Annotated in this window: 44 protein-coding genes, 1 rRNA gene and 1 pseudogene (1 of these 46 cut by a window edge); 18 read left to right on the top strand and 28 right to left on the bottom strand. The window is 61.8% G+C overall.

Annotated features, from left to right (window positions below; genetic code table 11):
- Positions 1 to 158 precede the first annotated feature (158 nt).
- The 4 genes from rrf (at position 159) to AC07OP_RS06135 (ending at position 3,992) form a co-directional block, all read left to right on the top strand.
- Positions 159 to 274 (top strand): 5S ribosomal RNA (gene rrf, locus AC07OP_RS06150).
- A gap of 152 nt (positions 275 to 426) precedes the next feature.
- Complete coding sequence (locus tag AC07OP_RS06145) at positions 427 to 1,086, top strand: paraquat-inducible protein A (RefSeq protein ID WP_065923981.1); 660 nt, start codon at positions 427 to 429, stop codon at positions 1,084 to 1,086.
- The gene (locus AC07OP_RS06140) at positions 1,073 to 1,696 is read left to right on the top strand and encodes a paraquat-inducible protein A (RefSeq protein ID WP_495101048.1); all 624 of its coding nucleotides are present in this window, start codon (positions 1,073 to 1,075) and stop codon (positions 1,694 to 1,696) included. The genes AC07OP_RS06145 and AC07OP_RS06140 overlap by 14 nt, the downstream gene beginning before the upstream one ends.
- Positions 1,689 to 3,992 carry a PqiB family protein gene (locus tag AC07OP_RS06135; RefSeq protein ID WP_495101049.1) on the top strand — a complete coding sequence of 768 codons (2,304 nt, stop codon included), beginning with the start codon at positions 1,689 to 1,691 and terminating at the stop codon, positions 3,990 to 3,992. Before AC07OP_RS06140 ends, AC07OP_RS06135 begins: the two co-directional genes overlap by 8 nt.
- Before the next feature lie 60 nt (positions 3,993 to 4,052).
- On the opposite strand, the gene mksF is transcribed toward AC07OP_RS06135, so the two are convergent.
- The 3 genes from mksF to mksB are packed head-to-tail and all read right to left on the bottom strand — an operon-like array spanning position 4,053 to position 8,864.
- Entirely contained in the window at positions 4,053 to 6,893 is a 2,841-nt protein-coding gene (gene mksF, locus AC07OP_RS06130; protein ID WP_027606957.1) for an Mks condensin complex protein MksF, read from the bottom strand.
- Positions 6,890 to 7,597, bottom strand: a complete 708-nt coding sequence (gene mksE, locus AC07OP_RS06125) for an Mks condensin complex protein MksE (protein WP_027606956.1) — start codon at positions 7,595 to 7,597, stop codon at positions 6,890 to 6,892. The genes mksF and mksE overlap by 4 nt, the downstream gene beginning before the upstream one ends.
- A complete protein-coding gene (gene mksB / locus AC07OP_RS06120; RefSeq protein ID WP_027606955.1) occupies positions 7,587 to 8,864 on the bottom strand; it encodes an Mks condensin complex protein MksB in 1,278 nt (425 codons plus the stop codon). Before mksB ends, mksE begins: the two co-directional genes overlap by 11 nt.
- A 187-nt stretch (positions 8,865 to 9,051) precedes the next feature.
- On the opposite strand from mksB, the gene AC07OP_RS06115 reads away from it, so the two are divergent.
- Positions 9,052 to 9,795 carry an energy transducer TonB gene (locus tag AC07OP_RS06115; RefSeq protein WP_141157853.1) on the top strand — a complete coding sequence of 248 codons (744 nt, stop codon included), beginning with the start codon at positions 9,052 to 9,054 and terminating at the stop codon, positions 9,793 to 9,795.
- Positions 9,788 to 10,240, top strand: coding sequence for a ribosomal protein S18-alanine N-acetyltransferase (gene rimI / locus AC07OP_RS06110; protein ID WP_003188286.1), 453 nt, complete (start codon positions 9,788 to 9,790; stop codon positions 10,238 to 10,240). Before AC07OP_RS06115 ends, rimI begins: the two co-directional genes overlap by 8 nt.
- Positions 10,241 to 10,300: 60 nt before the next feature.
- Here rimI and AC07OP_RS06105 read toward each other — a convergent pair whose 3' ends face one another.
- Positions 10,301 to 10,705 (bottom strand): serine kinase/phosphatase, encoded by a 405-nt coding sequence (locus AC07OP_RS06105; RefSeq protein ID WP_115486535.1) that lies wholly within the window; start codon positions 10,703 to 10,705, stop codon positions 10,301 to 10,303.
- Positions 10,706 to 10,856: 151 nt separating this feature from the next.
- On the opposite strand from AC07OP_RS06105, the gene can reads away from it, so the two are divergent.
- Complete coding sequence (gene can / locus AC07OP_RS06100) at positions 10,857 to 11,501, top strand: carbonate dehydratase (RefSeq protein WP_003188288.1); 645 nt, start codon at positions 10,857 to 10,859, stop codon at positions 11,499 to 11,501.
- Here can and AC07OP_RS06095 read toward each other — a convergent pair.
- The 4 genes from AC07OP_RS06095 to AC07OP_RS06080 form a co-directional block, all read right to left on the bottom strand.
- Positions 11,498 to 12,010 carry an SET domain-containing protein-lysine N-methyltransferase gene (locus tag AC07OP_RS06095; RefSeq protein ID WP_027606952.1) on the bottom strand — a complete coding sequence of 171 codons (513 nt, stop codon included), beginning with the start codon at positions 12,008 to 12,010 and terminating at the stop codon, positions 11,498 to 11,500. The genes can and AC07OP_RS06095 overlap by 4 nt on opposite strands.
- A 144-nt stretch (positions 12,011 to 12,154) precedes the next feature.
- Entirely contained in the window at positions 12,155 to 13,324 is a 1,170-nt protein-coding gene (locus tag AC07OP_RS06090) for a hypothetical protein (protein ID WP_027606951.1), read from the bottom strand.
- A 121-nt stretch (positions 13,325 to 13,445) separates the two neighbouring features.
- Positions 13,446 to 15,146 carry an acid phosphatase gene (locus tag AC07OP_RS06085; RefSeq protein WP_495101050.1) on the bottom strand — a complete coding sequence of 567 codons (1,701 nt, stop codon included), beginning with the start codon at positions 15,144 to 15,146 and terminating at the stop codon, positions 13,446 to 13,448.
- Between the two features lie 169 nt (positions 15,147 to 15,315).
- Positions 15,316 to 16,734: a short-chain fatty acid transporter gene (locus AC07OP_RS06080; RefSeq protein WP_027606949.1), complete on the bottom strand. Its 1,419-nt coding sequence runs from the start codon at positions 16,732 to 16,734 to the stop codon at positions 15,316 to 15,318.
- A gap of 185 nt (positions 16,735 to 16,919) precedes the next feature.
- On the opposite strand from AC07OP_RS06080, the gene AC07OP_RS06075 reads away from it, so the two are divergent.
- A complete protein-coding gene (locus AC07OP_RS06075; protein ID WP_495101051.1) occupies positions 16,920 to 18,209 on the top strand; it encodes an MFS transporter in 1,290 nt (429 codons plus the stop codon).
- Positions 18,210 to 18,212: 3 nt separating this feature from the next.
- On the opposite strand, the gene AC07OP_RS06070 is transcribed toward AC07OP_RS06075, so the two are convergent.
- Positions 18,213 to 19,583: a GntT/GntP/DsdX family permease gene (locus AC07OP_RS06070; RefSeq protein ID WP_065938407.1), complete on the bottom strand. Its 1,371-nt coding sequence runs from the start codon at positions 19,581 to 19,583 to the stop codon at positions 18,213 to 18,215.
- 185 nt (positions 19,584 to 19,768) lie between these two features.
- Between AC07OP_RS06070 and AC07OP_RS06065 the strand changes: the two genes are divergently transcribed.
- The 3 genes from AC07OP_RS06065 to AC07OP_RS06055 are packed head-to-tail and all read left to right on the top strand — an operon-like array spanning position 19,769 to position 25,279.
- Positions 19,769 to 20,989 carry a TolC family protein gene (locus AC07OP_RS06065; RefSeq protein WP_495101052.1) on the top strand — a complete coding sequence of 407 codons (1,221 nt, stop codon included), beginning with the start codon at positions 19,769 to 19,771 and terminating at the stop codon, positions 20,987 to 20,989.
- A gap of 18 nt (positions 20,990 to 21,007) precedes the next feature.
- Complete coding sequence (locus AC07OP_RS06060; RefSeq protein ID WP_495101053.1) at positions 21,008 to 22,114, top strand: efflux RND transporter periplasmic adaptor subunit; 1,107 nt, start codon at positions 21,008 to 21,010, stop codon at positions 22,112 to 22,114.
- Positions 22,115 to 22,132: 18 nt separating this feature from the next.
- Complete coding sequence (locus AC07OP_RS06055; RefSeq protein ID WP_495101054.1) at positions 22,133 to 25,279, top strand: CusA/CzcA family heavy metal efflux RND transporter; 3,147 nt, start codon at positions 22,133 to 22,135, stop codon at positions 25,277 to 25,279.
- Here the strand turns inward: AC07OP_RS06055 and AC07OP_RS06050 are convergent.
- The 3 genes from AC07OP_RS06050 to AC07OP_RS06040 all read right to left on the bottom strand — a co-directional run bounded on the left by AC07OP_RS06050 (position 25,203) and on the right by AC07OP_RS06040 (position 28,969).
- Entirely contained in the window at positions 25,203 to 26,639 is a 1,437-nt protein-coding gene (locus AC07OP_RS06050) for a heavy metal sensor histidine kinase (RefSeq protein WP_115486542.1), read from the bottom strand. The genes AC07OP_RS06055 and AC07OP_RS06050 overlap by 77 nt on opposite strands.
- Positions 26,636 to 27,310, bottom strand: coding sequence for a heavy metal response regulator transcription factor (locus tag AC07OP_RS06045; RefSeq protein WP_027606942.1), 675 nt, complete (start codon positions 27,308 to 27,310; stop codon positions 26,636 to 26,638). The genes AC07OP_RS06050 and AC07OP_RS06045 overlap by 4 nt, the downstream gene beginning before the upstream one ends.
- 339 nt (positions 27,311 to 27,649) lie before the next feature.
- Positions 27,650 to 28,969 (bottom strand): OprD family porin, encoded by a 1,320-nt coding sequence (locus AC07OP_RS06040; protein WP_495101055.1) that lies wholly within the window; start codon positions 28,967 to 28,969, stop codon positions 27,650 to 27,652.
- A gap of 225 nt (positions 28,970 to 29,194) precedes the next feature.
- On the opposite strand from AC07OP_RS06040, the gene AC07OP_RS06035 reads away from it, so the two are divergent.
- From AC07OP_RS06035 to AC07OP_RS06020, 4 genes and pseudogenes are all read left to right on the top strand, one after another.
- A complete protein-coding gene (locus tag AC07OP_RS06035; RefSeq protein ID WP_065938413.1) occupies positions 29,195 to 29,527 on the top strand; it encodes a DUF2790 domain-containing protein in 333 nt (110 codons plus the stop codon).
- A 105-nt stretch (positions 29,528 to 29,632) separates the two neighbouring features.
- Positions 29,633 to 30,409, top strand: a pseudogene (locus AC07OP_RS06030) (PAS domain-containing protein); the annotation flags it as partial.
- A 108-nt stretch (positions 30,410 to 30,517) separates the two neighbouring features.
- Entirely contained in the window at positions 30,518 to 30,949 is a 432-nt protein-coding gene (locus AC07OP_RS06025; protein ID WP_371263385.1) for a methyl-accepting chemotaxis protein, read from the top strand.
- A gap of 58 nt (positions 30,950 to 31,007) precedes the next feature.
- The gene (locus tag AC07OP_RS06020) at positions 31,008 to 31,583 is read left to right on the top strand and encodes a flavin reductase family protein (protein ID WP_495101056.1); all 576 of its coding nucleotides are present in this window, start codon (positions 31,008 to 31,010) and stop codon (positions 31,581 to 31,583) included.
- Between the two features lie 6 nt (positions 31,584 to 31,589).
- Here AC07OP_RS06020 and AC07OP_RS06015 read toward each other — a convergent pair whose 3' ends face one another.
- Positions 31,590 to 32,399 (bottom strand): AraC family transcriptional regulator, encoded by an 810-nt coding sequence (locus AC07OP_RS06015; RefSeq protein WP_065938415.1) that lies wholly within the window; start codon positions 32,397 to 32,399, stop codon positions 31,590 to 31,592.
- Positions 32,400 to 32,536: 137 nt separating this feature from the next.
- On the opposite strand from AC07OP_RS06015, the gene AC07OP_RS06010 reads away from it, so the two are divergent.
- Positions 32,537 to 33,175, top strand: a complete 639-nt coding sequence (locus AC07OP_RS06010) for a LysE family transporter (protein ID WP_495101057.1) — start codon at positions 32,537 to 32,539, stop codon at positions 33,173 to 33,175.
- A 44-nt stretch (positions 33,176 to 33,219) separates the two neighbouring features.
- Entirely contained in the window at positions 33,220 to 34,314 is a 1,095-nt protein-coding gene (gene ddlA / locus AC07OP_RS06005) for a D-alanine--D-alanine ligase (RefSeq protein WP_495101058.1), read from the top strand.
- A gap of 26 nt (positions 34,315 to 34,340) precedes the next feature.
- Here the strand turns inward: ddlA and AC07OP_RS06000 are convergent, their stop codons facing one another.
- The 10 genes from AC07OP_RS06000 to AC07OP_RS05955 all read right to left on the bottom strand — a co-directional run bounded on the left by AC07OP_RS06000 (position 34,341) and on the right by AC07OP_RS05955 (position 45,875).
- The gene (locus AC07OP_RS06000; RefSeq protein ID WP_495101059.1) at positions 34,341 to 34,655 is read right to left on the bottom strand and encodes a helix-turn-helix domain-containing protein; all 315 of its coding nucleotides are present in this window, start codon (positions 34,653 to 34,655) and stop codon (positions 34,341 to 34,343) included.
- Between the two features lie 121 nt (positions 34,656 to 34,776).
- The gene (pgeF, locus tag AC07OP_RS05995) at positions 34,777 to 35,499 is read right to left on the bottom strand and encodes a peptidoglycan editing factor PgeF (RefSeq protein WP_495101060.1); all 723 of its coding nucleotides are present in this window, start codon (positions 35,497 to 35,499) and stop codon (positions 34,777 to 34,779) included.
- A 23-nt stretch (positions 35,500 to 35,522) separates the two neighbouring features.
- Complete coding sequence (gene ggt, locus AC07OP_RS05990; protein ID WP_495101061.1) at positions 35,523 to 37,352, bottom strand: gamma-glutamyltransferase; 1,830 nt, start codon at positions 37,350 to 37,352, stop codon at positions 35,523 to 35,525.
- A 36-nt stretch (positions 37,353 to 37,388) separates the two neighbouring features.
- Positions 37,389 to 38,168 carry a PhzF family phenazine biosynthesis isomerase gene (locus AC07OP_RS05985; RefSeq protein ID WP_169899185.1) on the bottom strand — a complete coding sequence of 260 codons (780 nt, stop codon included), beginning with the start codon at positions 38,166 to 38,168 and terminating at the stop codon, positions 37,389 to 37,391.
- A gap of 101 nt (positions 38,169 to 38,269) precedes the next feature.
- Positions 38,270 to 40,711 (bottom strand): TonB-dependent siderophore receptor, encoded by a 2,442-nt coding sequence (locus tag AC07OP_RS05980; protein WP_495101062.1) that lies wholly within the window; start codon positions 40,709 to 40,711, stop codon positions 38,270 to 38,272.
- A 104-nt stretch (positions 40,712 to 40,815) separates the two neighbouring features.
- Positions 40,816 to 41,772: a FecR family protein gene (locus AC07OP_RS05975; protein WP_495101063.1), complete on the bottom strand. Its 957-nt coding sequence runs from the start codon at positions 41,770 to 41,772 to the stop codon at positions 40,816 to 40,818.
- Complete coding sequence (locus AC07OP_RS05970) at positions 41,765 to 42,292, bottom strand: RNA polymerase sigma factor (protein WP_495101064.1); 528 nt, start codon at positions 42,290 to 42,292, stop codon at positions 41,765 to 41,767. The genes AC07OP_RS05975 and AC07OP_RS05970 overlap by 8 nt, the downstream gene beginning before the upstream one ends.
- Positions 42,293 to 42,424: 132 nt before the next feature.
- Positions 42,425 to 43,258 (bottom strand): EamA family transporter, encoded by an 834-nt coding sequence (locus tag AC07OP_RS05965; RefSeq protein WP_495101065.1) that lies wholly within the window; start codon positions 43,256 to 43,258, stop codon positions 42,425 to 42,427.
- 228 nt (positions 43,259 to 43,486) lie between these two features.
- Positions 43,487 to 44,437: a transporter gene (locus tag AC07OP_RS05960; protein ID WP_495101066.1), complete on the bottom strand. Its 951-nt coding sequence runs from the start codon at positions 44,435 to 44,437 to the stop codon at positions 43,487 to 43,489.
- Positions 44,438 to 44,627: 190 nt separating this feature from the next.
- Positions 44,628 to 45,875 (bottom strand): acyl-CoA dehydrogenase family protein, encoded by a 1,248-nt coding sequence (locus tag AC07OP_RS05955; RefSeq protein WP_495101067.1) that lies wholly within the window; start codon positions 45,873 to 45,875, stop codon positions 44,628 to 44,630.
- 507 nt (positions 45,876 to 46,382) lie between these two features.
- Here AC07OP_RS05955 and AC07OP_RS05950 point away from each other — a divergent pair.
- Positions 46,383 to 47,390, top strand: coding sequence for a helix-turn-helix domain-containing protein (locus AC07OP_RS05950; protein WP_495101068.1), 1,008 nt, complete (start codon positions 46,383 to 46,385; stop codon positions 47,388 to 47,390).
- A gap of 303 nt (positions 47,391 to 47,693) precedes the next feature.
- Here the strand turns inward: AC07OP_RS05950 and AC07OP_RS05945 are convergent, their stop codons facing one another.
- The 5 genes from AC07OP_RS05945 to AC07OP_RS05925 form a co-directional block, all read right to left on the bottom strand.
- Positions 47,694 to 48,371 (bottom strand): energy-coupling factor ABC transporter permease, encoded by a 678-nt coding sequence (locus AC07OP_RS05945; protein ID WP_495101069.1) that lies wholly within the window; start codon positions 48,369 to 48,371, stop codon positions 47,694 to 47,696.
- 68 nt (positions 48,372 to 48,439) lie between these two features.
- Positions 48,440 to 48,880 (bottom strand): nitrile hydratase accessory protein, encoded by a 441-nt coding sequence (locus AC07OP_RS05940; protein ID WP_146478128.1) that lies wholly within the window; start codon positions 48,878 to 48,880, stop codon positions 48,440 to 48,442.
- Positions 48,877 to 49,530, bottom strand: coding sequence for a nitrile hydratase subunit beta (gene nthB / locus AC07OP_RS05935; RefSeq protein ID WP_065924014.1), 654 nt, complete (start codon positions 49,528 to 49,530; stop codon positions 48,877 to 48,879). Before nthB ends, AC07OP_RS05940 begins: the two co-directional genes overlap by 4 nt.
- A gap of 20 nt (positions 49,531 to 49,550) precedes the next feature.
- Positions 49,551 to 50,183: a nitrile hydratase subunit alpha gene (gene nthA / locus AC07OP_RS05930; RefSeq protein ID WP_115486706.1), complete on the bottom strand. Its 633-nt coding sequence runs from the start codon at positions 50,181 to 50,183 to the stop codon at positions 49,551 to 49,553.
- 91 nt (positions 50,184 to 50,274) lie between these two features.
- Positions 50,275 to 50,627, bottom strand: partial view of a group I truncated hemoglobin gene (locus AC07OP_RS05925; protein WP_495101070.1) — the 3' portion only. It continues 136 nt past the right edge of the window; the window shows 353 of its 489 coding nt (coding positions 137-489); the start codon falls outside the window, past its right edge — the gene reads right to left on this strand; the stop codon is at positions 50,275 to 50,277.

Here is a 50,627-nt window from a genome sequence, read left to right as displayed (position 1 = left end):
ATAACACCCAAGCAATTTGACTACTCGAAAGAGCATCAGATTGCGGTGTGTGAAGACGCAATGAACCGAAAGTTCGAAATTTCACAAAACACCGACAGCTGTCACATACCCAATTTGCTGAAGCGAGGCCATCTGGCCACGACTCAGTACCCGAATTTCTTGACGACCATAGAGCATTGGAACCACCTGATCCCATCCCGAACTCAGCAGTGAAACGATGCATCGCCGATGGTAGTGTGGGGTTTCCCCATGTGAGAGTAGGTCATCGTCAAGATTAAATTCCGAAACCCCATTTGCGAAAGCAGATGGGGTTTTGTTTTGGGCGCTCGGAAAGTGCGCAAAGATGCACGACAAATTTGCACAGTTATTTCTGAACCAGACCACTAGAATAGGCACCTAACCTTTTTTAGAGTCAGAGCCCTATCTATGCCGGATCCGGTTGATGCCCTTGAGGTGTCGGATTTACCACTGGACAACTTGGTGGCATGCCATGAGTGCGACTTGCTGATGCGCAAACCCATGCTCGCCCTCGGTGAAAAAGCCCAATGCCCGCGTTGCGGTTATGAACTCTACGCTCACCGCCATAATGTCGTTGAGCGCAGCCTCGCCCTGGTACTCGCCGCACTGTTGCTGTACGTCCCGGCGAACTTTCTGCCCATCATGCAGCTCAATCTGCTCGGGCAGTCCTCAGAAGACACCGTGTGGAGTGGCGTAGTCGGTCTATTCGATACCGGGATGCAAGGCGTCGCCGCCGTGGTGTTCCTATGCAGCATGGGTATTCCACTGCTCAAGCTGCTTTGCCAGCTGGCGGTGCTGCTCAGTATTCGTTGGAAGATCGGCCGTAGTTACGGCCTGCTTCTGTACCGCATCTACCACCATATGAAAGATTGGGGAATGTTGGAGGTCTACTTGATGGGCGTACTGGTGGCGATCGTGAAACTCGCCGACATGGCCTCAATCACCATCGGCCTGGGTCTGGTCTGCTTTGTCAGCCTATTAATGGTTCAGGTTCTGCTTGAGGTGGTGATGTCGCCGCACCAGATCTGGCAAGCACTGTCAGGAGAGGATGATCATGCGGGCGATTGATGCGGGCATTCTGATTTGTACTGAATGCCACGAGCTGAACAAACAAGATCCTGACACCGATGAGCAAACCTGCACGCGATGCGGTGCGCTGATCCATGCCCGTCGCCCCAACAGCCTCACCCGTACCTGGGCCTTGCTGATCACGGCGGCCATTCTGTATATCCCCGCCAATCTGTTGCCGATCATGACCGTCAATTCCCTCGGCCAGGGCGAGCCCAGCACCATCATGGCCGGTGTGATCCAGTTGGTGCAGCACGGCATGTTCCCGATTGCGGCTGTGGTGTTCATCGCCAGCATCCTGGTGCCGACGTTCAAGCTGGTGGGCATTGGCCTGTTACTGTTCTCGGTTCAACGTCACCAACCGCTTTCCGCGCAGCAACGCATTATCATGTACCGCTTTATCGAATTCATTGGCCGCTGGTCCATGCTGGATATCTTCGTGATCGCCATCCTGGTGGCGGTCGTAAACTTTGGGCGGCTTGCCAGCGTCGAGGCCAACCTCGGCGCTGCAGCGTTCGCCAGTGTGGTGATCCTTACGATGCTTGCCGCAGTAACTTTTGATCCCCGACTGATTTGGGATAACACGGAGTCGGACGACGACCATGAGTGATTTGCCTAAAGCTAAAACCCGCCCGGCCTCCAATTGGTCAGCCATTTGGGTTCTTCCCCTGATTGCCTTGATCATCGGCGGTTGGCTGGGGTGGCGTGCCTATTCCCAGCAGGGTATTGAGATCCAGGTGCGCTTTGAAAGCGGCGAAGGCATCCAGGCCAACAAAACCGAAGTGGTCTACAAAGGCATGTCCGTGGGTAAGGTCAAGACCCTTGCCCTTGACGACGAGGGCAATAATCGCGGGGTGATTGCCACCATCGAGATGAACAAGGATGTCGAGCAATACCTCAAGACCAACACGCGTTTCTGGCTGGTCAAGCCCAGTGTCAGCCTTGCCGGTATCACCGGCCTGGAAACCCTGGTCTCGGGTAACTACATCGCCGCCAGCCCCGGTGACGGTGAGCCTACACGCAAATTCAAGGCGCTCTCCGAAGAGCCGCCTTTGTCCGACGCCAAACCTGGCCTGCACCTGACCATCAAGGCCGACCGCCTCGGCTCGCTCAACCGTGGCAGCCCGGTGTTCTATAAGCAGATACAGGTCGGCCAGGTCAAAAGCTACTTGCTCTCCGAGGACCAGAGCACCGTCGAGATCAAGGTCTACATTGAGCCGACCTACGCCAACCTTGTGCGCAAACACACCCGTTTCTGGAACGCCAGCGGCATCAGCATCGATGCCAATCTCTCCGGCGTGAAGGTGCGCAGCGAATCCCTCTCCAGTATCGTCGCCGGCGGCATTGCCTTCGCCACGCCGGAGAATCGCAAGGACAGCCCGCCGACCGATCCGAGCCTGCCGTTCCGCCTGTACGAAGATTTCGACGCGGCCGCTGCCGGTATCAAGGCCAAGGTCAAGCTCACGGACTTCGAAGGCCTGCAGGCCGGGCGTACACCGGTGATGTACAAAGGCATTCAGGTGGGCAGCCTGAAAACCTTGAAGATCGACCCGGACCTGTCCAGCGCCAACGCCGAGCTGACCCTCGACCCCTTGGCCGAAGACTACCTGGTTCAGGACACCCAGTTCTGGGTGGTCAAACCTTCCATCTCGCTGGCCGGCATTACCGGCCTGGAAGCCCTGGTCAAAGGTAATTACATCGCCATTCGTCCTGGTGACAAAGGCAGCGCCCCGCAGCGCGAATTCGTCGCCCGCGCAAAGGCGCCGCCGCTGGACCTGCGTTCCCCTGGCCTGCACATGGTGCTGTTCACCGACAACCTCGGCTCCCTGGATGTCGGCAGCCCGATCCTCTACAAACAGGTCAAGGTCGGCTCGGTGCAGAGCTACCAGTTCTCGCGCAAGAACAAGCAGTTGGTGATCGGCGTTCATATCGAGAAGGAATACGAAAACCTGGTTAACGGTTCGACACGTTTCTGGAATGCCAGCGGCGTGACCCTGACCGGCGGCCTTACCGGTGGTATCCAGGTGAAGAGTGAGTCCCTGGCCAGCCTGATGGCCGGCGGAATTGCCTTCGAAACGCCGCAGCCGAACGTACCGCTGAAAAAGCGCATTCCACGTTTCCGTTTGTTTGCCGACCGTGAGGCGGCCACTCAGCATGGCACCCTAGTGACCATCAAGGTCGACCGTGCTGACGGTATGCGTCCAGGCACACCGGTACGTTTCAAAGGCCTGGATGTGGGCAAGATCGAGAGCGTAGACCTCAGTGCCGATATGCAATCGGTGCTGCTCAGCGCACGTATTACCCAAGTAGCGGATCGCATCGCGCGCGTCGGCAGCCAGTTCTGGGTGGTCAAGCCAGAACTGGGCCTGATGAAAACCTCTAACCTGGAAACCCTGGTCACCGGGCAATACATCGAGGTGCAGCCGGCTGCGAAAAACGCCGGTCCGCAGAAGAGCTTCGTCGCACTGACCCAACCCCCTGAAGCTGTCCGCCAGGAGGCCGGCCTGAGCCTGACACTCAGCGCCGCACGCCGTGGCTCGTTGAAGGAAGGTGTGCCGGTGACCTACCGTGAAGTCACCGTGGGCAAAGTGACCGGCTACGAGTTGGGCCAGACCGCCGATCGGGTGCTGATCCACATCCTCATCGAGCCCAAGTACGCGCCGCTGGTACGCAGTGGCAGCCGCTTCTGGAACACCAGCGGCTTTGGCCTCGACTTTGGCCTGTTCAAGGGGGCGACGGTGCGCACCGAATCCCTGGAGACGCTGGTGGCCGGCGGTATCGCCTTTGCCACGCCAGACGGCGACCGCATGGGCAACGCCGCGCGGCCGCAGCAAACCTTCCCACTGTTCGACAAATTCGAAGAGGAATGGCTGACCTGGGCACCGAAAATCCCACTCGGCAAATAAAGCTACAAAAAAGGCCGCGATCCATCGGATCGCGGCCTTTTTACATTTCAGCGCAAAACGTCAGACCTCATCCAGCTCCGGTTCATCCGCCTGCACATTCACTGTCGCCTTCACCACATCATGGCGACGGATGTACTTCCAGTCCGCCTCATCGATGTAGATCCCGTTCGGCCCGCTGCCGCCTTCCAGGTCGATTGCCACCTGGGCAGACACCTGCGGCTTCACACTGGCGAGGATCGGCACAAAGCCCAGCTGCAAACTGGTTTCCAGCAACGCCGCCTGGTTCTTCTCATCGATATCCGCTGCTTCGTCGAGGTAGTACGGCAAGCGCACACGCCCGGCCTGGTCACGGTCCATCAAGTGCAGCAACAGGTACATGTTGGTCAGCGCCTTGATGGTCATGGTGGTACCGTTGGATGCCGCGCCATCGATGTCGGTGTGGATCACCGGCTGGCCGTGCACCTTGGTGATCTCGAAGGCCAGTTCGAACAGGTCCTTGAGGCCCAACTGGTTATGGTTGGCCGCCACCAGGCGGGCCAGGTATTCCTTGGCCTCTTCGTTCTTGTTGTCCTGCTCGGCACTTTGGCTGAGGTCGAACACCGACAGGGTTTCGCCTTCTTCATACTGGCCAGCACTGTGGATGATCTGGTCGATATGCTTGAGGGCTTCCTTGTTCGGCGCGAGCACGATGCGGAAGCTCTGCAGGTTGGACACCTGACGCTTGTTGATCTCGCGGTTGAACAGCGCCAGCTGGTGTTCCAGGCTGTCGTAGTCGCTGCGGATATTGCGGAGGGTCCGGGCGATATCGGTGACCGCCGCGCGGCGCGCCTTGCCCAGTGTCAGCGCCTCATCTGTACGGTGCGCATAAGCGTTGATCAACAATTGCAGGCGACGCTCTACATCATCCTCGCTGTCGAACTTGGCCACGCCCTTGAGGCGCACCTGCGCGTACAGCGCCTCGATCTGGCCATCGGCACGCAGCAAGCCCTGCCAGCTGTCCTGATAGTCATTGAGCAGCGGCAGCAGGTTGTCCATGGAGTCATCGACCGGGTCCATGAACGGTGTGCCGAACGGCAAGTCGGCCGGCAACAGCTGCCGGCGGCGCAAGGCGTCATCCAGCGTACGTTGCTTGGCTTCCATATCGCCGATCTGGCGGCCTACCAGTTGCAGCTTGGCGGACAGTTGCTGGACGCGTTCGGTAAACGCATCGCTGGAGCGTTTCAACTCATCCTGGGCTGCTTCCATCTGCGCCAGGTTTTCCAGTTTTTCGCCTTCTTCGGCACTCAGGGTTTGCGCGCGCCGGAAGTCTTCCAACGCCTTTTGCGCGTCCAGCACCTGCTGGTACAGCGCTTCGGTCTGGGTCTTGCTCGCCGCGCGGTCGGAGGCCACGGCTTGCTGGGTTTTCAGCTGCTTGAGTTCTTTCTCCAGGCGTTCCTTTTGGTCGCGCAACGCCGCGCGATCCGCCAGGGCCTGCAGCGCCGGTGGTTCGATGTGGGAGATGTCGATGGACAGCCCCGGCACTTCAAAGCGCTCGCCCTTGAAGCCATCGAGGATCTGCTCCAGGGATTTGACCCACTGGCCGTCCTCGTCCAGGGTGATGCCGTGTTCACCCAATGGCAGGCTGAACAACGAGCTGTTGAACAAGCGCATCAGGCGCTCGACGTCCTGCTGCGAAAACTCTTCGCGCAGCTTGGCATAGCTGTTGTTGTCGGCGTGATCAAGCTGCTGCTTGACCGACTTCAAGCGTTTTTCCAGGTCGCGCAGACGCTCGTCCAGATCCTCGGCGCTGAACTGCCGCGACTGCGCCAGGGCGCCTGCCAGCTCATCGTGAGCATCCTTGGCCGCCAGCAGTTGTTGCTCCAGGACCTTGACGTCATCCACCAGGGCAAAGCGATGCTTGAGCACCGACAGCTCGCCCAGCCAACGCTGGATACCGCTGATTTCCCGCTCCAGGCGCATCAGCTCCTGGGTGCCGCCGCGCTGGTCGTTCTGCAGTGCGTCCTGCTCGTTGCGGTAGTGCTCGGCCTGGATGGTCAGCTCTTCCTTACGCGCACTGGCATAGTCCGACCAGGTGCCGAGCAGCGAATCCAGCAGCGGCGACAGGCGATGCAGCTTGCCGCGCAGGACGTCGCGCTGGCGAACGCCGTTGGCCAGGGCTTCCACCAGCGGGCCGGCGGCGACCAGGGAATTGTAGTCCTGCTCCATACGTCGTACGTCGCGGAAGGCTTCTTCGCACGCTGCGATGTAATCCACACTACCCGAACGCAGGCTGTGCTCGAACGCATCGAGGAACAGCTGCTTGAGCTTGGCCGCGGTGATTTCGCGCATGTGCAGCAGGTTGATGAACAGCGCACGGAAGGTTTTCAGGCTTTGCTCACTGGTGGAGCGCAGCGGGATCAGGGTCAGGTCCAGCGGGATCGACGTATGACCACCCACCAGCAAACGGCGCAGTTCGTCAGGCTTGAGTTCATAGGCTTTCAGGCCTTCGCGCTCAAGGTTGGTGAACAGCTCTTTCTGACGCAGGCAGGTGTCGTTTTTCTGATAGTGGGCCAGGTCCAGCTTGCCGGCGTAGGCAAAGAACTGGTGCCCGAAACCGCCGCCCGGGCCACGCCCGACCACGCCGATTACGTGGGGGCCATGGGGCAGGGAGACTTCCACCAGGATGTAGCTGGTGTCGGTGGCGAAGTAGAAGCGTCGCGATTGCTCCAGGGTGTACTTGCCGAAACTCATGTCCGACATGCGCGCCAGGATCGGGAACTGCAAGGCGTTGATCGACGCGGATTTACCCAGGTTGTTGGCGCCATACACCGACAGCGGCTCTTCCAGCGGGAACAAGCCCAAACTGTAGCCGGCGGTGTTCAATAGGGCGAAGCGGCGGATGCCGTAGCGTTCCTTACTCATGCGTCGGTCTCCTGTTCTTCGGCAATGGCGCGGGCCAGGGCGTCTTCTTCGCTTTCTTCCGCGAAGTCACTCAAGTCCAGCGGGTCATCGGTCTTCAGCAGCTTCTCATCGCTGTCTTCGTCGATGATCACCGGTGCCGGCAACGGCAACACGCTGTGCACGCTGGCCGCGAGGTCACGGTCTTGCTGCACCGACAGGCACACGTCGAGGAAGCGGTGCATCGGTGGCAGGAAGCGGTAGATGCCGTTGTCTTCGCTGGCAAAACCCAGCTGGGTCATGCGGCGCATGATTTTTTCTTCGAGTTCTTCCTGGGTCTGCACTTCGGCCTGGATAAACAGGTCGCGGTATTTTTCCAGCAGGGACGGCAGTTCATCGCGGCCGAGGCTGCCACCGTCGAGCACGGCGATCGGATCGCGGCCCTGGTCGGCCAGGTGCTCAACAATGATGAAGGTGAACAGCGCCAGGCGCTGGGCGGTCTTGTTGACCTGCGCACTGGCAATCGCGGAGTCCGGCACGAAGTAGTAGAAGCCACGGGTATCGCACACCAGCTCAAAGCCCAGGGCCTTGAACAGCGTGCGGTACTGGTCTTGGAAGTTCGACAGTTGCGCGTACAGCTCGGGGTCGCGGCGGCTGACGTGGTAACCCTTGAACAGCTCGCGAAAGATCGGCGCCAGCTGGGACAGTTCGGATAGATCAAGATGCATGAGGTGTACTCGCAGAATGCTCGGCGGCGTCGGTGCCGGCCGGGAGCAGGGCGAATGAGCGCAGGCTGACCTGGTGCTCGTGTGTGTGGTAGTCGCGGCGTTCCAGGCGCTCGCGCTTGAAGCGTTTCTCCCGCGAGAGCCGCGAGAACCAGTACAGCAATTCGTCGGTGGCACCGTCCGGTTCCTGCTCCAGCAGCCAGGTCATCAGGTCCGGCATCGGCAGCGCGTCTTCGCAGCGCTCGAGCATTTCCTTGACCGTCCGCGGCGCGCGCTGGGCTTCGCCCTTGTGGGACTTGTGCGCCTTGGGGAACCGGGCCGGTTTCGGCTCGAAGTTCGCCAGGGCATACACATAGGCTTCGACCTGGCTGGCACTGCCGAGGAAGGTGCTTTGCGGTCGGGTAAACATCGGCATCGCCGCCTGCGGCACCGCGTCCAGGCCCTTACGTCGGATGGCCGACAGCGCCAGCGCCGCACCGCGGGTCACGGCGTTGTGCCGACGCGCTTCTTCGCGCAGCGGCAACAGCAGTTCGCGGGCATGCCGCAAGGTCAACTGGGCGCTGGTCTGCATTTCGAGGATGCGCGCGTGGGTGCGCAGCAGCATGTCGTCGTCCACCAGGTGGCCGAGGCGCTGTTGCTCGGTGAGCATGCGCAGCAGCACGTTTTCCACTTTGCGCACGCCTTGCTCGAAGGCACCGTCGGCGTTCACCAGCTGGATCATCGGTTCGACGTACTCGTCCCAGGTCGCCAGGACTTCAGCATAACGCTGGCGCAGCGGGATCTGCCGGTCGCTGGTCTTGGCACGGTCGGCCACGGCCGCGAGGGCCTGTTCGTCGTTGGCGAGTTTTTTCAGTACGTCGCGTACGCGCATGTCCAGCAGGCGCAGTTGTCGGGCCAGGTCGTGGCCATCACGAATGTCGAAGGCATCCTGGATATAACCGGCCAGGCGCTCCAGATGGCGCAGGTAGGCTTCGATCTCCAGGCACAGGCCAAGCCGGTGCTCCTTGCGAAGATAAGCCAGGAAGTCGTGGATCTGCGCGTTGAGCTCGAAACGGTTCGGGCTCTTGGCGACAGGCACCAGGATATCCAGGCGAATCCACACGTCCAGCAGGCTGGTGATGTCCTGGGGCGTGCTGTCCAGTTGTTGGGCGGCCAGTTGTGCGCGCAGCTCGCCGAGGCTCAGGGTGCCTTGGTCGAAGTGTTCGCACAGTGGCTCAAGTAAGGCCCAGTGTTCGGCGAGGGCGCGCAGGACGCGCTTGGGTTCGATCATGGGAATGGCCGGCTGGTTGGCGATTAAAAGTCGCGATTGTACTGCATCAGGCGCGGGATTTATCCACAGCCGGTCAGTGCACAGTGGGCGATTGTTACCGAACAGCGGTAGAATCCCCGCTCTTTACTTATCCACAAGTGGCCGAGCTGTGCTTATCGAGTCCCGACGTCGCGCTTACTTGACCGCCATGCAGGTGGTCAACTGGCTGCCCCGCACCGAACTGCCGTTCGCCGCCCCGTCGCGGCCCGAGCTGTTAGAGGCGCTTGAGCCCTATGAGGCGTTCGAGGTTTCGGGGGAGGAGGCGGCTGCACCGGTGGCCGTGGTCAAACCCGTACTGGAAGCTCGTCCTGCGGTTGAACGCGTCAAGGTCGAGGTGCCGCGCCCGGGGCCAATGGCCAAGCCCGTGGTGGCCGAAGCGGCTGCGCCGGTTGCCAAGGCCCCCGTGGTGCCGCCGCCACGTTTTGCCCTGCAGTTATTGCGGGCCGGGCGTTGCCTGCTATTGGTGGAGTTACCCACCGGCGAGCGCTTCCAGACCCGCGACCCCGCCTACATGCTGCTCAAGGACATGCTGCGCGCCGCCGGCCTGCCCGACAGCCCGCAAATCGTCGGCGACCCGGTCCGTTGGCCGCTGCTGGTACGCGGCACCATGGACCAGGGCCCGGAAGCGGCGCGGGATTTCGTGCAAGGCTTCGTCTCGGCACGCCTGGAGGACGAACCCTGCGTGTGCCTGTGGCTGATCGGCCTGCCCGCCGTACGATTTGCCGGTGAAGCGAACGCCGAAGCCTGGTACCGCGAACTGCAGGTCGAGGGCCTGGGTTCTGTATGGGCCCTGCCGGGCCTGGAATTATTAATGGAAGAGCCACAGCGTAAGGCTGATGTCTGGCAAGCCATGCGCCGGCTGATGGCGCGCTGGAAAACAACTGATGAGTGAGGCTTTATCCTTCCGCCCGATGACCGAGGCCGACCTCGACGCCGTGCTGAAAATCGAATACGCGGCGTTCAGCCACCCCTGGACTCGCGGGATCTTTCTCGACGGGCTGGGCAAGTACCAGATCTGGCTGATGTTCGAAGGCGAGCAGCAGGTAGGTCACGGCGTGGTGCAGATCATCCTCGATGAAGCGCATTTGCTGAACATCACCGTCAAGCCGGAAAACCAGGGCCGTGGCCTGGGCCTGGCACTGCTGGAACACCTGATGTCCCGCGCCTATGCCGCCAACGCGCGGGAATGCTTCCTGGAAGTGCGCGACAGCAATACCGGCGCGTTCCGCCTGTATGAGCGCTATGGCTTCAACGAGATCGGGCGTCGTCGGGACTATTACCCAGCCGTGGGTGGGCGTGAGGATGCAGTCGTGATGGCCTGTACCCTGGTCGATTAAACACACAAGCCAACGTGGCAGGGGGCAGGTCGCCCCTCCCACATTTGGATTTGCGCAGTGTCAGCGGTTTCCGTCCACCGGGTCCAGATCAGCCAGTTCCGCTTCATCCAGGCCATTGCCGCCGCCAATGTCATCTTCATCGACAATGCTCAGGTCAAAATCCGCCGGGTTGTCTTCGCCCGCCTCCCGAGCATCCCGCGCACCGTCTTCATGGATCAGGGTTTCCGGGCTCATATCATCATCGGTCGACTCATGATCAGCCGTTGAAGCCCCGGTCAGTCCGGCCTCGCGCACCCGTTCGTCGGGGATCAGGTGCTCGCGCTCGCGACGAGGTATTTCATCACCGATCTCCGCCGTCGGCTCGTCTTCGTCAAAATCCAGCTCGCGCATCGAGCCCATGCGGTCTTCGTTGTCGTCAATCGGTTCGGGCTGTGTAGCGCCGTAGGGACGTCGTGATTCAGTCATGGCCAATCCTCATACTGTGGGGCTTATAGTGTGTGGACAGGCATGGCCCCCCAAGATTCAAGTAATTGGCCGCCGGCTATCTTTATGATCGGCGTGACCTGGACGGGCGGTCGTCTGTCAAAGCTGCGCATCATTCCTGAGGCTTTCCCTGATGAACGAACTACAAGACCTGCTTGATAACAACGAACGCTGGGCGGATGCGATCAAACAGGAAGATCCCGAATTCTTCGCCAAGCTCGCCCGCCAGCAGACCCCTGAATACCTGTGGATCGGTTGTTCCGATGCGCGGGTACCGGCCAACGAGATCGTCGGCATGCTGCCCGGTGATCTGTTCGTACACCGCAACGTGGCCAACGTGGTGCTGCACACCGACCTCAATTGCCTGTCGGTGATCCAGTACGCGGTTGATGTGCTCAAGGTCAAACATATCCTTGTCACCGGCCACTATGGCTGCGGCGGCGTGCGCGCCTCGATGCAGGACCGCCAGTTCGGCCTGATCGACGGCTGGCTGCGCACCATCCGCGACCTCTACTACGAAAACCGTGACGTGCTGGCCCAACTGCCGACCGAAGAGGAGCGTGTGGACCGCATGTGCGAGCTGAACGTGATCCAGCAGGTGGCCAACGTCGGCCACACCAGCATTGTGCAAAATGCCTGGCACCGTGGGCAGAGCCTGTCGATCCACGGCTGCATCTACGGCATCAAGGACGGCCGTTGGAAGAGCTTGAACACCACCATCAGTGGCTTCGAGCAACTGCCGCCGCAGTATCGCCTGCGTCCGCTGGGCGAAGCCTAAGGCCGTTTGCGTTCGCGCCAATGGGTCATGAACGCCTGGCCCTCGGCGTTCAAACACTCTGTGCTGCCGGTGATCCAGCCCCGGCAGTTCAGCTCGCCGCATTGGCAGGCGAACTGTCGGAACAAGGTGTCCTCGGTACTGGCGTAGTCCAGGGTCAGCGGGGCGCCGGCGGGGATGGGCTGTACGGTCCAGAGTTCCAGGTAAGTGGTGTCGAAAAACACATTCGGGTTGCAGGAGTGTCGCAGCAGGCCGCAGAACCAGCTGTCATACAGGTGGATGCGGGCCGACAGCTGCAGCGTACGTGGGCGTCGCTCGTTCACGGCGTAACCGGACACCCGGGCAATGCGCACGCGGCCGTCAAAATCCACGCGAGCCCTGACGCCGCCGCCGTCGCGCTCAACCTTAAAGTGCTTGGCCGAAGGGTAGCCCTGTTCAACGAGCAGTGTCTTGAACGGGTACAAACCATCACCCACAACGGTTTTAGCCTGGTCCATGGCTTGAGTTTTCATAACTCTCCTTGGTTAGGCTGCATCGACCTGCGGGTGGTGGCTGACTACCAGTCTTGCAGCGGATGGGCCCGGCTCAAGACTCGCTGAACGTGGAGCCGATTTCTACTGTCAACTTTGACAGTAGAAATCGGATTTTTTTGCTGTCTACAGCGCAGGCGCCGTGATGCTGGGGGCGGGTGCTGCGTTTTTCAGCTGCTTGAGCTGCGTCTTGATCGAAGGCGTGGCGCATTTGGCGTTCGCCTGTTCCGGCGTCAGGTTGCGCACCGAGGTGTAGAACAATTCGCAGGTCTGCTCTTTGCGCGTGACCTGCCAGGTGTTCATGCAGGCCTTGAGCAGTACATTCGGATCGCTCGCGGGCTTCTGGCCCATTCCGGCCTGCCAGCAGGCGGCGCTCAAGTCCTGGCCCATCACTTTCAAGCCGGCTTCGTCGGCTTTCTGCTCGTTACCGTCATAGGTGTCCGGGCTGGCCGCGTACCAGATGTAGCTGGGGTGGTTGGCGCCCAGCACCGAGACGGTCCTGCCCGCGGCAGGGCTGATCTGCGCCAGGCCCAGCACACCCACGGTTTGCCCGTATTGCTGCTTGATCCAACTGCGCACCGGCGCGCCGAACGCGACCATTGGCAGCGAGCCGTTGGGGTGCAGGCTCAGTTCGCTGACCATGCGGGTCTGGTAGTCGGTGAAGTAGCCGTAGACGTTCTCCAGGTCCTTGCCCGCATTGGAAGGTGCGGCGATGGGGGCGATATCGATGATGGTCTGGTAGGCCGGGGTTTCGGTGGCCGGCACACCGTTATCGGTGAGCAGGCTGGCCCAGCGGTCGGTGGTGGCCGACTCCAGGTAATCCTGGGCCTGGGTCAGCGAATAATCCGGCGGGAAATGCAGCAACTCGATGCTCTTGCGGTTTTCCAGGGCCATGCCCAGTGGCAGGAACAGGTACCAGTTGTACGCCCACTTGCCGTCGCTGTTGAGTCTGCTCGCGCCCTGGTAGGCCAGGTCAGCGGTATTGAGCAGCGCGGTCAGGGGCTGGCCGTAACTGTCGGGTACACCGCTGAAGGTCGCGGCGAGCTGCCCTTCATGGTTCTTGACGCTGACCTTGGCTCGGCTGTAGCCATCGCGCTGCAGGCTTTGGTTCAGGTAGTGCTCGGCGGTCTGCTCCAGCGTCCATGGCCGAAAGCAGATCACATTGCAGTTATTGGGGTAGGCGAACAACTGGGTCACCCGTTGAGTGCTGCCCAGCGGTACTTCGATGTCGGCGTGTACGACCGCACTGGCCATCAGTGCGGCCAGGGTGAAGGACAACCTGGTCGGTTTGAACATACTTGATTCCTTGTCAGCGAAAGCCCGTCTGCGCGGGGTGAAAGCCCACCTCCTCACAGTAGCGGTTGGCCAGGAAAACCGCGTGCTAAATCGCCAGGCATGTCGCTATTGGATAAGCGTCCTACACGCTGAACTGCAACGCGTTGCTCAAATCCCCCATGGGTTTCTGGCCCCGGGCAATCATGGCGTCATCGCGTTGCTTGAGCCCGTCCAGGGTCTCCAGCTGGAAGACCCGCGTAATCAAGCGCAGGATCGACGCGGTGTCGTACACCGTATGGTCCACGGTGCCTTTGCGCGCGAAGGGCGAGACCACCAGCGCCGGAACCCGTGTGCCTGGGCCCCAGCGGTCGCCTTTGGGCGGGGCGACGTGGTCCCACCAGCCGCCGTTTTCATCGACGGTCACCACCACCACCATGTTTTTCCACTGCGGGCTTTCCTGCAGCACCTTCAAGGCGCGGACGATGTGGCGGTCGCCCGACGCCACGTCGGCGTAACCGGCGTGCATATTCAGGTTGCCCTGGGGCTTGTAGAAACTCACCGCCGGTAGCTTGCCGGCCTGGGCATCGGCGAAGAACTTATTGGTGCTCGCCTCATCGCCCAAACCGCCGTCGCGCAGGCGCTTGTCACGCTCGGCACGGTTCTCGGGGCCCTGCTGCTTGAAATAGTTGAACGGCTGGTGGTGGTACTGGAAGTTGGGGATCTTCGGGATACCGCCCGAATCCTTGAACTGATCCAGCGTCGCTTGCCACGCCCCGGCGTACCAGGCCCAGTCGACGTTCTTTTTCGACAGCTTGTCGCCGATGTGCTCATGGGTCTGCGGCACCAGCACGTTGGGCAGGTCGGCTTTTGCGTAGTCCGGGTTTTCCGGGTCACGAATCCAGGTCGGCCAATACGGCGGCGCCAGGGTGTTCACGCCGTAACCGTCCGGGGTCAGCGCGCTGGGGCCGAATTGCGGCGGGCCGGTCATGGCGCTCGCCGGGGATTTATCCAGCGGTTTGAGACGCGGGTCGGTGGGGTCATCGCTTTGCAGCGTGGCGATCTGCGCCTTGGCCACCGACTGCGCGGCATTCGGGTAGAACGGCGCGGTGGCGCTGATCAGGTATTGATGGTTGAGGAACGAGCCACCAAACGCGCCCTGGAAGAAGTTATCGCAGAGCACAAACGCCTGGGCGACATCCCACAGGCGCAGGGAATAACGGCTCTGGGCGTAATGGCCCATGACCAGGCCGCCAGCGTCGGCCCAGGCGACGAAACCGTCGTTCTTGCCGCCGTTGATCTGCATCTGGTTCTGGTAGAACACGTGCCACAAGTCGCGGGTGACCAGGTTCAACGGCAGGTCTTCGGCGTTCGGGCCCTTGAGGGCGAACGGGGCGTTGGGCAGGTTTTCCTGGAATTGCACTTCGCTGGGGTAAGTCACCCCGTCCACGCTTTGCGGGCCCACTTGCAGCACACCGCCCCAGGCCGGGGGCAGGGTGGTCAACAGGCTGCCGTCGCGGTCGCGCTGTTGCGTGTCGGCGGCGGAAAGCCCCGACAGGGGTTTCTCAACGCCTGGGAAGTCCGCAAACAGATTGTTGAAACTGCGGTTCTCGGCATAGATCACCACCACGGTCTTCACCTGGTCGTGCAATGCCTTGTCCAGCTCCTGGGGCGTGAGCGGCCGCGCCACCGGCTTGCCGGGCGCCTCACCGCCATTGCCGCAGGCACTCAAGGTCGCGCCAACCCCCAACACCGCCGCGCCCCCCAGGAAGCGCCGACGGCCGGTGTCTACCGGCGGTTGGGCTATGGCATCGGGGGAAGGGCGGTCTTCGTGATCATCACTCATTGCGGGGAGTCCTTGCTGGCGAGATGTTGCAAGATATTTCGCAGGACGGTAGCAATGCAATGTGACGGAATTAAGGCAGCTGCAAGCCTCAAGCCTCAAGCTTGAGGCTTGAGGCTTGAGGCTTGAGGCTTGAGGCTTGAGGCTTGAGGCTTGAGGCTTGCAGCTGATCCTACGGCATGACGGGCGGCAGATACTTCAATGTCGTCCCCAGCGCCCACAGCAGGAACAGCACCAACGGTGTGTGCACCAGCAACTGCACAAACGAAAACCCGATCAAATCCCGCGCCTTCAACCCCAACACTCCCAGCAACGGCAGCATGTAGAACGGGTTGATCAGGTTCGGCAGCGCCTCGGCCGCGTTGTAGATCTGCACCGCCCAGCCCAGGTGGTACTGCAGGTCATTGGCCACTTGCATCACATAAGGCGCTTCGATGATCCACTTGCCGCCGCCTGACGGAATAAAGAAGCCCAGCACTGCCGAGTACACGCCCATCAGCAGTGCATACGTGTCGTGGGAGGCGATGGACGTGAAGAAGGTCGAGATATGGTGCGCCAGGGTCTGGCCGTCGCCGCCCTTGACCACGGTCATCAGCGCCGCAATCGAGCCGTACAGCGGGAACTGGATCAACACGCCGGTGGTGGTCGGCACTGCACGGGCCACCGCATCGAGGAAGCTGCGCGGGCGCCAGTGCAGCAGGGCGCCGACCATGATGAACAGGAAGTTGTAGGTGTTCAGCCCCGAAATCGCGCTGATCGCCGGCTTGGTCGAGAACTCATGGAACAACCAGCCCGCCGCCAGCAATGCCAGCAGAATGGTCAGCAACGGGCTGTGTTCCAGCCATTCGCCGGGGCGGCCCGGTGGTTGCAGCTTGGGCAGGTTGAAGGCCGGGTCGACGCCACAGGCCTTGGCGTCACGGGCGCTGTTGGGGCCGGGCGCGGTGGCGTAGGCGATGATCAGCGACACCACGATCAGTGCCAGCAACAGCACCCCGGATTGCCACAGGAAGATGGTGTCGGTAAACGGGATCACCCCGGTGATCGACAGGATCGACGGCGGCAAGCTGGCCGGGTTGGCCTGCAATTGTGCGGCTGACGACGACAGCCCCAGCGCCCACACCGCGCCCAACCCAAGATAGGCCGCCGCACCCGCAGCACGGTAGTCCATGCGCAAATCCGTACGACGGGCCAGCGCACGTACCAGCAAGCCACCGAACACCAGGGACAGGCCCCAGTTGAGCAATGACGCCACCATGGAGATCAACGCGACCCACGCCACGGCTGAGCGGCCGTTCTTCGGGATACGCGCCAGGCGGTCGATCAGCTTGACCGCCGGTGGCGAGCTGGCGACCACGTAGCCACCGATCACCACGAAGGCCATCTGCATGGTGAACGGGATCAGGCTCCAGAACCCGTCGCCAAAGGCCTTGGCGGCTTCGGTCGGCGCGGCGCCCATGCCCAGGGTCGCCACGGCGACGATGATCACGGCGAGGGCGGCGAACACCCAGGAGTCGGGGAACCAGCGCTCGGCAAAGTTCGAGCAGCGCAGGGCAAAGCGGGCATAGCGGCTTTCTTCGATAGCATCGGCCACGAGTCTTTCCTCTTGTATTTATTATGGTGTCGGCAATTTTTCGGCATGTTCCTCCACGGCCATTGATATGGGAATGCAGTTATCTTCATCGATCCATGAGGAAAACAAATATATCTGCCGCGATTGCCATCAACCGGCGCAGCTCATAACCTGCACGCAATTTTGTTTGTCTGCCGAGCCTCAACATGACTGCCACCTCTGTTCCACAGGCGCAGCGTTTTTCCCGCTCCGACTACAAAACCCTGGGCCTGGCCGCCCTGGGTGGCGCCTTGGAAATCTACGACTTCATTATCTTCGTGTTCTTTGCGCTGACCCTCAGCCAACTGTTCTTCCCGCCGGAAATGCCCGAGTGGCTGCGCCTGCTGCAAAGCTTCGGCATCTTCGTCACCGGTTACCTGGCGCGCCCGTTGGGCGGCATCCTGATGGCGCACTTCGCCGATCACCTGGGGCGCAAGCGTGTGTTCAGCCTGAGCATCCTGATGATGGCGTTGCCTTGCCTGCTGATCGGGATCATGCCTACCTACGCACAGATCGGTTATTTCGCACCGCTGATCCTGCTGCTGCTGCGCGTGCTGCAAGGTGCGGCGGTGGGCGGTGAAGTGCCCAGCGCCTGGACTTTCGTCGCCGAACACGCACCGCGCAACCATCGTGGTTATGCCCTGGGCTTCCTGCAAGCCGGCCTGACCTTCGGCTACCTGCTCGGTGCGCTGACTGCCACGCTGCTGGCGCAGGTCTTCACGCCGGCCGAAATCCTCGACTATGCCTGGCGCTTCCCCTTCCTGCTCGGCGGTGTGTTCGGCGTGATCGGCGTGTGGCTGCGGCGCTGGCTCAGCGAAACCCCGGTCTTCCTCGAAATGCAGGCCCGCCGCCAGGCCGCTGCCGAGCTGCCGCTGCGCACCGTACTGCGTGACCATCGCGCCGTACTGTTGCCGGCGATGATCCTCACCTGCGTGCTCACTTCCGCCGTAGTGGTATTGGTGGTCATCACCCCGACCATGATGCAGAAAACCTTCGGCATGAGCCCCAGCCACACCTTTGCCTTGAGCGCCCTGGGCATCGTCTTCCTGAATATCGGCTGCGTCCTCGCCGGCCTGCTGGTGGACCGTATCGGTGCCTGGCGCGCGGTGCTGGTCTACAGCCTGTTGCTGCCGGTGGGTATTTTCCTGCTGTACGCCAGCCTGATCAGCGGCGGCATCTGGCTTGGCGCGGCGTACGCGCTGGCGGGCTTGAGTTGCGGGGTGGTGGGCGCGGTGCCGTCGGTGATGGTCGGCCTGTTTCCGGCGCAGGTGCGGGTGTCGGGTATTTCCTTCACCTACAACATCGCTTACGCACTGTGGGCGAGTACCACGCCGCTGATGCTGATCGCGCTGATGCCGACCAGCCCGTGGATTTGCGTGGGGTATTGCGTGGTGATGGGCGCGGTGGGGGTGGTGTGTGTGACGCTGTTTGGCAAGCGCCACACCTTGGCGGCCTGAAGATCAGGTCAAGAAGTGCCACAGCACCAGCGTACCCACCAGGCCGACGACCGAAACAATCGTCTGCAACACCGACCACACCCAAATCGTCTGCTTCAGCTGCAAGCCAAAGTACTCGCGCACCATCCAGAACCCCGCATCATTGACGTGGCAGAAGAACACCGAACCTGCGCCGATCGCCAGCGCCACCAGTGAGCTTTGCGTCGCCGCCAACCCGGCCATCATCGGCGCGAGGATGCCGGCGGTCGTGGTGGTGGCGACCGTGGCCGAGCCGGTGGCCTGGCGCAGCGCCACGGCGATCAACCAGGCCAGCAGCAGGTACGGCATGTGCGCGCCTTCGGCGACTTTGCTGATGGTCTGGCTGACGCCGGCGTCGAGCAGGGTTTGCTTGAGGCCGCCGCCGGCGCCGATGGTCAGCAGCAACACGGCGATGGGCGCGAGGGCCTTGCGCAGGGTGTTGCCGACCTCAGCGCGCGGCATCCCGGCGGCCCAGCCCAGGCAGATCACGGCGGCGATCACTGCCAGGCCCAGGGCGATCAGCGGTTCGCCGAGGAACTTCAGGGTCAGGCCCACGCTGCTTTCCGCTGGCAGCGCGACTTTGGCCAGGGTGCTGCCGAGCATCAGAATCACCGGCAACAGAATGATCAGCAATGACACGCCAAAGCTCGGCTGGCGCGGGGCCTTGGGCGGGGCGCTGAACAGCGCGCCGATGTCGGCCGGCTCATCCACATGCAGGCGCCTGGACAGCCAGTTGCCATAGAGCGGCCCGGCGAGGATCACCGCCGGCACCGCCAGGCAAAAGCCCAGCAACATGGTCAGGCCCAGGTCGGCGTGCAACGCGCCCACCGCAATCAGCGGCCCCGGGTGCGGTGGCATCAAGGCGTGCAAGGTGGTCATGCCCGCCAGCGCCGGGATGGCGATTTTCAACAGCGGCTGGTTCGAACGTTTGGCCATCACAAAGATGATCGGCACCATCATCACCAGGCCCACTTCGAAGAACAGCGGCAGGCCGATCACCATCGCCACCAGCGCCATCACCCATGGCAACGACTTGCCCTTGCCCAGCCCGAGCAGGGTGGTGGCGATGCGGTCGGCCGCGCCGGATTCCGCCATCAGCGCACCCAGCATCGAGCCTAGCGCAATGATGATCCCGGCCTCACCGAGGATCGCCCCGGCGCCCTTGCTGAAGGCCTTGGCCACTTCTTCTGCTGGCAGCCCGGCGCCGACCCCGGCGATAAAGGTGCCGATCAGGATCGACAGGAACGGCGGCAACTTGGTCGCGCTGATCAGCACGATGATGCTGGCGATGGCCAGCAGTACGCAGAGCATGAGACGGGTGTCGTGAACCATCCACGCGGCAGTCGATAACGCCAAGGCGAGACTCCTTATCGAACAGGTTGGGAAAATTGTTTCTTTTTGTTTCCTGTCCCAGAAGCATACCTGATAACGCCCGCCCCAGAGCCATTGCTGTCGGATTTGTAATCTTTGCTCCACCGCTCTGATAAGTCGCGAACGCTACATTCTCCCGGCTTTTACTTTATGGGCGTGGAACTCTCGTTATGGCAATTTCCGTTAGAAAGTTGGTGGGGGCGACGCTGTTGTGGGGAACTGCCAGCATTGCCCAGGCACAAACTCTCACCCTCGACACCGCCCTGCAAACTGCCTTCGCCAACAACCCCGACCTGGCGGCTGCGCAATGGGACATCGAGATCGCCGAGGGCGGTCGCCAGCAGGCCGGGTTGATCCCCAATCCGGTGGCGTCCTGGGATGCCGAAGATACACGTCGCGATACGCGCACCACCACCCTCAAGCTCAGCCAAACCCTGGAACTGGGCGGCAAGCGCGGTGCCCGCATTGACGTGGCGACGCGTGCCCAGGACGCCGCCGCACTGGCCTTGGAACAGCGCCGCAATACGTTGCGCGCCGACGTGATCGAGGGCTACTACGGTGCCCTGCGTGCCCAGGAACGTGTCGATCTGGCGCAACGCTCCCTGGCGTTGGCCGAGCGCGGCCTGGTGGTCGCCAACGGCCGCGTGACTGCCGGCAAATCCTCACCGGTGGAAGCCACGCGGGCCCAGGTGCAGTTGTCGGAGATCCGCCTCGAACTCAACCGCGCGCAAATGGGCCTCACCGACGCCTATCGCCGCCTGGCCGCCAGTACCGGCAGCGCGGCGACCGACTTCCGGGCCGTCGCCACGCCAAGCCATTCCACACCGCCTTTGCCGTCCGCCACACAACTGTTGGCGCGCCTTGAACAGACCGCCGAACTGCGCCTGGCCGAACTGCAGATCGTGCAGAACGAAGCCAGCGTGGGCCTGGAAAAAGCCCAGCGCATTCCCGACCTGGATGTGTCCATCGGCAGCCAGTACGACGCCAGTGTGCGCGAGCGGGTGAACCTGGTCGGCGTGTCGATGCCGATACCGTTGTTCAACCGCAACCAGGGCAACGTGCTCGCCGCCACGCGCCGTGCCGATCAGGCCCGCGACCTGCGCAACGCTGCTGAATTGCGTTTGCGCACCGAAACCCGCCAGGCCCTGGACCTGTGGCAAACCGCGAACAGCGAAGTGCGCGCATTCAACCAGCAGATCCTGCCCGCCGCCCAAAGCGCGGTGGACAGCGCCACTCGCGGCTTCGAGATGGGCAAGTTCAACTTCCTCGACGTGCTCGACGCCCAGCGCACCCTGATCGCGGCGCGCACCCAATACCTTGCGGCCACCGCCCAGGCCACCGATGCCTGGCTGCGCATCGAACGGATTTACGGCGACCTCGCCCGGTTTTGATTTTTTCTGGAGTGCCTTATGAACAAACGACACGGCGTGGCGCTTGCCGTCGCCTTGGGCCTGATGCTGTCCGGCGTGGCCAACGCCGAGGAAGAAGAAGGCACCCTCGAGCTGACTGAACAACAAATCCAGGCCGCCGGCATCGAGCTCGCCGAGGCCCAACCCCGGTCGATCAGCACATTGCTGACGCTGCCAGGGGAGGTGCGTTTCGACGAAGACCGTACCTCGCATATCGTCCCGCGCGCGGCCGGTGTGGTGGAATCCGTGAAGGTCAATCTTGGCCAGGCGGTGAAGAAGGGCGAGTTGCTCGCGGTGATCGCCAGCCAGCAGATTTCCGACCAGCGCAGTGAGCTGGCGGCCAGCGAGCGTCGGGTTGAACTGGCGCGTATTACCTTCCAGCGTGAACGCCAGCTGTGGCAGGACAAGATTTCCGCCGAGCAGGATTACCTGCTGGCGCGCCAAACCCTGCAAGAAGCCGAAATCGCGCTGAACAATGCGCGCCAAAAAATGACCGCGCTCAGCGGCAACACCGTGCTGGCCGGCGGCAATCGTTACGAACTGCGTGCGCCGTTCGCGGGCGTGGTGGTGGAAAAGCACCTCGGTGTCGGCGAGGTGGTGAGCGAGACCAGTAACGCCTTTACGCTGTCTGAGCTGTCCCAGGTGTGGGTCACCTTCGGCGTATTTCCCAAGGATTTGAACAAGGTCCGGCTCGGCAAACCGGTGAAAGTCAGCTCCACGGAAATGGGCACCGACGTGCTGGGCACCGTGGCCTATGTCGGCAATTTGCTCGGCGAGCAAACGCGCACCGCCACCGTACGTGTGACGGTGCCCAACCCCGACGACGCCTGGCGCCCAGGACTGTTCGTCACCGTGCAACTGGCCACCGATACCTACCAGGCCAAGGTCGCCGTGCCGCAAACGGCGATCCAGACCGTCGAGGAAAAACCCTCGGTCTTCGTACGCACGCCTGACGGTTTTATCACCCGCCATCTCGAGCTTGGCGCCAGTGAAAACGGCTACGTCGAAGTGCGCCAAGGCCTGGAGGCCGGAGCTCAGGTGGCCACCACCGGCAGCTTCATCCTCAAGTCCGAATTGGGCAAGGGCTCGGCCGAGCACGCCCATTGATCCTGCGAGTGATTTCCCATGTTTGAGCGCCTTATCCAATTCGCCATCGAGCAGCGCATCATCGTGCTGCTGGCGGTGCTGTTGATGGCCGGTGTCGGCATTGCCAGCTATCAGAAACTGCCCATCGACGCGGTGCCCGACATCACCAATGTGCAGGTGCAGATCAACTCGGCGGCGGCCGGTTTTTCGCCGCTGGAGACCGAGCAGCGCATTACCTTTCCCATCGAAACCGCGATGGCCGGCTTGCCGGGCCTGCAGCAGACCCGTTCGCTGTCACGCTCCGGCTTGTCCCAGGTGACGGTGATCTTCAAGGACGGCACCGATCTGTTCTTCGCCCGCCAGTTGGTCAACGAGCGCCTGCAAGTGGCCCGCGAGCAATTGCCTGTGGGGATTGAAACCGCGATGGGGCCGATTTCCACCGGCCTCGGGGAAATTTTCCTGTGGACCGTGGAGGCCGAGGAGGGCGCACGCAAGGACGACGGCACGCCCTACACGCCGACCGACCTGCGGGTGATCCAGGACTGGATCATCAAGCCGCAACTGCGCAACGTGCCTGGTGTGGCCGAGATCAACACCATCGGCGGCTTCGCCAAGGAATACCAGATCGCCCCCGACCCCAAGCGCCTGGCGGCCTATAACCTGACCTTGAACGATCTGGTCACGTCGCTGGAGCGCAACAACGCCAACGTCGGCGCCGGCTACATCGAGCGCAGCGGCGAGCAGCTGTTGATCCGCGCGCCGGGGCAGGTGGCGTCCATCGACGATATCGCCAATATCGTCATCACCACGTCCGACGGCACGCCGATCCGCGTGCGCAATGTCGCCCAGGTCGAGATCGGTCGTGAACTGCGGACCGGCGCCGCCACGGAAAACGGCCGCGAAGTGGTGCTGGGCACGGTGTTTATGTTGATCGGAGAAAACAGCCGCACGGTGTCCCAGGCGGTGGCGTCCAGGCTCGAACAAATCAACCGTTCGCTGCCCGAAGGCGTGGTGGCGGTGACCGTCTACGACCGCACCAACCTTGTCGAAAAAGCCATTGCCACGGTGAAGAAAAACCTCTTCGAGGGTGCGCTGCTGGTGGTCGCGGTGCTGTTCCTGTTCCTCGGCAATATCCGCGCGGCGCTGATCACCGCGATGGTGATTCCCCTGGCGATGTTGTTCACCTTTACCGGCATGTTCACCCACAAAGTCAGCGCCAACCTGATGAGCCTCGGCGCGCTGGACTTCGGCATCATCGTCGACGGCGCGGTGGTGATCGTCGAGAACGCCATCCGCCGCCTGGCCCATGCGCAGCAGCGCCATGGCCGCCTGCTGACCCGCAGCGAGCGCCTGCACGAGGTGTTCGCGGCGGCCAAGGAAGCGCGGCGTGCGCTGATCTTCGGGCAGCTGATCATCATGGTCGTGTACCTGCCGATCTTCGCCCTCACCGGGGTGGCCGGGAAGATGTTCCACCCCATGGCGTTCACCGTGGTAATCGCGTTGTTGGGGGCGATGATTTTGTCGGTGACCTTCGTGCCTGCGGCGATTGCGCTGTTCGTGACCGGCAAGGTCAAGGAAGAAGAAAACCTGGTGATGCGTACCGCGCGCCGGGCCTATGGGCCGGTGCTGGATTGGGTGATGGCGCGCCGGCCACTGGTGTTCGGCCTGGCCGTGCTGACCATTGTTGCGTCGGGCGTGGTGGCCAGCCGCATGGGCAGTGAGTTTATCCCCAGCCTCAGCGAGGGCGACTTCGCCCAACAGGCCCTGCGCGTGCCCGGCACCAGCCTGACGCAATCGGTGCAGATGCAGCAGCAGCTGGAAAAAACCTTGATGGCCCAGGTGCCGGAAATCGAACGGGTATTCGCCCGTACCGGTACGGCGGAAATCGCCTCCGACCCGATGCCGCCGAATATTTCCGACAGCTACGTGATGCTTAAACCGAAGACGCAATGGCCGGACCCGAACAAATCCCGCGAAACCCTGATCGCCGATATCCAGCGCGCCAGTGCGATTGTGCCGGGCAGTGCTTACGAGTTGTCGCAACCGATCCAGCTGCGTTTCAACGAGCTGATTTCCGGGGTGCGCAGTGATGTGGCGGTGAAGGTGTTCGGCGACGACATGGCGGTGCTCAACACCACCGCCGCAGACATTGCCGAGACCCTGCAAGGCCTCGATGGCGCGTCGGAAGTGAAGGTCGAACAGACGTCCGGCCTGCCAGTGCTGACCATCAATATCGACCGTGACAAGGCCGCGCGCTTTGGCCTGAATGTCGGCGATGTGCAGGACACCATTGCCGTCGCCGTCGGTGGGCGCCAGGCCGGTACCCTGTATGAAGGTGACCGGCGTTTCGACATGGTCGTGCGCTTGTCCGACGCGCTGCGTACTGATATCGACGGCTTGTCGCGGCTGTTGATTCCAGTGCCGGCGCTGGCCGGGAATGCGGCGGGGCAGTTGGGGTTCATTGCGTTGTCCCAGGTCGCCAGCCTGGACCTGGTGCTCGGCCCGAACCAGATCAGCCGCGAGAACGGCAAGCGCCTGGTGATCGTCAGTGCCAACGTGCGCGGGCGGGATATGGGGTCGTTCGTGGAAGAGGCCGAGGCGGCGATCACGGCGCAGGTAAAAGTCCCGGCAGGTTACTGGACCACCTGGGGCGGCCAGTTCGAACAGTTGAAGGAAGCCGCCGAGCGTTTGCAGATCGTGGTGCCGGTGGCGTTGCTGCTGGTGTTCGGGTTGCTGTTCATGATGTTCAACAACCTCAAGGACGGGCTGCTGGTGTTTACCGGGATTCCGTTCGCGTTGACCGGCGGGATCATGGCGCTGTGGTTGCGCGATATTCCACTGTCGATCTCGGCAGGCGTGGGCTTTATCGCCTTGTCCGGCGTGGCGGTGCTCAACGGCCTGGTGATGATTGCCTTCATCCGCAACCTGCGCGAGGAAGGACGCTCGCTGTCGGTGGCTATCCGCGAGGGCGCGCTGACCCGCCTGCGCCCGGTATTGATGACCGCGCTGGTGGCCTCCCTGGGGTTTATCCCCATGGCCCTGGCCACCGGCACCGGCGCCGAAGTGCAGCGTCCGTTGGCGACGGTGGTGATCGGCGGGATCATTTCTTCTACCTTGCTGACCTTGCTGGTGCTGCCGGCGTTGTACCAGTGGGCCCATCGCAAGGAAGAGGAAACACCAGGCTGAACCGTGTAAACCGGCCTGGCTGGCTGCTGACGTCGGCGTGCCCCTGATGCAGCTGCATGATCGACTGCACAATGGCCAGCCCCAGCCCCGTGCCACCTTCGGCGCGGGTACGGCTGCTGTCGGCGCGGTAGAAACGTTCGAACAGATGCGGCAGGTGGTGCGCTTCGATGCCACGCCCGGGGTTGCCCACCGACAACGCCACGCTCTGGTCGTAGGTCTCCACCAGCAGCAGCACGCTGGAGCCTTCGGGCGTATGGCGGATGGCATTGGACAGCAGGTTGGAAATCGCCCGCTGGATCATCAGGCGATCGCCCGTCACCCAGGCGTCGCCGCGCAGGTTGAGGGTCACGTGTTTGTCTTCGGCGCTGAGGGCGAACAGCGCCATCACCCGTTGTGCTTCTTCACCCAATGACACCGGGCCAAACCCGGCCCGCGCCGCCGGATGGCTGACCTGGGCCAGGAACAGCATGTCGGAGACGATGCGCGACAGGCGTTCCATTTCCTCGGTGCAGGATTCCAGCCCCGCCTTGTATTCCTCCGAGGGCCGTTCGCGGGACAGGGTCACCTGGGCCTTGCCCATCAGGTTGGTCAGCGGCGCGCGCAGCTCGTGGGCGAGGTCGTCGGAGAACTGCGACAGCTGCTGCACACCGGCGTCCAGGCGACGCAGCATTACGTTGATGCTTTGCGCCAACTCGCCCAGCTCCTGGGGCAGGTTGTCGATGGATAAACGGTGGGTCAGGTCCTGGGTCGTTACCTGGGCCGCGACATGGCTGAACTGCTTCAACGGTGCCAACCCACGCTGCACCAGCCACCAGGCGCCCATGCCAATCAGGATCAACAGCATCGGCAGGGCGATGAGGGTAGCGCGCAGGTAGGCGCTGAGCAGGGCCTGGTCATCCCTGCGGTCCAGCGACAGCAACACCCGTACGCGCTCGCCGCTGGCCAGGCGCATCAGGCTGGAGGCGCTGAGTACCTGGTTGCCGTCCTGGTCTTGCCAGTTGAGGTAACCGAGGGTTTCCCGGGGGGAAAAGTCGGTCAGCAACGGTTCCTGGGGTTTGGCACCGACACTGAGCAGCACCGCGTTATCGGGTGCGGTGCCGACGATGGTCAGGTAGAAATTGTCGTGGCCCATCACCAGGTCCAGCAACGAGTGGGGGCGGGCTTTGATTGCGTGGGTGTCCAGGCCCAGCGCGAGGCTGTGCTGGAGCTGTTCCATCTTGCTTTCCAGGCCCTTGCGCGCGAGCTTTTCCAGCTCATGGGTCAAGGCCAGGTAGGCCAGGGTCGCCAGCAGCACCACCAGCCCGGCGCCCATGAGGCTGACCGTCAGCCCCAGGCGCATCGACAGACTGCTGGTCCTCATTGACGCGCCTCCAGCACATAACCCACGCCGCGAATGGTGTGGATCAGCTTGACCTCGCTCTGGTCATCGACCTTGCCCCGCAGGCGGCTGATGGAGACCTCGACCACGTTGGTGTCGCAGTCGAAGTTCATGTCCCACACCAGCGAGATGATCTGCGTGCGGGTCATCACTTCGCCGGCCTGGCGCATCAGCACATGCAGCAGGGCGAATTCCTTGGTGGTCAGGTCGATGCGCCGGCTGCCGCGATAGGCGCGATGGCGACGCGGGTCCAGCTCCAGGTCCGCGACGCGCAGCACATCCGGCAGCGGGATATGTTCGCTGCGGCGCAGCAAGGTGCGCACACGGGCCAGCAGTTCGGGGAACTCGAAGGGTTTGACCAGGTAATCGTCGGCGCCCATGTCCAGGCCCTTGATCTTGTCGGCCAGGCGGCCGCGCGCGGTCAGCATCATCACGCGCTGGTTGCCGTCCCGGCGCAGTTGTTCCAGTACCTCCCAACCGTCGGTGTTGGGCAGGTTCACGTCGAGGATCACCAGTTCGTAGGTGTGCTGCCGGGCCAGGTGCAGGCCGTCGATGCCGCTGGCGGCGCAATCGACGACGTAGCCACTTTCGGTCAGGCCTTGCTGCAAGTAATCGGCGGTTTTCTGCTCGTCCTCAACCACAAGGATACGCATGGGGATTTACCTTCAAGGAAAACGAAAGGAGATGGCCTCATAGAGGCTTGAATAGGCTGTAGGAAAACTCTGAAGCCTGAAGTAGCTTTAGGGTCAAGCCGCGTCAGGCCGGTGCGACGATTCGTCACTGACCGGGCACGCAAAAAAAACGCCCCGGCTGGGGCGTATAAAATTCATCTCTGTTCCAAAGGAGCTACACAAAAGCCGCAGAGATGAGAGGTGTTCGATGCGCAGTATAAAAAGTGCAACTTAACGAGAAGGTGAGGCCGATATTACAGTTCTGACAGACTTCAACCTGTGAACAGATGTAGGGCATCGGCAAGTGAATGTAAGCGCGTCTTAAAGCACCGCCAGTGGGTATTCGATAATGACGCGGACTTCTTTAAGGTCGGACTCGAATGAACTCGAGCGCACGGTGGCCTGGCGCAGCCGCAGCGATAAGTCCTTCAAGTTGCCGCTTTGCACCACGTACTTGGCTTCGATATCCCGCTCCCAGCGGCGTTGGTCGGTGAGCGGGTCGCCGGCGGCATCGCGGCGCATATACACCGCGTTGGCATTGCTGTAGTCGGCGCCGGTGCCCTTGCCGTAGCGGGTCATGAACGACAGGCCGGGAATGCCGAATGGCTGCATGTCCAGGTCGTAGCGCAGCATCCACGAGCGCTCCTTGGGCGAGTTGAAGTCGCTGTACTGGATCGAGTTGTTGAGGAAGATCGAGTCCGACTGGCGCAGGTAATCGAAGTCGTCGTCGCCGTTGTTGCGCTGGTGCGACACGGCCAGGCTGTGGGCGCCCACCTTCACGCCGAGCCGGGCGCTCCAGATGCTGTTATCGAATTCACCCAGCAGCTTTTTGCCTTCGTCCACGGCCTTGTAGTAGTTGATGTCGCCGAACAGCGAAACGTCTTCGTTCAGCGGGTAACTGGCGGCGCTGCCCACGTAGTACTGGTCCCAGGCGTCCTTCAGGCGGCTGCTGTACAGGCTCAGGCTCAGGTGTTTGTTGAGTTGGTAATCACCACCGGCATAGCCGATCCAGGGCGAGTCCACGGGGCCTGCATAAAACGTCGCAAAGCCCTTGTTCATGCCGCTTTCGTTGGGCTGGCTCATGCCGCTCAGACGCCCGCCCTGCAAGGTCAGGCCTTCCAGGCTGGTGTTCTGCAACGTCACGCCACGGAAGCTTTCCGGCAACACCCGCGAATCGCCGTAGGCCACCACGGGGGTCAGCGGGAACACGTCGCCGGCCTTGATCACCGTGTCCAATACCCGCAGTTTCGCCGCGCCGCCGACCTTGCTGTAGTTGTCTTCGGGATGGTTGTTGCTGTCCACCGGCAGCACGCCGAACGAGCCCTTGCCGCCGCTGCGGCCGGTGCCCGAGTCGAGCTTCACGCCGACCATGGCGAAGGCGTCCAGGCCGAACCCTACGGTGCCCTGGGTAAAGCCGGATTCGAATTTACCGATCAGTCCCTGGGCCCAGGCTTCGGAATAGCCATTGCCGGTGGGGCTGGATTGGCCTTTGCGGTCATCACGGTTGAAGTAAAAATTGCGCGCCAGCACGTTCACGCTGCTGCCTTCGATAAACCCTTCAGGTTTGTCTTCCGCGGCCACGGCTGCCAGGGGCAATGTGGCGATCAGTGAAAGGGGAAGGGTGTAATAACGGATCCGCATGTTTCGCTCCTCGGTGTTGGCAGTTATCAGCTTCTTATGGAGGCGGGCGTTCTTATTGATCTGGCCCGGGCTGATAGTTGCAAACCGTGGATAACGATTGGGTGGCGTGAACATTACAATTCTGGAAGCTCGTCGCCACCTAACAAATAAGTAATGTTCTGGTGAACATCGCGTCAGGGTTCGTTCGTTAGTCTCGGTACTGAACTTTCAGTCGAGGAACAGGTGATGAACTTTTCTACCGCAGGCGTAGGTGTATTAACGGCCGTCCTGTCATTCGGTGCATTGGCCGAAGGCGGGGGTGACCGGACCTTTGCCCTGATGATGGAACGCAATGAAAAAGCCATGGCCGCCTACGCCGAGAAAAACGGTAAGCCGGCGCCCCAGGTCCAGGTGTATCGCTATGGCATGGACCTGGACATTGCCAAGGTGGTCAACGTGACGCCGCCGATCCGCGCGTGCAGTACCGTGCCTTCGCGCATGACCTATGAAGACTCCAGCGGCAAGCTCACCACGTTGGAGTACCAAGTCATGGGCGTGTGCCGGAATAACGGCAGTTAATGGCGTCAAAAAAAAGAGTGGGGTGTAGCGCCTGAGTTCGCTTCAGAAACAGCCCATAGGGCCGATGCAGATCTGATACTTCTCTCCCATCGACCTCGGTGCCCTATGTTTAACACCCGCTTGAAGCAGGAGCTGTCCGCTCTTCGCGAAGAACTGTCCAGCTTGCAACAGGTCAGGGAGAGCCTGGAAAGCGAAATGCTCTGCCTGACGCTGGACGCAGAAGGTCGGGTTGAATGGGCCAATGCCAACTTTCTGCAGGAACTGGTCTACCAGAGTTCCACGCTGCTGGGGCGCCCCATCGAAGACCTGGTGCCCGCCCATGTGCGCCAGGACGAATTCCAGCAGCGCTTCAAGAACGCCCTGCTGCGCGGTGAGCATTTCGCCGGCGCCGTACGCCTGATGCGCGGCAACGGGCAGGAAGCCTGGTTGCGCTCGATTGTGCAGCCGGTGCGCAGTTCCGATGGGCGCATCAAGCACTTTTCGATTTACTCCAGCGACCTCACCCGCACCATCGAAGCGTCGCGCGAGCATGAAAACCTGATCACCGCGCTGGTGCGTTCCACCGCCGTGATCGAGTTCGACCTGGATGGGCACGTGCTGACCGCGAACGACCGCTTCCTCAGTGGCATGGGCTACAGCCTGGCGCAGATCCAGGGCAAGCATCACCGTATCTTCTGTGAGCCGCAGGAGTACAACAGCGCCGAGTACCAGCATTTCTGGAAACGCCTGAACGCCGGTGAATTCGTCGCAGCGCGCTTCAAGCGTGTGGACAGCCATGGCCGCGTGGTGTGGCTGGAAGCCACCTACAATCCGGTGCTGGACGCCAATGACCGTTTGTACAAAGTGGTCAAGTTCGCCACGGTGATTACCGATCAGGTCAATCGGGAGCAAGCCGTGGCCGAGGCCGCGAACATTGCCTACAGCACCTCGTTGCATACCGACGACAGCGCCCAGCGCGGTACCACCGTGGTGACGCAGGCGGTGGAGGTGATGCGCGACCTGGCCACGCACATGCAGGCGGCGGGTGAAGGCATCGAGGCACTGAACGCGCAATCCCAAGTGATCGGCACCATCGTCAAGACCATCAGCGGCATTGCCGAACAGACCAATTTGCTGGCGCTCAACGCGGCCATCGAAGCGGCACGTGCCGGCGAGCAAGGCCGGGGCTTTGCGGTGGTGGCCGATGAGGTGCGCCAGTTGGCATCACGGACCAGCAAAGCCACCGAGGAAATTGTTGGTGTGGTGCGTCAGAACCAGGATATGGCCCGCGACGCGGTGGCCCTGATGACCGACGGTCGCCTGCAAGCCGAGCAAGGCCTGGCCCTGGCGGCGGAAGCGGGCACGGTGATTGTGGAGATCCAGGACGGCGCACAGAAGGTGGTCAGCGCTGTAGGACAATTCGCTAACCAACTGTCGAGCTGATCCATGGGGCTGATGCTTGAGGTATCGTAGGTTTTTTCGTTTGAAGAGCCGATCCTCCATGAGCCCTACCCACTGCCGCCCCGTTCCGTTGCCCAAGGCTTATCGTTTGCTCAACCACGGGCCAACCGTGCTGGTAAGTGCGGCCCACAACGACCAGCGCAATATCATGGCGGCCGCCTGGGCCATGCCGCTGGATTTCGAACCGCCGAAAGTCGCCGTTGTGTTGGACAAGGCCACCTGGACTCGCCAATTGCTGGAAGGCGCCGGCAGCTTCGTGCTGCAGGTGCCCTGTGTGGCCCAGGTCGACCTCGTGCAGACGGTCGGCAATACCACCGGTACCGAGCGTGACAAGTTCGCCGCTTATGGCCTGCAAACCTTCAGCGGTGAACACACGGAGGCGCCGTTGCTGGAAGGCTGTGTAGCCTGGATGGAATGCCGCTTGCTCCCCGAGCCCCACAACCAGCAGGCCTATGACCTGTTCCTCGGCGAAGTGGTCGCAGCCTATGCCGACGAACGTGTGTTCAGCGAAGGCCGCTGGCACTTCGAAGGGCATGATCAGTTACGCACCTTGCACCATGTAGCGGGTGGGCATTTCCTGAGCATCGGCGAGCCCATCGATGGGCATTCGCTATAAGCGCACTCAGCGCCCGAGCATCTTCACCCATCGCGACGGCGGCATACCGTAGGTGCTGCGAAATTGCCGGGTCATGTGGCTCTGGTCGGTGAAACCGGCGGTCAGCGCCGCGTCCACCAGCGACTGCCCCTGCGCCAGCAGACTGCGCACCAGGTCCAGCCGGCGCATCGTCAGGTAGCGATAGGGGCTGGTGCCGAACAGCACGCGAAAGTCCCGTGACAATGCCCAGCGGTCGCGGCCGGCGTGGTCGGCCATTTCGTCCAGGGTGATGCTGCGGCCCAGGGCGCTGTGGATAAACTCCCGGGCGCGCTCGGCGGCGACGTAATCGAACGCCTTGCGGCTGACGATGGCGCCCGCGGCGTTGCTCAGCGCGTGGGCCAGGTCGAACATCGCGTCCTGTTCCTGCAACGGGTCGATGGGGTTATCCAGGTTTTGCAGCAGCACATCGCTGGCGCGGAACAGCCTGGGGTCAGTGGACAAGCCACCGGGGATAAACGGCAACGGCTTGCCGCCAAGGATCTGCTGGATCAGCGACGGCTCCACGTAAATCATTCGGTACTTGAAACCCTCGTCACTGCCGGCGTGACCGTCGTGGGTCTCATCGGGGTGAAGCACCATGGTCGTGCCGGGCAGGCTGTGGATCATGTCGCCGCGATAGTGAAAACTCTGTACGCCAGACAAGGTACGCCCGATGGCATAGGTGTCATGGCGATGGGGGTCGAAGGCGAAACCGGCGAAGTACGCCTCGATACGGTCCAGGCCGCTGGCATGGGGGGCACGGTGCAGCCAGTCGAAGTTGCGGGTCGGTTTGCCCATGGTGGCTTGTCACAAAAAGAGGTGGAAACACGTTAACCCAGTCTGCATCCCTTGTCTGCCGGGGTCTTGTACGATTGTGCAGGTGGCGGGCGAGGTCTATGCTCCCTGCTCGTGCCCTGCGCTGATGGAGCCGCCCCATGGAATTTATCAACCCCACCTATGTGGCGCCTCTGGTCTCGCTGGCCCTGCTGTGGACGGTGGCGGTGGTGACGCCGGGTCCCAACTTCTTCAACACCGCGCAGTTGGCCGCCAGTTGTTCGCGCCGTCATGGCGTAGTGGCGTCGGCGGGCGTGGCTACCGGCACGATCATGTGGGGGCTGGCGGGTGGCCTGGGCATCAAATCGCTGTTTACCGCCGCCCCCATGTTGTACCTGGCGTTCAAGATCATCGGCGGCTGCTACCTGATTTACCTGGGGCTGAAACTGTTCAAGCGCTCGGCACCGACGATGGGCCAGAGCCTGTTGCGGGACGAAGCGCGCCGCTCGTTGTTTTCCGCCTGGCGCCTGGGGTTGCTGGGCAACCTGTCCAACCCCAAGGCCGCGTTGTTCGTCGCCACCATCTTCGCGTCCACCATGCCACTGTCGCCATCCCCCGCGCTGCTGGCCCTGGCGGTGATCACCATCGCCAGCTTGTCGTTCAGCTGGTATGCCTGCGTGGCGCTGGTGTTTTCCAGCGAGCGCATGGCCAACCTCTACAGCCGTTCGCGCAAGTGGCTCGACCGTTTTGCCGGCGGGTGCTACGTGTTGTTCGGCGCCCATCTGGTAGCGAATCGCTGACCGTCCGTGGTAAGAAGCCTTACTTTCAACAGTGAGGCCGGGTCATGAGCAAGGTGCGGGTAGGGATTATTTTTGGTGGCCGTTCGGCCGAGCACGAAGTCTCGTTGCAGTCGGCGCGCAATATTGTCGACGCACTCGACCGCACCCGCTTCGAGCCGGTTTTGATCGGCATCGACAAGGCCGGCCACTGGCACCTCAACGACACCTCGAACTTCCTGATCAACCAGGAAAACCCGGCGCTCATCGCCCTCAACCAATCCAACCGCGAACTGGCGGTGGTGCCCGGCAAGGCCAGCCAGCAGGTGGTGGAAACCTCCGGCAACGGCCTGCTGGCACACATCGACGTGATCTTCCCCATCGTCCACGGCACCCTCGGCGAAGACGGCTGCCTGCAAGGCCTGCTGCGCATGGCTGACCTGCCTTTCGTTGGCTCCGACGTGCTCGGCTCGGCGGTGTGCATGGACAAGGACATCAGCAAACGCCTGCTGCGCGATGCCGGCATTGCTGTGACGCCGTTCATCACCCTGACCCGCAGCAACGCCGGGCGTACTTCCTTTGAAACAGCGGTGAATAAACTCGGCCTGCCGATGTTCGTCAAACCGGCCAACCAGGGTTCTTCGGTGGGCGTGAGCAAGGTTGGCAACGAGGCTGAGTACCACGCCGCGGTTGAACTGGCCCTGGGTTTTGATCAAAAGGTGCTGGTGGAGTCGGCGGTTCAGGGCCGCGAAATCGAATGCGCCGTGCTGGGCAACGAAAACCCTGTGGCCAGCGGCTGCGGCGAGATCGTGGTGAGCAGCGGCTTTTACTCCTACGACAGCAAATACATCGACGGCCAGGCGGCCCAGGTGGTGGTGCCGGCCGACATCAGCCATGAAGCCAGTGAGCGGATTCGCCGCTTGGCCCTTGAGGCATTTGAGGTGTTGGGGTGCGCTGGGTTGGCGCGGGTCGATGTGTTCCTGACCGACGATGGTGAAGTGCTGATCAACGAAATCAACTCACTGCCCGGCTTCACTCGCATCAGCATGTACCCCAAGCTGTGGCAGGCAGCGGGCATGAGCTACAGCGAGCTGGTGAGCCGGTTGATCGAGCTGGCGTTGGAGCGGCATGCGGGGCGTAAGGGCTTGAAGATCAGCCGTTGATCCTCAGGGAGTGGCCAGTAACGCCATCAGGCGTTACTGAGGACTTCCCGAAAAACGTCTGGTCTTATGGCCGCAATATGCAGCAGTGAGCGTGCTGCGCCGGAGGGGGAACGACGCCCCTGTTCCCACTCTTGAAGGGTTCTTACCGAAACCCCCAAAAGCTCGGCAAATTTGGGTTGCGACAGTCCTGTCTTGCTTCTTGCTTCGGCAGCTTGAGTGATTTCGATCTGCTGCACGGTGCCGTAGCGTCCTGCTTTAACATCCTGAACAGCGCTCAGTAATTCTTCGCCGATATTGCGTTTGGCGTCACGTTCCTGCAGTTGTTTATCAGTGAGAGGCATGGTTCATCTCCTTCGCAATTTTGTACAGGATGTGCGCTGGAATATTCTCCGTAGCGCCCTTGCCGTAAATCTCTGAAGACATGTAGAGGATTTGAGAAAGAGTGTTGTAGGCCTTCTCCTATCAGTCTGTGCGAGCAATCCACGAATAAATCAACGTCTTCGCTTCCTCCGGCTGATGCGTCCTTCTGCGGTAGCTGGCAAACGTCGGCGACGTGCAGTAGGTGCACACCTCGCTCACGTCGATCTGCTCACGCTTGACACCCGCCGCTTGCAGCAGCAACAACCCATACCCGCTCAAGTCAAACCACGCACTGCCTGCTTGCCTTGCATGGGGCGGATTGATTTGCGGGGACCGCAGCGGTGCCGGTTGCACGTAGCTCCACGGCGCCTGGGCGTGTTGCCACAGGTGCCCTTGGTCACTCTGGAACTCGGCGATAAAGCCTTCGCTCACTTCATAACAGCACGGCTTGATCGAGGGGCCGATAGCTACTTGCAGCTGGTCGGCTGCAATCCCTTCGGCGGCAAAGCGCTGCATGACGTTGGCGATGATCCCGCGTTGCAGCCCCTTCCAGCCGCCATGGACTGCGGCCACCCATTCGCCGGTTTTCGACGCGAACAGAATGGGCAGGCAATCGGCGGTGATCACCGCGATCGGGTGAGTGTGGTGCGTCAACACACCATCGGCCTCGATCGTATTGGCCACCTGGCCCGCCTGCCATTCAATCACCGAGGCGCTGTGCACTTGCTTGCAGATGAACACTTCATCCGGGCGCAGTGGGTCGTCGATCGAACAGAAACCGTGGTCGATGCCAGGGATGGCAGCGAGATTTTCAGCCTGATGCAAGGGCTTACCTCCGTTCAATAAAATCAGTCGCCGAGCGCCTCGCCTTCGCGCCGAGGGTCGGCGCCGCCGCTGAGCGACACCTTGCCCAGGGCGTCCCGCTTGAGCACGATGGCCTGGATGCCGCTGGTCATGTCGATCTCGCTCAGCTCATGGCCCTTGTCCTTCAATACCTGCTTCAGGCCTGGGCTGAACAACCCGGCCTCCAACTCGGTAGCCCCATTGCGGCTGCCGAAATTGGGCAGGCCGATGGCGGCTTGCGGGTCGAGGTTCCAGTCGAGCAGCGCCACCAGGGATTTGCTCACGTACTCGATGATTTGCGAGCCGCCCGGCGAACCGAGCGTAGCCAGCAATTCACCGCTCTCGCGGTCGAACACCAGGGTCGGCGCCATCGCCGAGCGCGGGCGTTTGCCGGGTTGCACGCGGTTGGCGACCGGCTGGCCGTTTTCTTCGGGGATGAATGAGAAGTCGGTCATCTGGTTATTGAGCAAGAAGCCCTGCACCATCACATGGGAACCGAACGCGGCTTCCACCGTGGTGGTCATCGACACGGCGCCACCCAGGTCATCTACGGCGACGACTTGTGACGTGGAGATGCGCAGCGGCGAACGGTCCGGTGCATACGCGACTTGAATACCGGCCGGTCGGCCTGGCTTGGCGATGCCCATGCTGCGCTCGCCGATCAGCGTGGCACGCTGTGCCAGGTAGTTCGGGGCCACGAGGCCGGCCACCGGCACCGGTGTGAAGTCCGCATCGGCCACGTACAGCGCACGGTCGGCAAAGGCCAGGCGACCGGCTTCGGCGATCAGGTGCACGGCCTCGGGCGTGGGCTCAAGCCCGGCAGGCGAAGCGCTTTTTATCGGTGTCATCGGCGCGATGGCCAGGCGCGGGTCGCGGGCTTCCAGGGCCTGCAATGTGCCGAGCATCTGCGCAACCGCAATCCCGCCTGAGGACGGCGGCGGCATGCCGCAGACTTTCCAGCGCTTGTAATCGGTGCACAGCGGCACGCGTTCCTTGGCGACGTAGCCCTTGAGGTCGGCTTGATTCAGGCTGCCGGCATTACGGTTGCCCTGCACCTTGCGCGCAATCTCATCGGCAATCGGCCCGTGGTACAAGGCGTCCGGTCCTTCCTTGGCGATGCGCTTGAACACAGCGGCCAGCGCCGGGTTTTTCAGCCGTGTACCGGCGGCTTTTGGCGTGCCGTCGGCATTCAGAAAGTAGGCCGCCATCTCCGGCGATTGCTGGATAAAGCGGTCAGCGGCGATCAGGCTGTGCAAACGCGGTGAAATTGCGAAGCCCTGCTCCGACAAGCGAATCGCCGGCTCGAACAACTGGGCCCATTGCAGGCGGCCGGTCTTCCTATGGGCCATTTCCAGGGCCCGCAGCACCCCTGGCGTGCCCACCGAGCGCCCGCCGATCTGCGCGTCGGTGAAGGCCATCGGCGTGCCGTCGGCGTTCAGGAACAACCGCTCGGTCGCCCCGGCCGGAGCCGTTTCCCGGCCGTCATAGGCGTGCACGTTTTTCCCATCCCACAGCATGATGAACGCACCGCCGCCAATGCCGGAGGATTGTGGTTCCACCAGGGTCAACACCGCCTGCATCGCAATGGCGGCGTCAATGGCCGAGCCGCCCTGGCGCAACATCTCGCGTCCGGCCTCGGCCGCCAGCGGGTTGGCGGCGGCGGCCATATGGCGCTCGGCATGGCGGGTGCTGAGGTCGGTGCGATAGCCCGAGCCCAACTCCGGTGCCGGTGGCTGGTCGTTGACCGGGGTGTGGCAGGCAGCTAGGGTCAGGGCTGCGGCCATGAGTGACAGTTGGCGGCGGGAAATCGAAAACACGTGCTGAACTCCGTTCATTGTGCGAATGATCTGTTGTCCTTGGGGCGCTGCGGTTTACAGGTAAATCGTGCCTTGCATGTACAACACTGCCTTGCCGGAAATAATCACGCGGTCGCCCTGCAGCTCGCAGTGCAACTGGCCCTTGCGCTGGCCCCCTTGCTCGGCCGTCAAGTGCGACTTGCCCAGGCGCTCGGCCCAGAACGGTGCCAGCGAGGTGTGTGCCGAGCCGGTGACCGGGTCTTCATCGATCCCCACATTCGGCCCGAACCAGCGCGAAATGAAATCAAACCGTGTGCTCTTGGCGGTGACTGCAATCCCGCGCTTGGGCAGGCCCTTGAGCCGCGAAAAGTCAGGCGTCAGCGCGGCGACCTGGGCTTCGTCGTCCACCAGCACGATGTAGTCATCGGTGCCGAACACGTCGGCGCTCTCGATCCCCAGGGCACTCAACATTCCAGCGGGCGGTTCGCAGCGCTGTGGTTGCCGGGCGGGGAAATCCATCGCCAGCTCATCACCCTTGCGCGTCACCCGTAGCTCGCCGCTGCGGGTGGCAAAGCGCAGCACCTGGGGTGCATCCGCCAGCGCGTGAATCAATACCCACGCTGTCGCCAGCGTGGCATGGCCGCACAGGTCGACTTCGACTTGCGGGGTAAACCAGCGCAACTCATAGAAGCCATCGCGGGGCACGAAGTAGGCGGTTTCGGAGAGGTTGTTTTCGGCGGCGATATGCTGCAGTTGCTCATCGGGCAGCCACTCGGTGAGCGGGCACACCGCGGCAGGGTTGCCGCCGAAGGCATGTTGGCTGAAGGCGTCGACTTGGTAGATGTCCAGTTTCACCGTGAAGCACTCCGTGCGTGGGGGGAGGCTGGACACTAACAGTGGTAAGGGAGTGCGTCAAAAGCGGCCTACCCTCGGGATAGGCCGTGTGGCTCAGGCAATCAGAAGTCCCAGCGCGTGGTCAGCATGAAGTGACGCGGTGCGCCGTAGATGGCGGAGTTGTAGAAGCCCACGTTGGTGTAATACGGCTTATCGAACACGTTATTGAGGTTCAGCGTGGTCGACAGGTTTTTCGTGAATTGGTAGCGCGTCATCAGGTCCACCACCCAGTAGGACTCCTGGGAAAATTTCTCGGTGGTGTCTTTGGGGCTGTTGTAGATGTCCTGCCACACCGTGTTCTGCCAGCGCAGGCCACCGCCGACGCTGACTTTGTCCAGCTCGCCCTTGAGCTTGTAGATCGTGAACATGCTCACTTGATCCTCGGGCTCGAAGGTCGAGATTTTTTTGCCGGCGTCGTCGCGTACCACCTTGTGGGTGTAGCCACCCTGCAACTGCCAGCCTGGAGCGATTTCGCCGGACAGTTCCAGTTCGTAGCCCTTGGTCGTCGCGTCGGTGCCCTTGAAGGCAAAGTTGGGCGGTGTCGGGGTCTGGTTGTTGTACGCATCGTCGGGCAGGGAGCGGTTGCTTTCCTTCACCTCGAAGTACGCCAGGCTGGCGTTCAGGCGTCCGTCGAGGAACTCACCCTTGAGGCCCACTTCATAGTTCTCGCCTTCGTCCGGGTCAATCAACTTGCGGTTACGGTCGAGGTTGTAGCTTTCCTGGGGCATGAAGACATCGGTGTAGCTGACATAGGCCGACAGGTTGTCCGTGAGGTCATAGATGGCTCCGGCATAGGGAATAAAGCGTCCGGTTTCACGGTAGGTATCGGTGCTGCCGGTCAGGGTGTAGTCGACCACGCGCCCGCCTAGCAACAGTTTCAGGTCGTTGGTGAGGTTCCAGCGGGTGGTGAGGTACATGCCGGTCTGGCGAATGGTGTCGTCGGTGACTTGGGAGGCCACGCCCCAGTCGGGCTTGGCCAGGTTGCCATGCCAGTTGACGTAGTCGACCAGGTTGGCGGTGGGGAAGGTTTCGTCCCAATAGCCCTTGCCCTTCCAGTGGGCGGTACTGATGGATCCTCCGATCACCAGGTCATGTTCACGTCCGAGGAAATTGAACGGGCCGCTGATATACAGGTCGGCCGAGTCGCTGGTGGTTTCGCCCTTGTAGCGCTGGGCGTTGATATTGGCAGTGCCGTCCGCCGCCGGCTGGTAGAACTGGATCGCACCCATCTGGGCGTCGTAGCCGTTGAGCTTGTGGTCCAGTTGCAGTTTGGTCACCCAGCCGTCGCCGAGGTCGTGCTCCAGGTTAGCGAACACCGTGCGGGTGTATTGCTGCCAACTGCTCCAGTCAGTGGCATTGCTGAAGGAGCGCTTGGCATTGTTCAACTCGCCGGCATGGTTGAACAGCGGGAAACTGCCGGACCAGGTGGAACCTTTGGGTTTGCTGTCCTGATAATCGGCGCCCACGGTGAGCAAGGTGTCGGGTGACAGGTCGAATTCGAGAATGCCGTAGAACACCGAGCTTTTGTTCGAGTAGCGGTCGATCCACGACTTGTTGTCCTGATAGGCCGCCACGGCACGCCCACGCACATTGCCGGTTTCGGTCAGCGGGCCGCTGACGTCCACTTCCGTGCGGTAGTGATCCCAGGTGCCCGCCGCCGTGGTGATGTGGCCGAGAAATTCCGCCGTAGGCTTCTTGCGCACCAGGTTGATGGTGCCGCCCAGGGAGCCGGCGCCGCTGAGCAGGCCGGAGGCGCCCTTGAGCACTTCGACCCGGTCATAGATCGCCATGTCGCTCAGGGTGTTGCCCGCCGAATAGGCCACGTTGCGCACGGCCGAGGGAATACCGTCGTACTGGAAATTGTTGATCGAAAAACCGCGCGAGTAGTAATTGCTGCGGTCGGTGTCGTAGGCCGACACGGTAATGCCAGGGGTATGGCGCATCACGTCGTCGACACTGTCGAGGGCGAAGTCATCCATGTGCTGGCGGGTGACGACACTGATGGACTGCGGCGTTTCACGTGGGGTCAGCACCAGGCGCGTGGCCGTGGCGATGGTGCCCGGGGTGTAGGAGCCGGTGCCTTCGGTGACGGTGCCCAACTGGTTGCTGATCACGGTGGTGGTGCCCAGTTGCAGGGCCGCGCCGGGTTGTTCGGTGCGGGTCAGTATGACCGCGTTGGGACCATTGAGCTCGAAGCTCAGGGGCGTGCCTTTGAGTAACTGGGCCAGCGCCTCCAGGGCGGTCATGCGGCCGCTGACGCCAGGCGACTCGACGCCTTGGGCCAAGTCCGCCGCATAGGCAATTTGCAGCCCGCTCTGCACACTCAATTGATCCAGGGCATTGACCAGCGACTGACGCGCGATGGCAAAGCTGCGGGTATCTGCTGCTTCACGAATGGCCGGCTTGCCCGCCGGTTCCACGGCAACCGCAGTGCTGCACGCCAGGCAGACGGCAAGCGCAAGAATGCTACGGGCGTGGGTCGGATTGAGTGCTGGAAAGTGCATGTGAGCCCCGTAAGAAATAGGAATGATTTGCAAAGGCAAAGTTCTTGACGGGTTGAAGCTTCGAAAGCCGTAAAACTTTTTGCGACGGGGTCAGGGGCTCTGTATCAGCGAATAATCAGGATGCCACCCGGCAGGCGCTGGATGTGGGTGGAAGTGACTCTACTCAACGCCTGCACGATCGCCTGGGGGTCATCCAATTGGTAATTGCCGCTGACCCGCTCACCGGCAGCGGTATCGTTCAATAGCAGGATCGGTGAGGGATAATAGCGACGGATCTCTGACAACACCTGTGCCAGCGGCGCGTTCTGGAACGACAGCCGTCCGTTGATCCAGGCCATCTGCTGTTCGCCACCTTCCAGGGACAGCGGTTGCAGGTGCCCACCCAGCAACTGTTGCCAGTTGCCCGCCTGCAACACGCTCTGTTCGCCCTTGCGGTTGGCGAAGCGCACGCGGCCTTGTCGCACGGCGACGGTGACGCCCGCGTCGCGCTGGCTGACGCTGAATTGCGTGCCGACTACGGTCACGCTGGCCTCGGCGGTTTCGATGCTAAGAGGGCGCTCTGAGTCGTGTGCGGCTTCGACGTAGAGCTCGCCGCGCAGCAGCTTGATGCGGCGATGGGCGCCGTCGAAGGCGATGCTGATTGCGCTGTGGCTGCCCAGCACGATGTGCGAGCCGTCCTCCAGGTCAACGCGTTCCAACTGCGCAACATCGGTCATGTGGTCAGCCTGCAGGCGCATCGGCACATCGGTCATCCAACCGATGCCCAGCGTGATCAATACGGCAGCGGCGGCAGCCATAAAGCGTGTCTTGCGGTGCGTGGCGGCTTGCGGGGCAGGGGGCAATTCCAGGTCGCCGGCGAGGTTTTTCAAGGCTTGCTCGAAGGCGCGGCTTTCCCACATCGCGGCCAGTTCCGCATACGCCGTGGCGTGCCGGGGATCCGCATCGCGCCACTGCTCAAAGCGCTGGCGGGTGATGGGGTTGCGCACCGTCTCATCGCGCTGGGTGAACCAGTCGGTCGCCTGCTTACGTATGGCATCGGGGGTGTCGGTGCGATCAATCATGGTCGGTCGTTTGCTTGACGCAGGCAATGAGGGCTTGGCGCAGATCTTTTTCCACCGTGCTCAACGACACCTGCAGGCGTTGGGCGATCTCGCTTTGGGACAGGTCATGCAATCGATGCAATACCAGGATTTGTTGCTGGCGTTTGGGCAAGGTAGCGAGCACCTGTTGAAACTGCAGCAGTTGTTGTTGGCCCTGGGCCTGGCTCTCCGGACCGGGTGCCGTGGTGGGCACCTCGACAACCAGGCTTTCGGCCAGCTGGCACTCATAGCGCCTTTTACTGCGCACACTGCGCAGATGATCAAAAGCCAGGTATTGCGCAGTTTGATAAAGAAACGGCTTCAAGTGTTCGATAGGGCGAGCGTACAGCGCTTTCGCCACCTTCAGGTAGGTTTCCTGGGCCAGGTCCTCCGCCTGGCTCGAACAGCCGACGACGCGCGACAGCATACGGATTAACGCACTGCGCTGCCCGATAAAAACGGCGCTGAGTTTTTCCTGATCCCCTGGCGTCCCTGTCTCCATGGCCCCGATACCCTGATGCGGCGTTGCGCGAATAGCAGGCATACTAATGAGAAGTGGTCTCATTTGATAGGGTGGCGGGTGATTTGTTTGGAGAGCAGTCCTGCCGGGCATGTCATAGGTTCGACCGGCGCGTCAGCCCAGTCGCAACACCATCGCCCCGCCGGCAATGATGCACGCAGCCATGATGCGGCGGCGGGTCAGTTGCTCTTTGAGCACCAGTGCCGAGATCACCACGCCAAACAGGATCGACGTCTCCCTGAGCGCCGAAACCGTGGCGATCGGTGCCGCCGTCATTGCCCAAAGTGCCAGGCCGTAGGACACGACGGTGCCGAAGCCACCGATAACACCTGGGCGCCAGTGGCGCGCCAGATAGCGGCAGAATTCGCGCCGCCTGACGGCAAATGCCCAGACGGCAAGCGCAAGGCCGGTGAGCAGGAATATCCACAGCGTATAGGCCGCCGGGGCGCCGGATTTGCGCACACCCACACCGTCGATAAGGGTGTAGCCGGCGATGACCGCCGCGTTGACCAGCGCCAGGAGCATCCCTTTTTTCTGACCGATGCTGGGGGCGGCAGCCATGCTCAGAATGCCGATGCAGATGATGGCAATGCCGAGCCAGGCAAATGAGGACAAGGATTCGGACAACAGCCCTACGCTCGCTGTCGCCACCAGCAACGGCGCGGTGCCGCGCATGATCGGGTAGGTCTGGCTCATGTCGGCAATGCGGTAAGTCGAGGCGACCAGCACGAAATACACCACCTGCAAAATCACCGACGCACCGATGAAGGGCCAGCTTTCCTTGGCCGGCAGCTCCAGAAACGGAATGACCGTCGCTGCGATCAGCGATGCAATGGACGCGATCATGCAGGTGGTCAGGAGCTTGTTGTCACCGCCCTTGACCACGGCATTCCAAGTGGCGTGCAACGCAGCGCCCAGCATGATGATTGCGAACACATCAAGGCTCATGAAGGGACGTCCTATTGGCTAAGTTCTGTATCCAGGAGGGGGGCTGCGAGTATGCCCCAGGCACTTTCTTCAAGGCATAAAAAAACGGTCTACCTTTCGGTAAGCCGTTATCAGTACTGGGTTACGCGTCAAGTGAGGGCAACTGCTGTTCGATTACACCTGACCACCTCATGCCCGGCGTTGTTTCAACGCCAGGCGTTATCGAGTAGCCCTGAATGAGATTTTTGCTCAGAACACCTGCAACAGTCGAACGTTGATGCGGGCGCTTTCCTTGAAGCCATTTTCCACCTCAAGGTCGCGCCCGAGCGCCACCAGCAGTTGCGTCTTCGGGCGGATGAAGTAACTGCCACCCACGCTGATTTTTCGTTGCCGAGCTTCGTCGTCGCTGTCAACGCCATTGACTCGGGTCTCACCGCCCCAGGTCTGTGACAGGCCGACGAAAGCGTTGGCTCCGGGCGTGAACTGGTAACGCAAATATCCCTGCCCCTGGTAGAGCTGTTTCTGCTTGAGCGTGTCGCCGGCAGCGCCGTAGTTGTCGTTCTTGCCGTGGAACATGACGTCGCCGGTCAAGTCGACATACCAATTGTCGGTCAGCCCTTTGACGAAACCTACCTGTAAATCAAACTTCCAGCGGTTTTCCCCCAGATTGAGCGGGCGGTCGTGGCTATAGCTACCCGTTGGAAGGTACAGATAGGGCGCTATGGCTAGATAAGTGCGAGACGCTGCGTCGTTGATCAACCAGACTGGTGCGGCCAGGATAACGTCACCTACCCCGCTGGTCTTGCCCAGTGCACTCGTGTCGCGCCCGGCATCCAGCCGGCCAAACGGTACCAGGATCTGGGGGCCTACCGTCAGCCCGCCAATCGTGGTGTAGTGCACCAGCCTCCCGATACCGACATCCGAGACCAGCCGAGGATCCCGCGCCGTCTGCCGTCCCTGGGCATAGAGTTTGTTGCGCTCGGCATGCTGCAGGTACAGCAACCCCGCCGTCGTACCCTCCGGCGCCGGGACGAAATCACCGATGTCCACATCGATGGCGCGCGCGGTCATTGGCACCATCGTGACCATCGGTAGACAGGCCAAGGCCAATACCTTGTTCATGCTGCTCAGGGGCGAGTGGGTACCGGCCTTTGACACGTGGCCGGTCCTGCGGGCGACGCTGGAGAATGCTTGGGTCATTACGGAAGTCCTCTCTCGAGTAGTCATCTGTCATTGATCGGCCGGCGAAGTGCGGCGACACAGGACAACGCGGCAGTGCGCATGACAAAGATAGGGGGGACGCGCCCCAAGTCGCTTTGTTGGGGCGGTCATTCGTTGTGCTGGGAAGGACAGCTGCTCGGCGCTTACGCCTCGTGGCACGGGGGCCGCTTCAACTGCGTGCCTCTGCGCCGGCCATGGCGTCGTAGGCCGGCGAGCGCAGCAGCGCATGGAGTTGCCGGCGACGGACCCCCATGTTGCCGCCGTCGTACAGGGGAAAACACAGCGCGTCCTGCATCAGACCGGCCAACGGGTAGAGGTCGGTGTAGGCATCGACACCGACAACGCGCATGGCATCGTAGACGGCCTGAACGCACAGTTCCGAACAGTGAACCTTGGTGATGATGGCCAGTTCGCGGCTGCGTCCCTGGGTGATATCGAGCTGGTGACAGGCTTTCCAGGTCAGGTAGCGCGCGGCCTCGATGCGCATCTTGATATCGGCCAGCATGAAGCCAACGTTCTGGTGCTCAATCACAGGCACCGTGCCGGAGCGCTTGTCGGTGCGGGCAAACTTCAAGGCGACGTCGAAGGCCGCGCGCATCACACCTACGCAGGCCGCGCCGATGAGCGCCGCAGTCCAGGAGAAGGCATCTTCCACCATGGCAATGCCATCGCCCGGCTTGCCCACAATATTGGCCGCCGGCACGCGCACATTGTTGAAATGGATGCGCGGCGAGATCGTCGCGCGATGGCCGACGGTATCGAGAAAGCCCGCGATCTCGATGCCCTGGGCGCTGCCGGGCACCATGATGACCGCCAGCGATTGCTGCGGCGGCAGGGCCGCATCGGTACGGCATATGACGCTGTACAGGTGCGCGCCCTTGCCGTCCCAACCGGTACCGTTGGTGGTGTAGTGCTTTGCGCCGTTGATGACCCATTCGTCGCCTTCGAGGCGGGCGAATGTCTGCACGCCGGCGGAGGGGTCGGGACTGTCGTAGTTAGCGCCGCCGGTGACCTCAGTGAAGGCCTGGGCGGCCAGGCGCGAGCCATCTTCGACGAAGTCCGGCAGGAAGCGGCGCTTCTGCTCCTCGGTGCCGTGGTGCAGCACCGCGTGCAAACCCAGGCCGGTGCCCAGCAAGGCCGAAGGCAAGTTGACGTCGGCGGCGGCGAGTTCTTCGGCAGCCAAGGCAAAATCCAGCGTGGTCAGGGCGCTGCCGCCGAACGAGGCGGGCAGCAACGCCTTGATGAAGCCGGCGTCGATCATTGCATCGTAGAACGGCCGCGTGGCGTAGAACCGGTCTTCCGGTCGCGCGATTGGGGCGATGGTGGGGGCGACCTTGCTGAGGACTTCGGCGGCGAAGGTGCGCGCGCTTGCCTGTAAAGCCTTCTGTGATTCGGTGAGCTGGAAATCGATAGCCATGGGAAGCGACCTTTCTTGCGGTGGGTTAGGTAACGGACAACCCATCGTAGGCAGCCGGACTGCCTCGGTCTCGCTGGAGCGTGCAAGCCCAATTGACGATTTGCGCAAGGGCGCAGGGCTTTCCCGACTGAGGTTGTGCCCTCTGCAGAAAGAGCCTGTAGCGGGTGAATGCCCCCTTGGTTCTGGCGCGGACTTTGCGTCTTTCTACCGCAGGTCACATGGGGTCAGTCCTGCGCCTGTTTATCCGGCGAAAACTGCACCGGCATGACGCATTCGCATTCCCGCCGTGCACAGCGCAGGCACAAACGAAAATGCCGTGCCAGGGTGCCTGCAAGCCCATCAACCGACGACTTGCCTTTGCGTGCAAGACCAGTTGACGATCTGTGCAACAGGAGGACCAAATGACACGTCTGAGCGGCCCGCCATACCGTGACATTGGCTCAGAAGTCAGTCGCTGGCTTGCGCTCGCGATGATTGTCTTTTGCGCCACTGAGGGGTGACCGCAGGATGCAAATCTGGACTACCGAGGCGTGCGTGCAGCGCGAAAGATTCAGCTACTGGCGTGAGGTCCTCTGCGAAGCCTTCGTTTCGCTCAATCCCATCCTCAAGCAAGAGCCTGCAGGATTGGACTTCACGGGCGAGGTGAGCTCCCGGCCCCTCTCCATGAGCGCGCAGACCCGCGTGTTTTCCCGGGCGCAGTTCGTCCAACGACGCTGGGATGAAATCCGCCGCAACCCGGTCGAGTTCTGCTTCGCGAACTTCCAGTTGGAAGGGTCATGCGTGGTACGTCAGGATGGGCAGGAGACACTGGTGTTGCCCGGTGACTTCTCCGTCGTGGACTCCACGCGTCCCTACTTTCTCGATTTCAGGGAAGATTGGCGCGTGCTGTCATTCCGTATACCCAGGGAGCAACTGGTGTCCAGGCTCGCGGCACCGCGCCAGGCGACAGCGCGCTGCGTCAGTGGACAAGCGGGACTTGGATTGGTCGCGGCTCGCTTCGCTCGCTCACTTGAACAGATGGACGCCAGCGTCGGCCTACAGGCGCAGCACGGGCTCAGCGCCGCGCTCAACGGTGTCATCGCCGTCGCGCTGGGCGCCACGCTGGAGGCGCAGGAACAGGACCGGGTGCCGGTGCGGACAGCCTTCCGCCAGGCGGTCGAAACCTATATAGCCGATCATTTATCTGAACCCGGGCTCGGGCCGGACCTGCTTGCGGCGCGATTCAAGGTCTCGCGCCGGACACTCTATGGCCTGTTCGAGGAAGAGCCATTTTCCGTCAGTGGCCTGATCCGGGAGCTGCGCTTGCGGCACAGCGCGCGCGATCTCTGCAGTTCCGGCCATCCTGGCGTGCTCGCCGTAGCGCTGCGCTGGGGATTTAACGATGCCTCGCATTTCTCCCGGTTGTTCAAGCAGCGGTTCGGGATCTCCCCACGCGGACTCGCAGCCAGCGTCGAAGGTGAAGCCAAACCAGGAACGAACAGTTGTGGATCGGTCCAGGATCTTCTGATCAGGTGAAGACAAGGTTCAGGAACTACAAAGGCGATCAAGGTGCGAGGTGCCGGGATGGGATGGGATGGGATGCGGCGCAGGGTGACCCGCGGTCATCTGTTGGTAGTCCCCGTTCATCACGGCGCGTTTCGCCATGAATATGGAGCCAGCGGTACTCCCCGGATTGACTTGCGGGGGCTATTTCTGAAAAACATCAACTACCTCCGGTTTTGCTCATGAGGTGTTGAGGTCGTTCTCGCTCTTGATGCCCCGAGCATTGCGGTCTTCGAATGCCCGGGGACACTCTGGCTTGGACTGGCGTCTGTCGACTCAGGCGGCCTGATACAGACGGCGCTCGACCAGCCGGCTGTTACGCAGGCAATGCGTTGCCTTGGCACCGGCCAGCACGGCCAGGTCCAACAGCGGTTCGAGGATGACGACGGTCATGTAGGCACTGCCGAAGGTCAGGACCGACAGTGCGTTCTCTGCCGTGAAGCCCTTCCCGTAGAAGGCCCAGAAGGCAACCCAGGCGACGATGCCTGACTGGAAGGCCGTCGACAGGCCCAGTGCCTGGCGATAGCCCAGATCAACATAGGGCGTGTTTGGCGCGATGATACGCCGCGCCAGGGCAGCAACTGCCAACAACGGTACCAAAAGGGTGGTGACATTCATGCCGTACTGCGGCAGGTCGAATGGGGCGAAGAACAGACCCTGGATTAACAGCCCCAAAGCGAGACCTACTGCGGCAGGTGCTGCACCGAACAACAGGAACAGCGTCGAGCCGAGTATGAGATGCACCTCCGAGACGCCAACCGGATGATGCGGTAGCAGTTCAAAGAAGCCAAACACCAGCGCCGTGGCGGCGGCGGCGCGAACTACCAGCGAGACGGCACCGCGTTCGCCAATGGCGTCCGCAACGAGTTTGACGGTGTAGGTGCCGACGGTTGCGGCGGTAACATAGCTCAGCCAGAGTTTTCCGGCTTCCACGAGGCCAGGTTCGATATGCATGACGATGACTCCTTGGCCGCCTCTGCGGCTTGCTAGGTAAAAAAGGACAACAAGAAACTGCTCCGCCCTCAGTGAGAGGCTCGGCTGATCGCCACGGGCTCGCGATGCGGCAGATGCTCACCGGTGTGCCCGTGGGCCGGTGGACAACTTGCATTGAGCAAAACCACGGGTTGTCCATGGGGAGTATTCAGGTAGGCCTGCCTCCATTCCTCGCCCCGTTGGACGATGTCCTCCATCCCGGTCAGGCCGAGGGTGGTGACCATTCTTTCCATGGCCGTGATCCATTGCCGGTAATAGGCGTCATTGACGCTTTCTCCGGGTTGCGCCGGGGCAGCCTTGATCTCTTCGCTGAATACCTGCACCCAGTCCTTCCAGGGGAACACGCCGGCTTGGTGCAAGTGCACCAGCAGGGAAAAAGCCTGAGCCTGCCAAGGCTTGTCGAACACCGGGCCTTCATCGTCGAGAGGGAGGCCGACGGCCTTGTAGTCGTGGTGCATGCTCGTGTTCATACGGCCTCCAGGTAGTTGTCCCATAGGTCGATGCACACACTGTCCGGTCGCCGTACTCCCCACAATTCCTCGGCACTGAAGCGTACGGCATAGACCTGCTGCGGCTGTTCGCCCAAACCATGGGCCATCGTGTCCGGGGTAGCGAACGCGCCATGCGCGATCACGATTGTGCCGACCTTACCGCGCGCGTAGCGTGGCAGCCGGGTGTGATTGGTTGGGTTGAGGCACTTCGTCCGCACCCGGTCACCGACTCGGAATTGGCCGGGGACATCTTCTTTTGCCCGCGACGAGGCGCCGCCGAGCACGACGGCGTCGACGATGTCCGGAGTTAACACCGTGACGGGCTGTGTCGGTGGGGTTGGTTTGGCCGTACCCTGCAGTTCGGCAGCGCTGATGACGCCCTTTTCTGTCAGCAGGGTCTCGAAGGCGTGCAGCCAGTGCTCGTAGTAGCTCGACTGCAGGTATTCGGCCGGCTTCATGCGTTCGATGGCGTGGCGGAATTCGTCGACGTTGAAGTACCCGCCGACGAAGAGCGAGGCGAAGAGCGGAAAAACCCTGCGCTCCCAATCATGATGGAAGATGGGTTCGTGCTCTTCCGTGAGCACTGGGCCGAAACCATGCATGCCGCCCAGGTCGTGTATACCATTCATGGGTTTTCTCCTTTTCAGGTTCAGGCTACTTGATCCGGATTCTTAGGCAGTCCGGTACCGATCATGGCGTCGCGAGTCACGAGTTCGACCAGTTGTTCCTCGTTCCAGCCATCAGTACCCGCCGGACGTTCCGGCAATACCAGATAGCGCAACTCAGCGCTGCTGTCCCAGACGCGAACTTCCTTGTCATCAGGAATCGTCAGACCGAACTCCGCCAGCACGCCGCGCGGGTCAATGACTATCCTCGAGCGATAAGGTGCGGATTTGTACCAGACCGGTGGCAGGCCCAGGGTCGGCCACGGGTAGCAGGAGCACAGTGTGCATACCGTCACGTTGTGCACGGTCTGGCTGTTCTCCACGACCACCATGTCTTCACCCTGAACACCAGAAAAGCCCAACTCGGCGATGGCTGCAGTGCCATCTTCCAGCAGCCTGTGTTTGTACAGAGGGTCGAACCAGGCTTTCGCTATGACCTGGGCGCCGTTTCTCGGGCCGACCTTGTGTTGGTAGGTGTCCACCAAAGCATCCATGGCTACGGGATCGACCAGGCCCTTTTCCGTCAGCAGGGACTCGAGCGCTTTGACGCGTAGCGCTATGGTCTCCGGTGGCTCAGTGTGGTCGTGATCGTGATGATGTTCGTGCGTATGACTCATGTCTTTGCCCCCTCTGAAGTTGGTGAAATCGCTCCCTGCATTACTCGACGAGTGCAGCAATACCCGTATCCGGCGCCAGCTTTTTCACAGGTTACTTTCCTCGTTTCGGCCAAATTACCCCAACGCTTTTCATTCCCTTGGCGGGGTCCATTTCGGGGTGTGCGAGTACTACGTCGCGGTAGGAGGGGCTACCAATCACGGCGGGTTTAAACTTGATCAGAAAGTCATTGACCTCTTTGCGCAGGTCCGGTGCCAGATCGTAGTCGTTGTAGCATTCCTCAAGACAATCGAGCACGGCTTGCCAGTGCACCTCGGTAAGACCCATTCCGCGATGCGCGGTGACCATGTCCCTGCCCCGGTATTTGGCGCTGCCACCCCAGTGTTCAGAAAGGAAATCGACAAAGTTGATGTGTTCCTTCTGGAATGTTGATTCGGACATGTGGG

The sequence above is a fragment of the Pseudomonas sp. GW821-FHT09D08 genome (assembly GCF_059416305.1).
This window is presented reverse-complemented; position numbering and strand designations above follow the sequence as displayed.

Bases quoted from the DNA above. Each gene is read 5' to 3' on its own strand.
- AC07OP_RS06145 (WP_065923981.1), top strand. From the start codon at position 427: ATGCCGGATCCGGTTGATGCCCTTGAGGTGTCGGATTTACCACTGGAC.
- AC07OP_RS06140 (WP_495101048.1), top strand. From the start codon at position 1,073: ATGCGGGCGATTGATGCGGGCATTCTGATTTGTACTGAATGCCACGAG.
- AC07OP_RS06135 (WP_495101049.1), top strand. From the start codon at position 1,689: ATGAGTGATTTGCCTAAAGCTAAAACCCGCCCGGCCTCCAATTGGTCA.
- mksF (WP_027606957.1), bottom strand. From the start codon at position 6,893: ATGAGTAAGGAACGCTACGGCATCCGCCGCTTCGCCCTATTGAACACC.
- mksE (WP_027606956.1), bottom strand. From the start codon at position 7,597: ATGCATCTTGATCTATCCGAACTGTCCCAGCTGGCGCCGATCTTTCGC.
- mksB (WP_027606955.1), bottom strand. From the start codon at position 8,864: ATGATCGAACCCAAGCGCGTCCTGCGCGCCCTCGCCGAACACTGGGCC.
- AC07OP_RS06115 (WP_141157853.1), top strand. From the start codon at position 9,052: ATGCAGGTGGTCAACTGGCTGCCCCGCACCGAACTGCCGTTCGCCGCC.
- rimI (WP_003188286.1), top strand. From the start codon at position 9,788: ATGAGTGAGGCTTTATCCTTCCGCCCGATGACCGAGGCCGACCTCGAC.
- AC07OP_RS06105 (WP_115486535.1), bottom strand. From the start codon at position 10,705: ATGACTGAATCACGACGTCCCTACGGCGCTACACAGCCCGAACCGATT.
- can (WP_003188288.1), top strand. From the start codon at position 10,857: ATGAACGAACTACAAGACCTGCTTGATAACAACGAACGCTGGGCGGAT.
- AC07OP_RS06095 (WP_027606952.1), bottom strand. From the start codon at position 12,010: ATGAAAACTCAAGCCATGGACCAGGCTAAAACCGTTGTGGGTGATGGT.
- AC07OP_RS06090 (WP_027606951.1), bottom strand. From the start codon at position 13,324: ATGTTCAAACCGACCAGGTTGTCCTTCACCCTGGCCGCACTGATGGCC.
- AC07OP_RS06085 (WP_495101050.1), bottom strand. From the start codon at position 15,146: ATGAGTGATGATCACGAAGACCGCCCTTCCCCCGATGCCATAGCCCAA.
- AC07OP_RS06075 (WP_495101051.1), top strand. From the start codon at position 16,920: ATGACTGCCACCTCTGTTCCACAGGCGCAGCGTTTTTCCCGCTCCGAC.
- AC07OP_RS06065 (WP_495101052.1), top strand. From the start codon at position 19,769: ATGGCAATTTCCGTTAGAAAGTTGGTGGGGGCGACGCTGTTGTGGGGA.
- AC07OP_RS06060 (WP_495101053.1), top strand. From the start codon at position 21,008: ATGAACAAACGACACGGCGTGGCGCTTGCCGTCGCCTTGGGCCTGATG.
- AC07OP_RS06055 (WP_495101054.1), top strand. From the start codon at position 22,133: ATGTTTGAGCGCCTTATCCAATTCGCCATCGAGCAGCGCATCATCGTG.
- AC07OP_RS06050 (WP_115486542.1), bottom strand. From the start codon at position 26,639: ATGAGGACCAGCAGTCTGTCGATGCGCCTGGGGCTGACGGTCAGCCTC.
- AC07OP_RS06045 (WP_027606942.1), bottom strand. From the start codon at position 27,310: ATGCGTATCCTTGTGGTTGAGGACGAGCAGAAAACCGCCGATTACTTG.
- AC07OP_RS06040 (WP_495101055.1), bottom strand. From the start codon at position 28,969: ATGCGGATCCGTTATTACACCCTTCCCCTTTCACTGATCGCCACATTG.
- AC07OP_RS06035 (WP_065938413.1), top strand. From the start codon at position 29,195: ATGAACTTTTCTACCGCAGGCGTAGGTGTATTAACGGCCGTCCTGTCA.
- AC07OP_RS06025 (WP_371263385.1), top strand. From the start codon at position 30,518: ATGCGCGACCTGGCCACGCACATGCAGGCGGCGGGTGAAGGCATCGAG.
- AC07OP_RS06020 (WP_495101056.1), top strand. From the start codon at position 31,008: ATGAGCCCTACCCACTGCCGCCCCGTTCCGTTGCCCAAGGCTTATCGT.
- AC07OP_RS06015 (WP_065938415.1), bottom strand. From the start codon at position 32,399: ATGGGCAAACCGACCCGCAACTTCGACTGGCTGCACCGTGCCCCCCAT.
- AC07OP_RS06010 (WP_495101057.1), top strand. From the start codon at position 32,537: ATGGAATTTATCAACCCCACCTATGTGGCGCCTCTGGTCTCGCTGGCC.
- ddlA (WP_495101058.1), top strand. From the start codon at position 33,220: ATGAGCAAGGTGCGGGTAGGGATTATTTTTGGTGGCCGTTCGGCCGAG.
- AC07OP_RS06000 (WP_495101059.1), bottom strand. From the start codon at position 34,655: ATGCCTCTCACTGATAAACAACTGCAGGAACGTGACGCCAAACGCAAT.
- ggt (WP_495101061.1), bottom strand. From the start codon at position 37,352: ATGAACGGAGTTCAGCACGTGTTTTCGATTTCCCGCCGCCAACTGTCA.
- AC07OP_RS05980 (WP_495101062.1), bottom strand. From the start codon at position 40,711: ATGCACTTTCCAGCACTCAATCCGACCCACGCCCGTAGCATTCTTGCG.
- AC07OP_RS05975 (WP_495101063.1), bottom strand. From the start codon at position 41,772: ATGATTGATCGCACCGACACCCCCGATGCCATACGTAAGCAGGCGACC.
- AC07OP_RS05970 (WP_495101064.1), bottom strand. From the start codon at position 42,292: ATGGAGACAGGGACGCCAGGGGATCAGGAAAAACTCAGCGCCGTTTTT.
- AC07OP_RS05965 (WP_495101065.1), bottom strand. From the start codon at position 43,258: ATGAGCCTTGATGTGTTCGCAATCATCATGCTGGGCGCTGCGTTGCAC.
- AC07OP_RS05960 (WP_495101066.1), bottom strand. From the start codon at position 44,437: ATGACCCAAGCATTCTCCAGCGTCGCCCGCAGGACCGGCCACGTGTCA.
- AC07OP_RS05955 (WP_495101067.1), bottom strand. From the start codon at position 45,875: ATGGCTATCGATTTCCAGCTCACCGAATCACAGAAGGCTTTACAGGCA.
- AC07OP_RS05950 (WP_495101068.1), top strand. From the start codon at position 46,383: ATGCAAATCTGGACTACCGAGGCGTGCGTGCAGCGCGAAAGATTCAGC.
- AC07OP_RS05945 (WP_495101069.1), bottom strand. From the start codon at position 48,371: ATGCATATCGAACCTGGCCTCGTGGAAGCCGGAAAACTCTGGCTGAGC.
- AC07OP_RS05940 (WP_146478128.1), bottom strand. From the start codon at position 48,880: ATGAACACGAGCATGCACCACGACTACAAGGCCGTCGGCCTCCCTCTC.
- nthB (WP_065924014.1), bottom strand. From the start codon at position 49,530: ATGAATGGTATACACGACCTGGGCGGCATGCATGGTTTCGGCCCAGTG.
- nthA (WP_115486706.1), bottom strand. From the start codon at position 50,183: ATGAGTCATACGCACGAACATCATCACGATCACGACCACACTGAGCCA.